The 57671-nt window shown below is 47.3% G+C and carries 55 protein-coding genes and 3 pseudogenes; 13 read left to right on the top strand and 45 right to left on the bottom strand.

Features of this window, described 5'->3' with window-relative positions; all coding sequences use genetic code 11:
- Positions 1-77: 77 nt before the first annotated feature.
- The 9 genes from ACUTSC_RS19015 to ACUTSC_RS18975 form a co-directional block, all read right to left on the bottom strand.
- Positions 78-1142: a fimbrial protein gene (locus tag ACUTSC_RS19015; protein ID WP_443003237.1), complete on the bottom strand. Its 1065-nt coding sequence runs from the start codon at positions 1140-1142 to the stop codon at positions 78-80.
- 15 nt (positions 1143-1157) lie between these two features.
- Complete coding sequence (locus ACUTSC_RS19010; protein ID WP_443003239.1) at positions 1158-3653, bottom strand: fimbria/pilus outer membrane usher protein; 2496 nt, start codon at positions 3651-3653, stop codon at positions 1158-1160.
- A 14-nt stretch (positions 3654-3667) separates the two neighbouring features.
- Positions 3668-4363, bottom strand: coding sequence for a fimbrial biogenesis chaperone (locus tag ACUTSC_RS19005; protein WP_443003240.1), 696 nt, complete (start codon positions 4361-4363; stop codon positions 3668-3670).
- A gap of 54 nt (positions 4364-4417) precedes the next feature.
- The gene (locus tag ACUTSC_RS19000; protein WP_141971392.1) at positions 4418-5002 is read right to left on the bottom strand and encodes a fimbrial protein; all 585 of its coding nucleotides are present in this window, start codon (positions 5000-5002) and stop codon (positions 4418-4420) included.
- Between the two features lie 613 nt (positions 5003-5615).
- Positions 5616-8231 carry a BapA/Bap/LapF family prefix-like domain-containing protein gene (locus tag ACUTSC_RS18995; RefSeq protein WP_445653493.1) on the bottom strand — a complete coding sequence of 872 codons (2616 nt, stop codon included), beginning with the start codon at positions 8229-8231 and terminating at the stop codon, positions 5616-5618.
- A 105-nt stretch (positions 8232-8336) separates the two neighbouring features.
- A complete protein-coding gene (locus ACUTSC_RS18990) occupies positions 8337-8798 on the bottom strand; it encodes a phage tail assembly chaperone (protein WP_141971396.1) in 462 nt (153 codons plus the stop codon).
- Positions 8799-8813: 15 nt separating this feature from the next.
- Entirely contained in the window at positions 8814-10073 is a 1260-nt protein-coding gene (locus ACUTSC_RS18985; RefSeq protein ID WP_445653492.1) for an HlyD family efflux transporter periplasmic adaptor subunit, read from the bottom strand.
- 10 nt (positions 10074-10083) lie between these two features.
- Positions 10084-12228 (bottom strand): type I secretion system permease/ATPase, encoded by a 2145-nt coding sequence (locus tag ACUTSC_RS18980; RefSeq protein WP_443003710.1) that lies wholly within the window; start codon positions 12226-12228, stop codon positions 10084-10086.
- Positions 12229-13851: a TolC family protein gene (locus ACUTSC_RS18975; RefSeq protein ID WP_443003709.1), complete on the bottom strand. Its 1623-nt coding sequence runs from the start codon at positions 13849-13851 to the stop codon at positions 12229-12231.
- Positions 13852-14405: 554 nt separating this feature from the next.
- Between ACUTSC_RS18975 and ACUTSC_RS18970 the strand changes: the two are divergent.
- Positions 14406-15514 (top strand): annotated as a pseudogene (locus ACUTSC_RS18970) (IS110 family transposase).
- 169 nt (positions 15515-15683) lie between these two features.
- Here the strand turns inward: ACUTSC_RS18970 and ACUTSC_RS18965 are convergent.
- Positions 15684-16361, bottom strand: a complete 678-nt coding sequence (locus ACUTSC_RS18965; RefSeq protein ID WP_443003708.1) for a LuxR C-terminal-related transcriptional regulator — start codon at positions 16359-16361, stop codon at positions 15684-15686.
- 362 nt (positions 16362-16723) lie between these two features.
- Here ACUTSC_RS18965 and ACUTSC_RS18960 point away from each other — a divergent pair, with 362 nt between their 5' ends.
- Both ACUTSC_RS18960 and ACUTSC_RS18955 read left to right on the top strand, forming a co-directional pair.
- The gene (locus tag ACUTSC_RS18960) at positions 16724-17998 is read left to right on the top strand and encodes an HlyD family secretion protein (protein WP_141971403.1); all 1275 of its coding nucleotides are present in this window, start codon (positions 16724-16726) and stop codon (positions 17996-17998) included.
- A complete protein-coding gene (locus ACUTSC_RS18955) occupies positions 17991-20105 on the top strand; it encodes a peptidase domain-containing ABC transporter (protein WP_443003707.1) in 2115 nt (704 codons plus the stop codon). The genes ACUTSC_RS18960 and ACUTSC_RS18955 overlap by 8 nt, the downstream gene beginning before the upstream one ends.
- 40 nt (positions 20106-20145) lie before the next feature.
- Here the strand turns inward: ACUTSC_RS18955 and ACUTSC_RS18950 are convergent, their stop codons facing one another.
- From ACUTSC_RS18950 to vapB, 12 genes and pseudogenes are all read right to left on the bottom strand, one after another.
- Positions 20146-20475, bottom strand: coding sequence for a hypothetical protein (locus tag ACUTSC_RS18950; RefSeq protein WP_443003706.1), 330 nt, complete (start codon positions 20473-20475; stop codon positions 20146-20148).
- A 30-nt stretch (positions 20476-20505) separates the two neighbouring features.
- Complete coding sequence (locus tag ACUTSC_RS18945; RefSeq protein ID WP_197781113.1) at positions 20506-20727, bottom strand: hypothetical protein; 222 nt, start codon at positions 20725-20727, stop codon at positions 20506-20508.
- Between the two features lie 304 nt (positions 20728-21031).
- On the bottom strand, positions 21032-21241 hold the full coding sequence (locus tag ACUTSC_RS18940; protein WP_443003705.1) for a recombinase family protein: 210 nt from the start codon (positions 21239-21241) through the stop codon (positions 21032-21034).
- Positions 21242-21396: 155 nt separating this feature from the next.
- Positions 21397-21618 carry a DUF4113 domain-containing protein gene (locus ACUTSC_RS18935; RefSeq protein ID WP_443003704.1) on the bottom strand — a complete coding sequence of 74 codons (222 nt, stop codon included), beginning with the start codon at positions 21616-21618 and terminating at the stop codon, positions 21397-21399.
- A 3-nt stretch (positions 21619-21621) separates the two neighbouring features.
- Positions 21622-22005, bottom strand: a pseudogene (locus ACUTSC_RS18930) (DinB/UmuC family translesion DNA polymerase).
- Positions 21993-22505 (bottom strand): Y-family DNA polymerase, encoded by a 513-nt coding sequence (locus ACUTSC_RS18925; protein WP_443003703.1) that lies wholly within the window; start codon positions 22503-22505, stop codon positions 21993-21995. The pseudogene ACUTSC_RS18930 and the gene ACUTSC_RS18925 overlap by 13 nt, the downstream one beginning before the upstream one ends.
- 33 nt (positions 22506-22538) lie before the next feature.
- Positions 22539-22850 carry a protease inhibitor Inh/omp19 family protein gene (locus tag ACUTSC_RS18920; protein WP_443003702.1) on the bottom strand — a complete coding sequence of 104 codons (312 nt, stop codon included), beginning with the start codon at positions 22848-22850 and terminating at the stop codon, positions 22539-22541.
- Positions 22851-22946: 96 nt separating this feature from the next.
- Positions 22947-24392, bottom strand: coding sequence for a serralysin family metalloprotease (locus tag ACUTSC_RS18915; protein WP_443003701.1), 1446 nt, complete (start codon positions 24390-24392; stop codon positions 22947-22949).
- Positions 24393-24663: 271 nt separating this feature from the next.
- Positions 24664-25083, bottom strand: coding sequence for an integrase (locus tag ACUTSC_RS18910; protein ID WP_443003700.1), 420 nt, complete (start codon positions 25081-25083; stop codon positions 24664-24666).
- 4 nt (positions 25084-25087) lie between these two features.
- The gene (locus ACUTSC_RS18905) at positions 25088-25360 is read right to left on the bottom strand and encodes a hypothetical protein (RefSeq protein WP_445653491.1); all 273 of its coding nucleotides are present in this window, start codon (positions 25358-25360) and stop codon (positions 25088-25090) included.
- 198 nt (positions 25361-25558) lie between these two features.
- On the bottom strand, positions 25559-25975 hold the full coding sequence (locus tag ACUTSC_RS18900; protein ID WP_443003698.1) for a type II toxin-antitoxin system VapC family toxin: 417 nt from the start codon (positions 25973-25975) through the stop codon (positions 25559-25561).
- Positions 25972-26202, bottom strand: a complete 231-nt coding sequence (gene vapB, locus ACUTSC_RS18895) for a type II toxin-antitoxin system VapB family antitoxin (RefSeq protein WP_241392271.1) — start codon at positions 26200-26202, stop codon at positions 25972-25974. Before vapB ends, ACUTSC_RS18900 begins: the two co-directional genes overlap by 4 nt.
- 332 nt (positions 26203-26534) lie before the next feature.
- Here vapB and mchS3 point away from each other — a divergent pair, with 332 nt between their 5' ends.
- The 7 genes and pseudogenes from mchS3 to ACUTSC_RS18860 all read left to right on the top strand — a co-directional run bounded on the left by mchS3 (position 26535) and on the right by ACUTSC_RS18860 (position 34551).
- Positions 26535-26951, top strand: a complete 417-nt coding sequence (gene mchS3 / locus ACUTSC_RS18890; protein ID WP_443003697.1) for an MchS3 family protein — start codon at positions 26535-26537, stop codon at positions 26949-26951.
- Between the two features lie 571 nt (positions 26952-27522).
- Positions 27523-27930 (top strand): DUF4354 family protein, encoded by a 408-nt coding sequence (locus ACUTSC_RS18885; protein ID WP_443003696.1) that lies wholly within the window; start codon positions 27523-27525, stop codon positions 27928-27930.
- 183 nt (positions 27931-28113) lie between these two features.
- A pseudogene (locus ACUTSC_RS18880) lies at positions 28114-30120 on the top strand (Tn3 family transposase); the annotation flags it as partial.
- Between the two features lie 91 nt (positions 30121-30211).
- Positions 30212-31216: an IS110 family transposase gene (locus tag ACUTSC_RS18875; RefSeq protein WP_443003695.1), complete on the top strand. Its 1005-nt coding sequence runs from the start codon at positions 30212-30214 to the stop codon at positions 31214-31216.
- A 315-nt stretch (positions 31217-31531) separates the two neighbouring features.
- Positions 31532-31849, top strand: coding sequence for a plasmid mobilization protein (locus tag ACUTSC_RS18870; RefSeq protein ID WP_445653490.1), 318 nt, complete (start codon positions 31532-31534; stop codon positions 31847-31849).
- A 2-nt stretch (positions 31850-31851) separates the two neighbouring features.
- Positions 31852-32262, top strand: a complete 411-nt coding sequence (locus ACUTSC_RS18865; protein WP_141971413.1) for an Exc2 family lipoprotein — start codon at positions 31852-31854, stop codon at positions 32260-32262.
- A 561-nt stretch (positions 32263-32823) separates the two neighbouring features.
- Positions 32824-34551, top strand: coding sequence for a colicin-like pore-forming protein (locus ACUTSC_RS18860; protein WP_443003736.1), 1728 nt, complete (start codon positions 32824-32826; stop codon positions 34549-34551).
- Positions 34552-34574: 23 nt separating this feature from the next.
- Here the strand turns inward: ACUTSC_RS18860 and ACUTSC_RS18855 are convergent, their stop codons facing one another.
- From ACUTSC_RS18855 to ACUTSC_RS18815, 9 genes are all read right to left on the bottom strand, one after another.
- Positions 34575-34910 (bottom strand): colicin E1 family microcin immunity protein, encoded by a 336-nt coding sequence (locus ACUTSC_RS18855; RefSeq protein ID WP_443003735.1) that lies wholly within the window; start codon positions 34908-34910, stop codon positions 34575-34577.
- Between the two features lie 668 nt (positions 34911-35578).
- Complete coding sequence (locus ACUTSC_RS18850; RefSeq protein WP_443003734.1) at positions 35579-36502, bottom strand: DUF1281 domain-containing protein; 924 nt, start codon at positions 36500-36502, stop codon at positions 35579-35581.
- Between the two features lie 375 nt (positions 36503-36877).
- Positions 36878-37156, bottom strand: a complete 279-nt coding sequence (locus ACUTSC_RS18845) for a TA system toxin CbtA family protein (protein WP_443003733.1) — start codon at positions 37154-37156, stop codon at positions 36878-36880.
- Positions 37157-37167: 11 nt separating this feature from the next.
- Entirely contained in the window at positions 37168-38178 is a 1011-nt protein-coding gene (locus ACUTSC_RS18840) for an ArdC family protein (RefSeq protein WP_443003732.1), read from the bottom strand.
- A 75-nt stretch (positions 38179-38253) separates the two neighbouring features.
- On the bottom strand, positions 38254-38856 hold the full coding sequence (locus tag ACUTSC_RS18835; protein WP_443003731.1) for a DUF3085 domain-containing protein: 603 nt from the start codon (positions 38854-38856) through the stop codon (positions 38254-38256).
- 86 nt (positions 38857-38942) lie between these two features.
- Positions 38943-39428 (bottom strand): hypothetical protein, encoded by a 486-nt coding sequence (locus ACUTSC_RS18830; protein ID WP_443003730.1) that lies wholly within the window; start codon positions 39426-39428, stop codon positions 38943-38945.
- A gap of 73 nt (positions 39429-39501) precedes the next feature.
- Positions 39502-40080 (bottom strand): hypothetical protein, encoded by a 579-nt coding sequence (locus tag ACUTSC_RS18825; protein ID WP_443003729.1) that lies wholly within the window; start codon positions 40078-40080, stop codon positions 39502-39504.
- A 95-nt stretch (positions 40081-40175) separates the two neighbouring features.
- On the bottom strand, positions 40176-40550 hold the full coding sequence (locus ACUTSC_RS18820) for a hypothetical protein (protein ID WP_443003728.1): 375 nt from the start codon (positions 40548-40550) through the stop codon (positions 40176-40178).
- 88 nt (positions 40551-40638) lie between these two features.
- Positions 40639-40977 (bottom strand): hypothetical protein, encoded by a 339-nt coding sequence (locus ACUTSC_RS18815; RefSeq protein WP_443003727.1) that lies wholly within the window; start codon positions 40975-40977, stop codon positions 40639-40641.
- A gap of 435 nt (positions 40978-41412) precedes the next feature.
- On the opposite strand from ACUTSC_RS18815, the gene ACUTSC_RS18810 reads away from it, so the two are divergent.
- A complete protein-coding gene (locus ACUTSC_RS18810; protein ID WP_443003726.1) occupies positions 41413-42222 on the top strand; it encodes a hypothetical protein in 810 nt (269 codons plus the stop codon).
- A gap of 50 nt (positions 42223-42272) precedes the next feature.
- On the opposite strand, the gene ACUTSC_RS18805 is transcribed toward ACUTSC_RS18810, so the two are convergent.
- A complete protein-coding gene (locus ACUTSC_RS18805; RefSeq protein WP_443003725.1) occupies positions 42273-43160 on the bottom strand; it encodes an integrase domain-containing protein in 888 nt (295 codons plus the stop codon).
- Positions 43161-44173: 1013 nt separating this feature from the next.
- Between ACUTSC_RS18805 and ACUTSC_RS18800 the strand changes: the two genes are divergently transcribed.
- Positions 44174-45241, top strand: coding sequence for a hypothetical protein (locus tag ACUTSC_RS18800; protein WP_445653489.1), 1068 nt, complete (start codon positions 44174-44176; stop codon positions 45239-45241).
- A gap of 227 nt (positions 45242-45468) precedes the next feature.
- Here the strand turns inward: ACUTSC_RS18800 and ACUTSC_RS18795 are convergent, their stop codons facing one another.
- From ACUTSC_RS18795 to ACUTSC_RS18785, 3 genes are all read right to left on the bottom strand, one after another.
- Positions 45469-46068 carry a C39 family peptidase gene (locus ACUTSC_RS18795; RefSeq protein WP_445653488.1) on the bottom strand — a complete coding sequence of 200 codons (600 nt, stop codon included), beginning with the start codon at positions 46066-46068 and terminating at the stop codon, positions 45469-45471.
- Positions 46069-46250: 182 nt separating this feature from the next.
- A complete protein-coding gene (locus ACUTSC_RS18790; RefSeq protein ID WP_443003722.1) occupies positions 46251-46853 on the bottom strand; it encodes a hypothetical protein in 603 nt (200 codons plus the stop codon).
- Positions 46854-46867: 14 nt separating this feature from the next.
- Positions 46868-47740: a hypothetical protein gene (locus ACUTSC_RS18785; protein ID WP_443003721.1), complete on the bottom strand. Its 873-nt coding sequence runs from the start codon at positions 47738-47740 to the stop codon at positions 46868-46870.
- A 410-nt stretch (positions 47741-48150) separates the two neighbouring features.
- On the opposite strand from ACUTSC_RS18785, the gene ACUTSC_RS18780 reads away from it, so the two are divergent.
- Complete coding sequence (locus ACUTSC_RS18780) at positions 48151-48504, top strand: hypothetical protein (RefSeq protein WP_445653487.1); 354 nt, start codon at positions 48151-48153, stop codon at positions 48502-48504.
- Positions 48505-48538: 34 nt separating this feature from the next.
- Here ACUTSC_RS18780 and ACUTSC_RS18775 read toward each other — a convergent pair whose 3' ends face one another.
- From ACUTSC_RS18775 to ACUTSC_RS18730, 10 genes are all read right to left on the bottom strand, one after another.
- Positions 48539-50050, bottom strand: coding sequence for a conjugal transfer protein TraG N-terminal domain-containing protein (locus ACUTSC_RS18775; RefSeq protein ID WP_443003720.1), 1512 nt, complete (start codon positions 50048-50050; stop codon positions 48539-48541).
- A complete protein-coding gene (locus ACUTSC_RS18770; RefSeq protein ID WP_443003719.1) occupies positions 50047-50418 on the bottom strand; it encodes a hypothetical protein in 372 nt (123 codons plus the stop codon). The genes ACUTSC_RS18775 and ACUTSC_RS18770 overlap by 4 nt, the downstream gene beginning before the upstream one ends.
- A gap of 16 nt (positions 50419-50434) precedes the next feature.
- A complete protein-coding gene (locus ACUTSC_RS18765) occupies positions 50435-51913 on the bottom strand; it encodes an integrating conjugative element protein (RefSeq protein ID WP_443003737.1) in 1479 nt (492 codons plus the stop codon).
- 10 nt (positions 51914-51923) lie between these two features.
- Positions 51924-52931 (bottom strand): TIGR03756 family integrating conjugative element protein, encoded by a 1008-nt coding sequence (locus ACUTSC_RS18760; RefSeq protein WP_443003718.1) that lies wholly within the window; start codon positions 52929-52931, stop codon positions 51924-51926.
- 1 nt (position 52932) lies between these two features.
- Positions 52933-53337, bottom strand: a complete 405-nt coding sequence (locus ACUTSC_RS18755; RefSeq protein WP_443003717.1) for a TIGR03757 family integrating conjugative element protein — start codon at positions 53335-53337, stop codon at positions 52933-52935.
- A 310-nt stretch (positions 53338-53647) separates the two neighbouring features.
- Positions 53648-53980 carry a hypothetical protein gene (locus tag ACUTSC_RS18750; RefSeq protein ID WP_443003716.1) on the bottom strand — a complete coding sequence of 111 codons (333 nt, stop codon included), beginning with the start codon at positions 53978-53980 and terminating at the stop codon, positions 53648-53650.
- A gap of 142 nt (positions 53981-54122) precedes the next feature.
- On the bottom strand, positions 54123-55283 hold the full coding sequence (locus tag ACUTSC_RS18745; protein WP_443003715.1) for a glycosyltransferase family 9 protein: 1161 nt from the start codon (positions 55281-55283) through the stop codon (positions 54123-54125).
- A gap of 526 nt (positions 55284-55809) precedes the next feature.
- Positions 55810-56442 (bottom strand): hypothetical protein, encoded by a 633-nt coding sequence (locus ACUTSC_RS18740; RefSeq protein ID WP_369606030.1) that lies wholly within the window; start codon positions 56440-56442, stop codon positions 55810-55812.
- Positions 56443-56467: 25 nt separating this feature from the next.
- Positions 56468-56695, bottom strand: coding sequence for a hypothetical protein (locus ACUTSC_RS18735; protein WP_443003714.1), 228 nt, complete (start codon positions 56693-56695; stop codon positions 56468-56470).
- The coding region (locus ACUTSC_RS18730; protein WP_445653486.1) for a VENN motif pre-toxin domain-containing protein at positions 56682-57671 on the bottom strand (990 nt) is incomplete at its 5' end. The genes ACUTSC_RS18735 and ACUTSC_RS18730, both read right to left, overlap by 14 nt.

Genomic DNA, 57671 nt, shown 5'->3' with positions numbered 1-57671 from the left:
GCAAAGAGATTATTTATTAAATATAGCCAATTTAACGTCTAAATTAATTACACAAAGCTTATATTTAGTGATAAATCTTATTTGTAAATTATATTAACTGTCGCTGTCGTATTAATTAACCCCGAGCTCATACTATTGATTGTAAATGGATAGTAATATGCAGCCATACGGATAGAAAATTGCGCATCCAAGGCATTGCCGGCTCCCACATGAAATAATGAAGTCGCCGTGCCTGGCGTCACGCTGGAAAGCGACAGCGTGACGGGATTATTCGGCGAAGCCATCTTGACCAGCCGGATGCCAATGCCTTTTGCCGCCTCAGGGCTTTTATCAATCAAAACCGTATTATCCGAAGACAACAGATTATTGCTGGATAAAAACATAGTGATATCCCGATCGGCCGTGCCGCCACTTTGCCGATTCTGACAGCTGATATTCAGCGTAAAGGGCGTCAGGCCATTTTGCGACCCCTGAGTAATCTGCGATATCCCCAGCGTCGGCAACTTCACCGCCAGGCCGGCATTGTCGAAAGTGCAGGTCGTCATCTTGGGCGCATACTTGATGGTCATCGGCTGTCCGTACATATCGCGCTGCTCGTAAGGCCAATTGAAGTCGTTGAGCAGCCAGGTCAAGATCTTCAGCAACTGCTTGGCGGGCCATAAAATGATCTCCAGCAAGGACATCCCGCTCAGATCGGTCACGAACATCACGTCCTTTAGGCTAACCGTGTCGCCGGGTATCGATTTGCCCGTCTTGCTGACCAGACTGAAACGAATATTCATCGGCTGATTCAATTCCGAAGCGGAGTGCGATCCCCAACCGCTAAGTTTTTTGTTGGCGATGTCGTTGGTTATTTCCGCGCGTATCCAATATTTACCGTTGTTGAATCCCAGGATGGTCGCCTTTGTGCTGTCGGTTGACAGGATGCGCGTATAGCCGAATTCGCTGCTCGAGGTTGAACAACTGAATGAACCACTGTATTGCGTATAAAAACTGCCTTCCCAGACCGGTGTTTTATCGCTGAGCTTATCCGACAAATCGACGTAGATAGGCGGCGCATATTGGATGCCGTTGCCGTAGCATGAAGCGTAGCTGTAACCGCTGAACAACAGGGACAGGGTCAGTGTGAGTATCCTGAGCATGGTGTAATTATCCTTTTATCGACATGTGTTGGCTGCGCTGTCCATCGAGATTTTCGGGCGTTCAATCTTGCAGACACCGTCATTCAGCCTGACCTCCAGCGACGTTGGCTGCTGCTCCCCCCGCAGATACAGGACGCTGGCCTGCCCGACGAAGCCAATGGCATGCCCGCTTTGATCCGCCACCTCCGCACCAAATGGCAGGGGCTTATTGCCGCGCTTAAAGGCGCGCAGCGTATAAGGCCGACGCTGATCGGTTTCGAATATCAAATAGTTGACGGCGCCGGCATAGGGCACGCTGTGTACGATATTGCCGACGATCTCGGCGCCGGAACTGTTGCCGGTATCCGACAATGTCACGGAGTTTTGCCGGTAAGGCGTGGCATAAGGCACCAAAGCCAGCCCTTCGTCGTTAGTGACGATGCTCTCGTCGCCGTTCACCATCAGCCCTTTGGCCTTGGGCGCGTCCACCACCATCATGGTGTTGCCCATTTCGTTGGACGCCAGCAAATGCCAAGGGATCGCCACCAGGCTGCCGCGGGCGCTAATGCCCAACTGTCGATAGTCTGATGATTCACTGTAAGAGCCGCCGACAGTCGTCGCGTTGGCGCGATAGGCGGCATTCATGCTCGCCATGCTGTTACCGCCGCTTTGATTGCTGCCGGCAAGCGCATAACTCAGACGGTTTGATTCCAGCGCATTGCCGCTCAGGCTCAGCGAACTTTGCTGATAGTGCGAATCGGTGGCAGATAAGCTGGTGCTGAGATAGGCATTGTTGTCGAACATCGACAACGGCACACTCAGAGAGAGATAAAACCGCGTCTCTTCTTTGCGATCGGAGTTTCTCACGCGACTCGCGGAAATGTTGTAACTGACGCGCGCGAAGGCGTTTGAGTACCCGAGCTGGTATTCCCGGCTTTTATTCGTATCCGACCAATAGTCGCGCTGGGTGCCGGAGAAATAGAGCGTGCCCCACCCGTCTGCGAGCCTCTGATTCAGGTTCAAATTGAAGGTATTGCGCGGACGAGCGGTTCGAACGGCGTCCCAGGTATTCAAATCCAGCGGGGCAAGCTCATCGTCATCCCGATCGTTCCAATAATCGTGAAAGCGCTTGTCACGCTCGCGGTAGCCTTGATGGGTGTAGATGGCATCGTTGAAACTGTAATAACCTTTGGTCGAATAACGGTATGCCGCCAGCGTGAAGTTGGTTGCGGTAGCGTCCAAAAACTTGCTGTAGGCGATCCGAAAACTTTGCCCATTCTCATTGCGATCCTGCAAATGCGTCGAGGCCTGAGTCACATCGACGGATACCGCGCCGAACGGCAGATTCCAGCCACTGCCCAGCAGCCAGGCGCGATAGTCCTCGCTGAGGATCGTACCGGCGTAACCGGTGACCAGATTATTGAAGCCGTACTGCAGCGTGCCCTGAACAAAAGCGGGCGCATAGTCGGTATCCGCCTGATTGACCTTACCGGCCACCAGGCCGTATTTGCTGACGCCCTGCTTCAACATGTTGGGAACGGCGGAAAACGGCACGGTAAAGGATTGTTCCCGCCCGTCGGCTTCCCTGACCACGACCAACAGATCCCCCGCAGAACCGGTCGGCAATAGGTTGTCCAGCGTAAAGGCGCCCGGCGGCACGTTCTCCTGATAGATGAGGTTGCCGTTTTGCAATACTTTCACCAGGGCATTGCTCTGCGCCACGCCCCGTACTATCGGCGAAAAGCCCTGCTGCGAATTGGGCCGCATGTTGATATCCGAGGCTAAAGCGCCGCCCCGTACCCGAATCGAGTCGAACAAATCACCCGGCGAATAGAAATCGCCCATCGTCAGGTTCGATTTGATGGCGGCGAAGCCACGCTGCACATAGCGAGTATTATTTTGCCAATCGCTGCCTTGCCGCGAACTGCTGCGGAAATTGCTGCTGTCTCTGAATTGCCAACCCGCCAGATTGACCCCCGATTCCAAACCGGTATAGAAATCGTCGTTTGACGCCTTGTCGCCCTGCAACGACTGCACGTGGTAATAGGTGGTGTTATAGGCCAGCAGCAACGCAGGCACGCCGCGATCCCAAAATTTGGCATCAACATAGCCGGCCTCTGCGCGAATCACTCGCGACTGGGGCACCGTCAGCTTAAGGCTCAACGTCCCCACATCGAAGTCCGCCCTTCCTCCTTGCACCAACGTTTGGACGGGGATCGGCCCCTTGTCCACCCCGATGGACAAACTACTCATATCGATGCCCAACAGGGCGGCGTCACGATGGGCGATGCGAATATCGCCTTTATGTTCGCCGAACTGCAACGAGAACCGCCCTTTCCAACTCTGGTTGACATACACGTCGACCGTTTGCGTGCCTGCCGGCATGTCATTATTGAGGTAAAAACGCGACAGATCGGATTCGCTGGACGCACCGGCCAATAGAGAAGTGTCGAATTTCATCGCCGATGCTTTATTTAACGGTATGAATACAGATGCGGTCAGTATCGAAAGCAATTTTAGTTTAAGCTTCATAGCCGTTCTTCACGTTAGCGGGCTGTAATGGCTTTAGATTTATAAGCCCCCAGGTCGTCGATATAGAGCAGGGTGTAGGGAATATTCCGGCTCACGCCAACTTTGGTCGGGGCAAAGAGGCTGGAATACGGCCCAACCATCACTGAATCGACCAACAGATTCTTTTTGCCTTTCTGATCAACATTGGCCAACGTAAAATAGTAAGGGCTTTTGTTGATAACCTTAAATCCCTTCCCCTCCGCCTGGAGTTCAATGAAGTCGGTGATGTTATTGACACTGCCGGTTAACCCTGCCGGGCGATAAAATAGCTTGATACGTGATTTGATGGCTAATTGCAGTGTATTGACGCCCTGCAAATTCTCCGGCGTAGGCGGGATATCCAGCACATTCAAATAAAATACCGACTCACGATCGCCGGGAAGCGCCGCGCTCATTTTTTGTATGCGTAATTGCTGGCCATTATTTCCGGCAACTTTCACAACCGGTGGGGATAACAAGAACGGCACGTTTGCCGTTTCAGGCGTCGAGTTTATATCACCGTCATCAATCCATGCCTGCACCAGTGCCGGATCGTCACCATTGTTGACTAACTGAACGATAACATCCTTGTTTTTTTCCGGATAAATAACGCGCGTTCCATTAATTACAATATTGGCATCGGCGCAAAAGCTGCTGAGAAACAATCCAGCAAAGATTAAGCACTGTTTCATAGTCACCCCAGAAGCCAGGCCTTTGCCTTGGGCGCAGGCCTGGCTTAATAGCAATTACAGGTAAGAAATGGTGTAAGTCACGTTGGAACTCAATTCCCCCACTTTTGCTTCCAACGCATTGGTCTTGTAGTAATAGGCGTCCAGCGTCAGCGTTTCGGCATCCGGCGCCGTTTTATCGCCTTTGATCTTGGTTACATAAGGCACGTTCAACGGAATCGGCGTGGATGAACCCGGCTCAGCCAGAGAAAAACCGACGTTTTTCGCTACGGCGGCGTCGCTTTCATTCACGGAGCTGTTCAGCAGATATTTCCCGTCGGTAGAGATATTATTCGCCGAAGAGAAGTAGATCTTCAGCGGTGTACCGGCCGTTCCCGCCGCCGGCGTGCAGCCGGAGAACGTCAGCGAGAAAGATTTCTTGTTTTTGGTGATGGGGCCGACCACGGTGCCCGCATCAGTCACGGAAATCGGGCTGAGCGCAACGGTAAAATCGGCGCTTTTCCCGCCATTGATGGTACAAGTGGTATCCGTAACGGCACCGCTAAACGAAATAACGCCACCGGCGGAATTATCTGCTGCCATTGTACCAGCAGAGGTTAGCATGGCAGTCAACATAGCCAAGTATATGCTATTTTTTTTCATTTCCAACTCCTTTGTCAAAAGAATTTATTTATCGTAATAGGTAATTATGTCAATTAGCACACATGATTTAACCAACTATTTCCAAAGTATCATTAAAATTAACTTACTGCATGACGCTCATTAAAGTACACCTCCCCATTTGATCCCCACCCCTCTCTGGCTTGTTAAAAATTCAAACCGCATTTAATTTTAATATTACAACCAACACTAACAACCAAAATGCAAATGATAATAGGAACACTATCAACCAAGTATAGCGTCGTATATTTCTCATTTCCTCCAACCTTACACATATAATATTGAAATTGTTAGCGCACTTAAAAAACATAACAATATTAGTGAGTTTTTTTAATTTTTACTATTGGCGCAAGTTAAAAAAATGCCTTTTAAAGCCCATGCTGATTCGACTATTTCTCTAACATTATTACCTTCATCAATTGACAAAGCCCTCATTACTACCTATTAAAACAAAAACCTGCAACTTTAACTTCGTTATTCACATAGTAACTTAGTTATCGTTGCAGGCTAAACTTATGAACTATTGCACTATATTAGTGTAGCAATAATAATTTAAATAAAATTAACTTGCAGAATAGAATATCACACATAAACATTATGCTGCAGATAGATTATGATTTATATCGTTGAAGACATCGTTATGTAAATGTGAAGCATTTATCCAGTCAGACCCCACTTCTTTGTTAAATTTAACAGTAGCATCGCTCTTGTCTCCGCCTGGTAATTTATTTAGTGATATCATTCCATTATCTTTTACTAAAGATTTTACTAATGAAATATTTTCATCAACATCTTTTGGCTTATCTAGGGATCTTGACTCGATTGCATTCTCCTTAGAACCCTTAAATAGATCACCTATGAAAGGAATCTTGCCGAGATCTGGCAAGGATGGTATTTTTTCAATAATGGTAGTAATGGCTTGAGCAATTTTTGTAAATGGTTCAGCTATAGCCTTCACTCCGTCACTTAACGAAGTAACAACATCTTTTATAGTCCCTCCGATATCTTTAATTGGGGATGTGATAGCACTGAGTGCGTCAGTGAAAACAGAAACTGCTTTAGACGCAATATTGACAGTTTTCTCCAAACCAGAATGTATATCATTTCCCATCTCTTTTATGAAATCCCAACTCCCCTTAACGGTTTCTTTGACTTCATTTATTATTTTTCCTGGAATTGAGGCTACGGTTTTCACACTATCCCAAATAAATGAGCCAGCATCCTTGATCCCTTCAAAGATTTTCCCCGGTACCGAAGCGACACTCTTGATGCCGTCCCAGATGAATGAACCGACATCCTTGATCCCTTCAACGATTTTTCCCGGTACCGAAGCGACACTCTTGATACCGTCCCAGATGAATGAACCGACATCCTTGATCCCTTCAACGATTTTTCCCGGTACCGAAGCGACACCCTTGATACCGTCCCAGATGAACGAACCGACATCCTTGATCCCTTCAAAAATTTTTCCCGGTACCGATGCGATACCCTTGATACCGTCCCAGATGAATGAACCGACATCCTTGATCCCTTCAAAAATTTTTCCCGGTACCGAAGCGACACCCTTGATACCGTCCCAGATGAATGAGCCGACATCCTTGATACCTTCAAAGATTTTTCCCGGTACCGAAGCGACACTCTTGATACCGTCCCAGATGAATGAACCGACACCCTTGACTACGTCCTTGATCCCCTCAAAGATTTTTCCCGGTACCGAAGCGACACCCTTGATACCGTCCCAGATGAACGAACCGACACCCTTGACTACATCCTTGATCCCCTCAAAGATTTTTCCCGGTACCGAAGCGATACCCTTGATGCCATCCCAGATGAACGAGCCGACACCCTTGACTACATCCTTGATCCCCTCAAAGATTTTTCCCGGTACCGAAGCGACACTTTTGATACCGTCCCAGATGAACGAACCGACACCCTTGACTACATCCTTGATCCCCTCAAAGATTTTTCCCGGTACTGAAGCGATACCCTTGATGCCGTCCCAGATGAACGAGCCGACCCCCTTGACTACATCCTTGATCCCCTCAAAGATTTTTCCCGGCACCGAAGCGACACTCTTGATACCGTCCCAGATGAACGAACCGACACCTTTGACTACATCCTTGATCCCCTCAAAGATTTTTCCCGGTACTGAAGCAATACCCTTGATGCCGTCCCAAATGAACGAGCCGACCCCCTTGACTACATCCTTGATCCCCTCAAAGATTTTTCCCGGCACCGAAGCGACACTCTTGATACCGTCCCAGATGAACGAGCCGACCCCCTTGACTACATCCTTGATCCCCTCAAAGATTTTTCCCGGTACTGAAGCAATACCCTTGATGCCGTCCCAGATGAACGAGCCGACACCTTTAACCATGTCATAAATACCGGAAATTACTTTCCCTGAAATAGTGGAAATATCTTTGATTAAACTTGATATGAACTCCATCAGTTTTTGGAGCATACCTTTTTCAGGGTCCGGATCCGGTTTCGGCTCTGGGTCCGGTTTCGGCTCTGGGTCCGGCTTCGGCTCTGGGTCCGGTTTCGGCTCTGGGTCCGGTTTTGGCTCTGGGTCCGGTTTCGGCTCTGGGTCCGGTTTAGGCTCTGGGTCCGGTTTAGGCTCTGGGTCCGGTTTAGGCTCTGGGTCCGGTTTAGGCTCTGGGTCCGGGTCCGGTTTCGGCTCTGGGTCCGGTTTCGGCTCTGGGTCCGGTTTCGGCTCTGGGTCCGGTTTCAGCTCTGGGTCCGGTTTTGGCTCTGGATCCGCCTTAGAACCAGAAGAGTTTTTATGAGTGGCTATGGCAATTGCACCAACTCCTGCGGCTATTAAAGGAATAACCCAAACGGCAGGGTTGATATTTTCGCTATCAGAGATAAAGGCCTCGTCGAAAGAGCTTAGCTTTGAGAAAGACAGGCCCGCAAAATTCTCAGCATCGTATTTTGCTTCATAGAGTGAATGAGAAACAGCATCCTCAAAAACAAGTTTTATATTGGAGTTGTTTGTTTTTTTAAAAAAATCATTTATTGTTAATTGCTTGCCGTTTTTATCATATATTATTAGACTAGTCCCCGTTTTTTTTACACCGGCTATATCCCCTGGAGATATTCCGACTTTAACTACGCTAGCTGAGGGAGGGACTGATACAATATCTTTATTAACTACTAAGTTAGACTTAACCTTTTTAGAGGTGTAAGCCTCAAGTTTATCCATCATAGCGTGTTCTCCTCTGAGATGGCTTATATAATGATGATATATTTAAAACAACACAACACTTTAATATAAGTGATATTTCGATTCGATTTGTGATTATTAAAAAAATTAAATTCCTTCCTCATTACTTTGATTTCTTTTGAAACTATCAAAGAGCGTTGATACTCCCTCCATATTAAAGATAATTGCATCCTTCATTAAAACAATAATATCAATAGGGTTTTTAAACATATCATTCAACTGAACAAAAGACAGCTTTGCCTTTTCTTTGTTATCATTAATATAGATTACGACACCTTCATCCGTTATTCTTTTTGCCCATTTCTCTACCGTTTTCCCATCAATGGTTTGTGACAGTGAACTAATAATTGACATCACCTCGTTATCAGGTAATTCATCACCGTTTAATATATTACTTAACTTACCATTACCAATGCTATTAATCACAGGAACTAGAAATTCTTTTTGAAAGTCAGCAATGAAAGTCAAACGTTTCCAAGGTTCTAACTTTATAATGTAAAACTCTTTACCTGAGATACAAACTTTATTATATTCACTCGATTTTTCCATCTTTAAATCCTCTAATCATCTCTCTCTAAGAGCTTCATTTACTTTATTAAAAGGTTTTACCAAATAATCTAAAATAGTTTTACTTCCAGTTCGAATATCAACGCTAGCAATCATGCCCGGGCTGATGTAAAAACGCTTTCCCTTTATTTTTTCAAGATAGTCCTTAGTTGTCCTTATATAAACTCGATAATATAAAATGTCAGGCCTTTGCTCATCTTTAATTGTATCAGGCGATATAGTTACAACTTCTCCATCAAGCCCTCCATAAATAGAATATTCATATGCAGTGATTTTAACCCTCGCGGATTGCCCAGGGCGAATAAATGCAATATCACGAGGAGAAATTTTAGCTTCAATTAGTAAACTGTCGTCCAAAGGGACTATATACATGATAATGCCATTAGGAGATATAACACCATCTATAGTATTAGTAACTATATTTTTCACTATCCCACGAACAGGAGATCTGACCGTAGATTTATATAACAAATCATTCTTGCCGAGAATAACTTGACTCAGAGAACTTATCTCTGTTGAAACTTTAGATAGTTCTTCTCGAGACTTTAAATAATACTGAGAGGTAAGGTCAGCCTCTTTCATATTTAGATCAACTAACTGTTTTTTCAATCTAATAACATCAACAGAACTAGACGCTCCTAATTTTGATAACTTAGAATTTATATCTAACTCTCTTTGTAACAGAAGCCTTGAGTCCCTTAAGCTAACCAATGAGTCTTCAAAGTGTTTTTTTCTAGACTCAAAAAGTCTAGTTTCAGCTTCAATTAGCTCTGCTTTTTTTTTCAAATCTTCTGGGAAAACTATCTTTGTGCTGTTAACTTCAGCCTTAAGGCGTGCTTGCTGGGCTAGTAAAGCATGATATCTTTCAGTTGTTTCTGAGACTGATGCTTGTGTCCTGGTCGTATCCATCTGTACTAAAGCTTCACCGGGCGTAACTATTTGTCCTTCTTTAACATATAGCCTCTTTAATATACCTCCATCCATGGATTGAATTATCTTCTCTTTAGAGCTAGGAATAACCTGGCCATTACCTTTTGAAACCTCATCAATCTCAGATATATATGCCCATAAAATTAAGAAAGACAAGAAAAATATAATAATAGCTAGAGTTAATTGTATCTTCCCCCTTTCCCCTTTCTTACCTGAATAGCAAGCTATATAATCATCTACACTGTCCGCTTCTGAATTCAAATCTTCATTTTTGAAAAAAAAATAATTTATTGACTTTAACTTTTCTTTTATTGCAACTCTATTCATTTTAAATCTGCTAAAGAGTTGCGATAACATCCTTTTTTTTCTCATCTAAAAGCATTTCCCCATTTGAAACTACTATGACTCGATCCACTAACTCTAGAATTTTTTTTCTATGTGTTGCGATAATAACAGTCTTACCTTTTAGCCAATCTTTCATATTATTAACAAACTCGTCCTCTGTAAGCTCGTCTAGTGCTGCAGTAGGCTCATCTAATAAAATCACACTTGGATTCCTTAAAAGTAAGCGGCTGAGTAATAGTATCTGCTGTTGCCCCCCAGACAACCCGCCACCACCTTCTTGAAGAAGATAATCTAACCCATCGGGAAGTTGATTAATGAAATTAATTGCACCTGTTAAACTTATAGCCTGAAAAAGATCTTCATCCTTACATAATGGCATACCTAATGTTAAGTTTTCTCTTATGGTGCCATAAAATAATCTGGAGTGTTGAGTTAGATACCCAACATCTCTACGAACGTCAGATGGGTCAATATTATATAAATTGATGTCGTCAAGAATCAATTCTCCATTTGTTTTAAGCATCATGCCTGCTAGAGCACTCAGCAATGATGATTTACCAGAGCCATTTCTACCAAGAAGCGCGATCCTTTCACCAGGCTTAATATCTAGTTTTTTTATCTTTACAGCGGCCATAGTACTCTCATCATTGTGTATGAAAGCAGCATCACGAATTTTATATTTTCCATAGATTGCCGGTTTATGTACCATTCTTGAGTCTTCTTGATGATCAACGGGCAATTTCATTATGTTATCAATGCCAGAGATAGCAACTTTTGTCTGTTGCCATCGAGTAAGTATATTTGCTATTTGAGATATAGGCGCCATCATACGGGAGCTGAGAATTGATGATGCTACTAAAGCACCTGTGGATAGTTGCCCCTCCATCACAAAAGGTGTTCCTACCAATACAACACATACAAAAACACTATTTTGAATAAAAAACGACCAAGTTGTTAGAGTATGTGTTAATTTTTTTATTTTTATTGAGTTGTCTGCAGTTGCATTAGTGTAATGAAGCCACTGCTGTTGAAATCTATACTCTGCTTGCAAATATTTTATATCATCAAGCCCTTGTACTGTTTCTACTAAAATAGCATTTCTTAGACTAGATTCTCGCATAGATGAATTAGCAAGAATAGAAAGTTTTTTTTGAGAAAGTAATCCAGGTAAGACCATCAGTACCATCCCCACTAATGGCACTAAAAAAACAATCCCCGCCAAAGAGTAAATAACAGCTAAGAATAAGAAGAAGAAAGGTAAATCTGCAATCGCTATGACTGTAGACGAGGTCATCATTTCTCTTACTTGTTCTAATTCACGCAATTGAGATATAAACGTCCCGGTGGATTTAGGACGATAACCATTTTTAATCCTTAATGAGCGACCAAAAACCCGATCTGAAATTATTAAATCGGCTCTCTTACCAAGCATGTCAATTATACTATATCGCATTATCCTCAAAAGAAAATCAAAAACAAAAGCCAGTATAACTCCAATAAACAACACCCACATGGTTGGAATTGATTGAGCGGGAATTATTCTATCATAAGTCTGCATCGAATATGTTATTCCAGCCAAACCAAGGATATTTACGAAAAATGAACCAAGTATAATTACATAATATGGTTTTAGATTAGGGAACGCAATTTTCCAGGCCCAATGTTTTCTGAACGGTATTATATACTTATCTGAACGAGGGTCTTGTTGAGTTTTTATAGGCCGCAGTGTAACAATACGACTAACTTTCGAGTTTATATCATCACGACCAACAACTGATACTAATCCATCATCTTCGATAAATGATATAATGTAATTGCCTTTAGAATCAATACTTTTAAGTATAGCTAGCTGTCCATTGCTCATCTCAAGCACCTGAGGAAAGAGCCAAGTATTGAATATGTAATCCTTACCACTATCTATTTTTAGCGAAAGCCCGGCTTGCCTGGCCATATTTTTAATTATCTTCTCCCTTCCTAAATTATAACTCCATAGTTCAGTTATTAATATATTCTGCTCTGAAATATTTAGCCGATAATGATGGGCTATTTGAACAATAGCCGACCTCCAGCGGGTCAGGAAATATTTATCCTCCGCTTCTTTACTATCTATTACATCATCTAGGAAATCATTATTCATTTACTCTTCCTTTATAACTCTTTCTTTGTTCGTTAGTTTTCCTGTTTGATATAAACATTCAACGGAGAAACTTATTATATTATATTTGCTGTTAATTATGTCTATGTTTGTCTGATGAATCTCAGCCTCGGAATTAATTAAATCTGAAAATGACCGATTACCTAGCTTTTCATACTGTAGTATATAAAGATCTCTGGTACGCACTGCATCTTTTACTCTATTTATTTTCGCATCTAAGCTTAGCCTTGAATTACGCACTTGACTAGATGCTTCTGTTATTTTCGACCTTGCATTATATAATTCGTTATCCCAATTATACCTTGCTGCATATAAGGCTTGTTCCGACTGCCTAACTCTTGATGAAGTAGCACCACCTTGATAGATTGGAACTTTAATATCTAAAAACACTCCAAACTTATCACGATTATAGTCACTGTTATATCGACGTTCTTTGCCTTGCCTATCTAGTTGATATTCATAGAACGGGCTAAGATATATGCTGGGATAAAACTCTGTATTTGACAAGTTTACTTGACTCTCAGCAACTTCTATTTGTGACTTTGCTGCTAGTATTGCTGGTGAATTATTTATATTTTCCAAACTATTTAAACATATATCATTATCTAAAACAGGAAACTCCACGAGAATTGATTTTGAAACATGAGTATTAGTTATATTATCCAGCGCTGATGACCAACGATTATATTGCGCCTTGTAATCATTTAATAAAGCCACTGCGGAAGCCAAGCGCACTTTTGATTGAGAATAATCGGATTCTGCACTTGCTCCTAGCTCAGAGCGTAATTTTGCGATTTTATTTATCTTATTAAAACCTATGAGTTGCTCTTCTGCTATTTTATATAATTTTTTATACTTCACCACTTGTAGATATATTGTTACCGCTTGATATGCAATATTATTGATTTCTTTATCCAACTCATTTTCAGAATGTAATGCATTTGATTTATTCAACCTTACCTTATACTTGGTCTTTCCAAAATCATAAATAACCTGTTCTGCTGCCATTTTTAGTTTGTTTGTATTTTCATTCCCACTACCATAATCGTTACTTTGCAATCCAGATTGAATACCTACATTGAAAGATGGATAGTAAGCAGCCATAGCTTCATTTATCGTTTCTCTAATTCGTTCAAGATCACGGCTAGACCTTTTTATAGCAGGATGCCAACTTATTGCCATATCTATCACTTGCCTTAAATTATAATAACGGCTGGGCTGTTGATATTTGATTGCTTTGTCGCCACCTTCACTTAATCCATTATTTAAGTCAATTCGTTCTTCTTCATAGTAGCTTAAGTAATCCTTATTTCTTGACTTTCCCTTAAAAATATCACTATCAGTGCTTTCATTTTTATTCGCTGTATTCTTTTTTGAGCTTACCTCATAATGTTTAGATGAGATTTTAGGGTTTTCCTTTTCCTTTAACGGCAAAAAATTTTCGTTCAGTGATTTTTCATCATCAAAAACCACAGGATATATTACATCATCCTTACCATTGGCTTTATAAGAAAAAAAAACAGGTGACACAATTAACAAACCAATTAGCCATCCTTTATTTTTTCCATACTTATCGCCTATGTATTTATTCGAGATTAGTTTCATAGTTGCGGATTCAGCCTGTTTATAAAATTAAAATTTATATTATAGATAAGTAAGAGATGATATATTGGAGAAATAGCAAAAAATTATGTTCACTTCTTTCACAATACGGGACAACACTTTAATTCTCATACTGATAACAATAAGAGACAATTTCAATTTGATTTACATATGCATCTTCTTACTTAGTCCACTTTATAATCACTATGTATTTATCCCATAAACTCAAATTTCAATACCAGCTTTTCATAAACCGATTGCACACCACATCTTTTTTATTCTACCCCCGTTACCTTATTCGTACCGCTTATACTACGGTTGCTAACCAGCCAGATCCGGCATGATTACTGCCCCAGTCGGCCATGATCCTGAGGCATGATGTCACCGGGTCTGGTGGTGCGATGGTAACCGCCAATAGGAGCCTGGTCAGGCACTTTATGCCGGGACCGTCTGTAACGTGGATGCCGGTACCAGCTCCCCGTGGTTGTCTGGTTAACCCGTATAAACAGGGGGACAGAATGGCCGAATCCAGCGATTACAAATCAGTCTAGGTCTTTATTGGCGTTGATGTTGGTAAATATATCCATCACGCTGTTGCCGTTAGTGGCTTACACAAGCCACTGTTTTATAAATAATTACCTAGCGACAAAACCAAACTCAGTAGCTGATACCTGACCTGAAACAGCATGGTCATATACTTCTGGTCATTGCCCGTTCTGAAGGCATCCTTGTCGGATACCTTCCCAGGCTGGCAATGCGCCGCATCGCCGACTTACACGCCGGTGAAGCCTAAACCGATACCCGCGATGCGGCCATCATCGCTGAAGTGGCCCGTACTTTGCCTCACGCGCTACGCACGCTGAAGCTGGCTGACGAGCAAATCACCGAACTCTCCATGCTCTGCTGCTTCGATGATGATCTCGCCGAACAGACAACACAGGCCAGCAACCGTATCCGCGGCCTGTTGACCCAGATACATCCGGCTCTTGAGCGCGTTCTCGGTCCGCGACTGGATCACCCGGCAGTGACTCCAACGATATCCCTCACCCGAAAAACTCGCTTCACTGGGTGAGAAGAAACTGGCAACGCAGCTCTGCAAACTCGCGCCTCGTCTGGTAAAGCGCCTTGCTGCAGATATCACTCAGGCACTGACACAGCAAAGCGTCGTCGTTCCCGACACGAATGCTGCTGCCGTTGTTCTGCCACGACTGGCACTCGAGCTCATCATGCTGCGTCAGCAAAGAGGCGAGGTGACACTTAAGGTAGAACAACGGGTTCTTGCTCACCCTCTTTACCCGGTCCTGACCAGCATGCCCGGAGCCGGTGTCAGGACCGCAGCCAGACTCCTCACAGAGGTCGCCTGCCGCGCCTTCGACTCTGCGGCAAATCTCGCGGCCTATGCCGGTCTTGCGCCGGTAACCCGACGCTCCGGCTCATCCATATGCGGGGAGCATCCCTCTCGGCGGGGTAATAAACGCCTCAAACGGGCGCTGTTCCTGTCGGCCTTCGCGGCACTCAGAGCTCAGATCTCCAGGGCCTACTACACACGAAAATTAGCCAGGGAAAACGAGACAACCAGGCAATTATCGCTCTGGCAAAGCGGCGCTGTGACGTCCTGTTCGCCATGATGCGTGGCGGGGCTTTTTATATCCCTGCAGCATCATAAACATGCTTGACAACTTAATAGGCCCCCCATTTATTAAAACCTCCTTGCGTGTGATTTGACGCAACCTGAGCGTGTTATCCCATGATTGTTTAATAAATCCCCACGCTACCGCCCCTAGCATTATTGCAACCAGAGTACAGATTTATATTAAATAAATTTTAAACTTCTCTTATTTACGATAAGCCACATTTATTTTATTACGCAAAACAAGATCATTAAGTTTTCCTACATTTATTTTATTTAATGCCTTATTTTTATGTGTACTTACTGTCTTTATACTAATACCTTTCCAAGTTGCAATTAACCTGGGTGACACGCCTTTAATTAGATTCTTTAAAACATATCTCTCCATTATGGTTAGCAATGGCGGTTTAATGGACATGTTTTTTATTTTTCTGATGATACGTGGGCTGTAATACTCTTCATGCCTCTCAATAGTTAACACTTTAATAAAGGAGGAGATATCATCTTTCGCAGATATGATCTTATTAATATTCAGACTTCTAATAAGTGAAACTAGTTGTATATTAGGATTCGAAATCACTACAATGTTATTTAATTTTGGGAAGTAGTCATTTATAGCATCTAATAATGAAAAATTCTCGGAGTACAATACATCGTAATCAACAATAGCTGTATTTACTTTATCGTTGTCTGACAAAGCTCGTAAAAAATCATTTGATGATCGATATGTTAACACTCTATCTTTTCCAAATACCCCCTCTGCAATGTGCTTTACAGCACATCTAAAGAATACATCCCTGCCTAACACCGCCAATAATTGATCTTTCTCGCTACTTGCCTTACTTATCAATATTGAATCCTCCATGATAGTAGAGCCATCCACACTAACCCTATAGAATATTAGATCTAAATGCCACAAAACTCAATATCCACATTATAATGGATCGTGTTTTGCAAAAAAAACAGGATAAAATCCTGTTTGATTTTAAGAATGTTCTCGTTTTTTTATGCCATCTACTTTTTAACCTTTCTTTTTTAAGTGATAATTCTAATGCCAGTAGTCAGTACGCCTAGCGTTTTCCCCCTCTTCCTCCCCCTCCCCCTTCTCAATATCCTAACAATCAATATTATTTGGACTGTTTTCGATGACCTTGATTATCTAGAGCAGCCACAAATTTTGCATGAGCCCCCCTTTGGAGTAAGCTTATAATCACATTTCAATCAATATGATAAGGAAGGCAGACAGTGTTTCGGCAGGAAGCGATTAACCATCAAAAAATGAAATGGCGGGGACGGGCATTGCTGTTGCCCGGCATTCCCTTTTGGCTCATGACAGGGCTCTGCCTATTTTTTATCGTTGCATTTCTTACTTTCATTATCGCCGGTACCTACACCCGTCGAGCCAACGTAACCGGCGAGATCACCTCCTACCCGCGTGCTGCCAACGTTTACTCTACCGTCCAGGGGGTGGTGGTAAAACAATTAGTCACTGAAGGCCAGCTCATCACTGCCGGCACCCCTATCTATCAAATTGACGTCAGCAAGAGTACCCGCAGCGGTGTGGTCAGTGACAATCAGCGCCGGGATATAAATAGTCAACAGGCCCGTATTGCACAAATCATCAGTCGTCTGGAGGGCAATAAACGGGCCACCCTCGCAATGTTGGAAAAACAGAAAGCGCAATATACAGCAGCGTTTGAACGCTCCACCGATATCCTTCGCAGGGCTCAGGAAGGGATACGTATTATGAAGGAGAACATGCAGAACTACCGACATTATCAGGCCAAAGGACTGATCAACAAGGATCAACTCACCAATCAGGTTGCGCTGTATTACCAGCAACAAAATAACCTGCTGGGTCTGAGCGGACAGAACGAGCAGAATGCGCTGCAGATCACTGCATTGGAAAGTCAGATCCACACTCAGGCTGCAGAATTTGATAATCAGATTTACCAGATGGAACTGCAACGTTACGAGCTGCAAAAGGAACTGCTGAATATTGATGCAAGCGGGGTGATCATTGTACGCGCATTATCCGAAGGACGCGTTGATTCATTGAGCGTCACCGTTGGTCAGATGGTGAACGTCGGCGACAGCCTGTTGCAAATGCTTCCTGACAAGGTCGACCACTATGCACTGGTGCTCTGGGTGCCTAACGATGCCATCCCCTATATTTCCACTGGCGATAGGGTCAATGTACGCTATGACGCTTTCCCGGCGGAGAAATTCGGTCAGTTCGCCGGAACGGTATCCGTCATCTCCAAAGCTCCGGCGTCGCCGCAGGAAATGCAGACTTACCAGGGTGCACCGAAAGCTGCGCTGACTGCCGCCATACCGTATTACAAAGTGATTGTACGACCAGAAAAGCAGGCTATTTCCTACCATGGTAAACGCCTCAGTCTGGAAAACGGTATGAAGGCGCAAAGCACCCTGTTTCTGGAAAAGAGAAAAGTTTATCAATGGATGCTGTCACCTTTCTACGACATGAAACAAAGCGCTACGGGACCTGTCAATGACTAATTTTTCTTTTAAACGCCTGGTTAATCAGCTGGATATACATCTTTTCAAACGAATGCCTTTGGTACATCAAACCGAAGCATCGGAATGCGGTCTAGCTTGCCTGGCGATGATCTGCGGGCACTATGGCAAGAATGTCGATCTGATTGCATTGCGACAACAATTCAATTTGTCAGCGCGCGGCACCACTCTGGCCGGGTTGATTGGTATGGCCGACCAACTTGGGCTATCCACTCGCCCTTTATCCCTGGACATCAATGAACTCGGTGCGCTGAAGATGCCGTGCGTCCTCCACTGGGAGTTCAATCATTTTGTCGTATTGGTAAGCGTTGGACAAAATCGTGTCGTATTGCATGACCCTGCTCGTGGGCGGCGTACTGTCAGCCTGTCAGAATTGTCGGCCAGCTTTACCGGTGTGGCACTTGAAGTCTGGCCGGGCAGTGCGTTTAACGCAAATACTGTTCGCAACACGTTCAGTCTTGGCACGCTGACAGGCAGTGTGCACGGCCTTAAATGGACGCTCGGCAAAATATTTAGTCTTTCACTGGTGATAGAAACGATTAACCTGGTGATGCCGGTCGGTACGCAACTGGTGATGGATCACGCGATCCCCGCAGGCGATCATGGCTTGCTTACTCTCATTTGTGCAGGATTAATGCTGTTTATCTTACTACGAGCCGCGGTCAGTATGGTGCGTGCGTGGTCATCATTGGTAATGAGTACGCTCATCAACGTTCAATGGCAGTCCGGGCTGTTTAACCACCTGATGCGGCTACCGCTTAACTATTTTGAGCGGCGAAAATTGGGGGATATCCAGTCACGTTTCGGTTCTCTGGACACGTTGCGAAACACGTTTACGACCAGTATCGTCGGCGCCATTATGGACAGTATCATGGTCATTGGCGTACTGGTGATGATGGTGTTATACGGCGGCTGGCTGACCTGGGTGGTGATCGCATTCACAGCCCTGTATGTACTGCTTCGTCTGCTGACATATGGTTACTATCGGCAACTGTCTGAAGAGTCACTGGTGAGGAAGGCACGGGCAGGTTCGTACTTCATGGAAACCTTGTACGGGATCGCTACGGTCAAAATGCAAGGAATGGCGGAAAGGCGCAGCGCAAACTGGCTTAATCTGGAAATAGATGCCATTAACACCGGCATACGGGTTACCAAAATGGATATGCTGTTTGGCGGTATTAATACTTTCGTTGCAGCCTGTGACCAGATAGTTATTCTGTGGTTGGGCACCAGTCTGGTTATCGATAATCAGATGACCATCGGTATGTTTGTGGCTTTCGGTGTGTTCCGTGGACAGTTTTCAGACAGGATCGGTTCATTGACCGAGTTTTTACTTCAGCTTCGCATGATAAGCCTGCATAACGAGCGTATTGCTGATATAGCTCTGCATCCACGGGAGAACCGTAAGCCTGACCTTCCCTACGAAGCGAAAATGCAACCGGCAGCGCTCACCACACAGGCTCTTAGCTACCGCTATGACAGCCAGTCCCCCTCTGTATTCAGCAAGCTGGAACTCGTTATTCAGCCTGGGGAGAGCGTTGCTATTGTTGGACCATCGGGGGCGGGGAAAACGACACTGATGAAAGTACTGTGTGGTTTGTTTCCTCCTGACAGTGGACGTGTGGAAGTCAACGGCGTTGATATACAGCAGTTGGGAATTAACAATTACCATAAGATGATTGCCTGCGTGATGCAGGATGACAAGCTGTTCTCCGGCTCCATTCGTGAAAATATCTGCGGGTTCTCAGACAATGTTGATGATGAATGGATGCAGACATGCGCCCGTGCCAGCTATCTGCATGACGTCATTATGAAGATGCCGATGGGATACGAAACCTTAATCGGTGAATTGGGAGAAGGATTGTCTGGCGGCCAAAAACAGCGGTTGTTTATTGCCAGGGCTATTTACAAGAAACCGGCGCTATTATTTCTGGATGAAGCCACCAGTGCATTGGATAAGGAAAGTGAAAGCGCCGTCAATCAGGCCATCAAAGGGCTTCATATTACGCGGATCATTATTGCACACAGGGAATCAACAGTTGCTTCAGCAGACAGGGTCATTACCCTAAATCCAGCCGGTACAATATAAAACAAGCCCTGCACTTGGGTGCAGGGCTTGTTTTACGAGTTCAGGCAGCTTGCGAATGAGAAATACTGCCAAAGAATCCACCGATAGCACCTTCAATGACTGCACCGGCAGTATGACCAGTCACGCTTCCAATACCCGCTCCGACTACGCCTCCGATCGTTCCGCCGATACCCGCTCCGGCACCACCGCCGATAATATTTCCGACAACGGGTATAATAGTACCTACGGCAGCACCAGCCAGCCCTACTGCGGTCGAGCCGACAGCGGTACCTACTGTTCCACCAATGGCTGCGCCACCCCATGTCAGAACATCCTGAATGATGCCCGCGCCGCTGACATCCTCAACTTCATGAATCGTCAATTCACGCATATCTGTTCTCCTTGAAATTCCATTTAGAAATTATCGGCCAAAGATACCGCTGACAAAGGACGATACGCCTTTGTATAACTCATTAACAGCATTTGTGGCCGTGTGGAACCCCTGTACAGCAAGATCCCCTGCAAAAGCGCCGATCGACGAGCCGATCTGTCTGGCTGGGGCATCAAGTACCCCATTGATCAGGTCGGTTACCACACCGGCACCACTGACTTGCTGAACATCTTTCTCGCTGAGCTCTCTCATTTCTTACCTCCTTGGTTTGCACTGAATTAACCATAATGGGTTAACAGCCATATTCCATTAAAATCGTAGAGTTAAAATAATTGTTAGATTAATTTATGTATCATGTCAATAAAATATGCTTTTTCACTTAAACCTTTATGAGGGGCAGCCAGCAGGGGCCCAGATTTTTCTGGCGACATAAATTACCCTCGTTTCAGCAGCTTTACACCGTCTGCTTGCAGTTGACCATCCGGGAGATATGCCGGTACGACTTTCGTCTCTGGCCGTCCCATTGACGCCATTGCCAGTCGCAGTTTTATTGGTGTCATTCTGCAAGGCCGCCCGCCGTTCCTCCCGCGCACTCTTGCTGAAGCCTGCCTGCAGTCGTCCGCTCGGCAATCTGCTCATACCTAAACTTGGCCAATGCAGCAAAAATGCCAAAAACAAGCTTGCCGGCAGCGTTCATGGTATTAATGGTCGCACCGTAACCAGTCAGTACCTTCAGGCCTACCCCGCGTCCGGTAAGGTCATGCACCGTATTAGGGGGGGACGCTCAGTGGAACGAAAACTCACGTTAAGAAATTTTCTACCTTTGACGCCGCTTTTAACGGCCTCAGATGTCATTTGGTCACCCGTTCTGAGTATGCTACATGATAACGAGGCTTGGTGTGTTGCGTGTGAAGTGGGCAATCATTTCAGGTGCACGACAGGCACGTCGTTGAGTCTCGTAGTCCAGGCCGGCGACAGCCGCTGCCGTTTCATCTTCCAGCCGTCAGCCCGATCGGGAATACCCTGTCCGGCAAACCACACCGGCGCCCGGCCGTCCTGATTAAGGCTGTCGAGCAACTGCATCAGCCGATCGCTGTTTTTGCGCGGTGGTGCGTCGTCAAGCAGGCCGAACTGTGCCGCCACGTGTTAGCTGGTGAAATCACCCAGCATCACGCCGCAGCGGTGATAACGGTAGCCGGCGATGAAGATCCGTTCGAGCGCACGCCGTGCGACCTGAATGATGTCTCGGCTGTCCTGGGGGGGCGTCGCCAGCCGGGTGGTGGCCTGATTGCCGTAATAGGTCTCTCCGGCGGCGAACGGACTGGTGGCCTAGAACACCGAGATGTGCCGGCAGAGCTGCCGCTCGCCGCGCAGCTCTTGTGCCGCGCGCTCGGCATGCGCGCAGACCGCCTGGCTGACGCTGTCCAGCTCGGAGAGCTTGTCGCCGAACGAGCGGGAGCCGACGATTTGCTCCTTCAGCGCCGCAAACTTCTTCAGGCCTAGGCAGGCGGTGCCGTTCAGCTCACGCACGGTGCGCTCGAGCACCACCGAGAACTGTCGGCGCGCCACGGCCGCCGGCATGTCGGCCAGCTGCAGCACAGGGTGATCCCCATCGTTGCTAGCCGGCGGGCAATCCGCTGGCCAATGCCCCACACTTCCTCTACCGGCACGTGGGCCATCAGGCGGCGCTGACGCGCCGGCGCACTCAGATCGAACACCCCGCCGGCCTTGTGCCAGGTCTTGGCGGTGTAGTTGGCCAGTTTGGCCAGCGTCTTGGTCGGCGCGATACCGACGCCGACCGCCAGGTGGGTACGGCGCCGCACCTCTTCCCGCAGCAGGCGACCGAGCGACTCCAGCTGCTCGGCCGGGATACCGGCCAGATCGCAGAAAGCCTCATTGATGGAGTAGATCTCCAGTCGCGGTGTCAGCTGGCCAAGGTTAGCCATCACCCGATGCGACATGTTGGCGTTTATGTGGAATACAAAATCAAGAAGATCGGCTTCGAGGTGGCATTTCTGCGCAAGGTTCATAAAGCGAAGTTAGAGTGGCCGTCCTGACGGTAACTAATTTTTCTTAAGTATTTTACCGGTCCGCTCCCAGATGTGACTACGATAATGCATACCTTCACGGGAGAAGAAAAGGACACTTAAACCATCTTGGTCTAATAAAGCAATACCGTCTGGTGTCGGTCGCCAGGCTACAGGGACTTGCGGTAATATTTCAGGGGAACAAGTGGACAATATACTCAACTTGTAGCCGTTTGCTGACTCAACGTTTTCCGCGCTGAGATGCATGATACATGAGTTTGATTTATCCGTGATTGTCCACTGACCTGACAGTGAACCGGCTGAAGGTAAGACCAGGCTGTTTGCCATAGAGACTCCTGAAAAAAAGAATATTATCCCAACAAAAATACGCTTATACATGGATAGCCTGCCAGGAACGGCGGGCTTATGCCCACCGTTATTGTTTTACACGATAAAGTCGGTGGCAACATCAGCCTGACCGACAATGTGTACCAGAAAATCTGGATTGGCACTGCCACCGATGTTGAGTGCCAATTCGCTCAGATTGCTCTGTGCATCATAGGACAAGAGAGCCTCCCCCGCCTGACCGCTGAAATGGTCAACAAACTGAATGAAATCAATCCCCTCATCACCATGATTGAAGAAGGACAGGTCAATCTTGTCTTTGCCTGACTCAAAGTCCCAGATTTTATCAGGGGACTTGGTGGGAGAGTCATTCAGGTCAGAGAAGACGAAGATATCGTTACCACTGCCCCCCCATAGCTGGTCCTGCCCACCGCCGCCATAAATAACATCGTCGCCGGCACCGCCCTTGATGACGTTATTGGCGTCGTTGCCAACAATCACGTCGTTGCCCGAACCGCCAATGGCATTTTCGATGGTTACGCCGGCAGCGATAGAAACATTTCCCTTCAGACCGCCAACATCAGAGAAAGAACCTTCGTTCAGGTTGATTCGTTGGTTCTGAGAATATCCGGAAAAATCGAAAGTATCATTACCACCCGCGTCCCAGGCAGCGAAAATCAGTTTCTGGTTGCTGTCCGTGGCAGTATAGAAATCCCGGTCAGTATTGGAATTAAAGCCGTAGACCGTATCGCCAGTTCGAATGGACATATTGGCGCCATACAAATGCTGGATGGCTGCGATATCATCAAGCAGAGGAGCTGCTGCATAATAACCGCCGAAATCGCTACCGGTGATGGTTTCGTCAAAATAGCTCATCACGCTGAATCCCCGTGTGTCTTCAGCATAGGAAGCATCAGCATATGTAGGGTTTGCTGAAGGGTTACTGCTGGCGTTATAGTCCCCAGGATGATTTAATCCTAAGGTATGTCCAATTTCATGGGTAAATGTTAACCGCCCGTAATTTCCCAGTTCGGGCGATAGATTTTGCGGGTCGCCAGTGCTGTACCACGATTGTCCAGAAGCATCGAAACCACGATCATCATAAATAATAAGGCCATAATCAGTCGTGTGGGGGAGTAGAGCATATGCCTGAGTGAGAGGCGCATCAATATTCCCAAATGTTATATTGGAATACTGGTATCCACTCACTTCAACAAACTTGATATTGGCCACATCGGACCAAGATTGCAATGACAGCTTGGCCTGAGCTTGTTGTTCAAGATTGAACGCCGAGTGGATTGTATCTCCACCAACGTTCAACTTACCTGGCTCCCATGAGGGGAAAGAATACGTTATGGTGGCATTTTGTCCCGTTACATGAACCCCATTCCAAGTTTGTTCCCCCCTTGCTATTTGTATACCGGCCTGCTCAACATTATATGATGGCTTATTATTTAAATGCAAACCACCTCCGCGGTTATGATAGTTGATGAGATCATTAATGCTATCCCAACCGGTTTCTTTTCCATTCAAGATATTATCCATAACTTTCTCCAATATTTAAGCTACGTCCAGTTATATCTAATGAGATTTACTCATAAGGCATTGCTGATATTTCCAAATTCAGCCTTTTAATGGTAGTTTGTTTTTTTTATTTCAGCTATTCAGAGAGTTTCTTCAATTGATACTACCCAAACCCTACAGCCTCATAGGACACTAACGCCGCCTCAGCGGCATTACGGGAAGCCCTATATTTAGAGTCCTTAGCTGCAGTTTTTGTGAGCCGCTGGAGGATAAATACACACTGTTATCCCCATCAGTCCGTTGTCGGTTTATCGGGAGTTTTACTGATAAAAGCATCCAGTTTTTCGATGTCCCCTGCGACGATGGTCTGTTCATCGGGCGTTAGGGCCACTTCTTCCAGATAGCGCCGAATGGAGGACTGGCTTTCCAGTGCCACCGCCCTGGCGCTGCTTTTCGGCAGGCTGAAATCACAGCCGATGCAGCCCATGCGATGCGGACAGTTGCTCCAGAACGGATTGGTGCAGTAAAGCTCGCCCAGCTCGTAATACAATGCCGGGCCCTCTTCGGTCATCGCCTGGCTGTCGTGGCCGATGAGCACACCGATCATGTGGGAGATTTTGTCGGCCTTGACGGAAGATGCGGCCAGCCGGGTGGGGCGGAGACGAATATAGCGCAGCGTCGAGCGTGGGCAGCTGTGCCCGGACCATTCCATCAGTTCATGCAATGTTATACCCTGCGGTACGCTGGCTATTGCCGTCACCGCGGGCGCACAATATCGGGATCAGGGTGTTGTTCAGTATTGCGCGGCCGACCTGTCTGCCACGGAACTGAAAGAGGTAGCGGACTTTTTCGCCGGTACGCCCATCGCTGAGTGCGACCTGCTTGACCGGGCGCACCTGCAGCCATAAATCGACATTTTTTTCACCACGGCTGCCACCGGTTTGACAAAGGCTTTTGATGTTTTTCCGGCGGGGACACTCAGGTAGCACAGAGTTCCGGCCGGAATGAGGGTGCCGTGTTCGTAGACGATATCCTCTCCCTACGGCTGCCCCCCCCTCCGGTCGTCAGCCGCAGGATCTCATTCTGCCGCAGGCCGCATGCGTCCAGATAACCGCCATGGCCTGGTGCATGGCAAACGGGTAATGGATAGGCTCATTTTGCTATACGAAGTGACATTGATAACGGGTTTATCTGACCCAGTCCTCGAGCGTCAGGCCCGGCACTCGCGCAAATTCTCTTACATTACTCGTCACCAGCACGGCGCCGGCAGCAATGGCGTGGCCGGCGATCGCCGTGTCGTTCGGGCCGATTGGCGTCCCGGCCGCGGCCAAGGCGGCCTTGATCTCGGTAGTGGCGTCCACGGCTGCCCGGTCCCAGGGCAGGATGGCATCGAGCCGGGCGCAGAAGGCGTCGACCAGCTGCGCGTGGCGCGGCGAGGCCTTCTTGCAAACAGCCCCAAAACGCATTTCGGCATAAGTGATGGCCGAGACCACGATGCGGTGGTTACGCAGCACTGCCTGCTCCAGGCGTTTAATGACGGCTTCCGGCTGCTCGCGCATGATGAATGAGCAAATATTGGTCTCGAGCATATAGGTCTTGTTCACAGGTCAAATCGTCCTTCGTCGCTGACTACGTCCGCACGCTCCGTCATAAAGTCCGGATCGGCCTTATCCAGCTGCGCGAACGAACCCCAGGTCGGGCGAACGGGACGCAGGATGATATTGTCCCCTTCTCTGACGATCTCGAGTTCACTCACTCCTTCAAAATCCAGATCGCGGGGCAAACGGATGGCGCGGTTGTTACCGTTTTTAAAAATAGATACGGTTCGCATGATATCCTCCTGGTTTATGGCCTTATGGCCCATCAGCATAGCCTCAGTATATGCCAATGTATTACATGTGTATAGGTTGTGCATATGCAGATGTGTGACATATGGATATGTTTTGCATTTGTCATTTTCTGTGTTTTTTCTCCTCAGATCCGATTTTGGCAGAAGCGGATGTTTGCGAGCCGAGGCCATTATGTTGACAAGCCGCTACACATACGCTGCTCCCTCAGTTCAACGGAGGCATTACCCTTTCTCTGCATGATATTTTCAACATTGCCTCTTGAACGCGATTTGTTTATAGTGCTAAGGTAATGAATTAAGGAAAATCGAGGGTAATGGAACTTACTATGCGAATTTTAAAACTTCTTATTCCATTCTTGATATTGCAATCTTCTTTTCTGAAAGCCGCTGAAAACACCGAGTATGAAATACTGAAAAAAACATCTTTTTTTTCGATTGGAATGAACGGCTTTGCCGGTAAAATAAGTGACGGTGAAATAGCATATAACGCCATTCTGAAAAAAAATAACTCAAAAGACATTTTTACTCGGTTGGCAAAAGACGAAAAGGCCACTCCGGAAGCTAAGTTATATGCTGCTTGTGGCCTCGTAAAGTTATCTTATCGCCAAATGGATTCACTTTTCCTGCCTTACAAGAAAAATAAAATCGCATTACTCAAAGGTGATGTATTAAGGCGTGTTTCATTTTACGATGAATACACGTCAATATTGAAGCATGGATGCGAGCAATAAAATATTTTTATAAGGAAATTATTAATGAAAGATTTAACAGGTAACATGTTAGCATCAGTAAGCGGCGGGTTTGTAACTGATGGTCACCGCGAATCCACAAATATAGTCGATCAACGCGGTGTTGATAAAGGGACGTATATCGATGCAAACGGGACATGTTGGGCCCCAGGCACACCATCCAGTGTAATGTATCCTAATGGCGGAGGTCCTTCTTGGGGGAGCATGGTTGACTTTTGCCTTAATAAGGGCTTGTCAGCAGATTGCAATGGTCATTTTTGATAGTTAATTATTCCCATGAGTATCACAGCCACCTTGCGCAGGCGGCTATTCCCACTGCATTTGCACTTTTTAGACACTGAAAGGGGTCTGACGCTCAGTGGAACTAAAACTCACGTTAAGGATGAGAGGCTGCGTAACAAAATCGTCTCCCATGAAGCTATATCACAAGTGGGGGGACTAATTGCCACAGGTTTCGTTACATAAATTAATAATAATTAAGCTCGGATTTAGGTTACAGTACATAACATGATTGCGGAATAAATAACCAGCATCTCATAAAAGGAGATTTTCAATGAAAAAGGTATGTACGGTTCTTCTTTCTTCGCTTGTTCTACTCTCATTTTCTTCAGTAGCCGCTGAAGATTTGCATAGTAAATTGATTATTCAGGCTATTCCTTCCTCCGAGGGAACTGTGGTAGTTGAAGGGCAACCGAAATACGAAAAAACGTTCAAGGTCGTTGTATATACTAAAATTAAACAGCCGATTGAATTAACCGGTTTTGTAGGCTGCTACAAAGCATTTGATGATAAAGGCAAGGAGTTTGATGAGCGTACGGTGCAGGCAGATCTACTGGGAACGCTGAAGGAAGGAGCTAAAGAAGGCGAAGTCTCGTTCATCAGCGACGATGACTCTGTCTACAATGCCAAATTTGTGAAATGGTCTTCGCAGTGCCCACAACTGGCTAAACGCACTCACTAAGTAGCACTTGAAATATGACTATATGATATATAAAAACTTATACTATCATGTCGTTATAATGTAAGGAAAGGTCGCTATATGCGACCTTTTCATCTTCCAGAATTTTATAAACCGTGGAACGGGCATCTCAAGCTGACGGGTTATAGGGCAGGATCGTCTACCGGGGTGGGGCCAGTCCAGTTAAGTAAAACCAAAAGAACACAGGCTGAGCGCCTTCAGCAGACCGGCAAGCTTATCCAGTCAAAACTGAGGCAATACATCGATGTCGGTCAGGCGCTGTCTGAAGCCCGTGATTGCGGTGGCGCTCCATGGCTCGCAATAGAAAACACACTGCCATGGCCTGAATTTGTCGCCAGTCTGGAGGAAACACGCCATCTCGCCAGAAAAAATAATTTTGATCCACTGCATATTATTACCGAGAAATACAGCACATTACGGAAATATGCCCCGTGCATGTTGCCCGCTTTGCAGTTAGTCGCCACGCCGGCAGCGCAACCTCTGGCCGATGCGCTGGTTGTGATCAAAGACATGTACCGGAAACAGTCCCGAAAAGTGCCGACGAAAGCGCCGATAGAGTTTGTCCCTGACCGGCAGTATTAAGAATTTTGTGTGCTCAGCGAACTTAAGGGAGCGTTACGTTCCGGGGATATCTGGATTAAGGGCTCACGCCGCTACAAAAACTTTGATGATTATCTCATGCCCGGAAAGAACTTTGACAAACTCACACTGGTGCTGCTACTTCCCGTCTCTGCTGATTATCATGAGTACATTACCAGCCGTATGACCCTGCTTTAGTCCAGGCTTGAAGAGGCCGATGCCATGGCTGCCCTTGGTGAATTTCCCGATGTGGAAATATCTGACAGGGGCGTAAAAGTCTCTCCACTGGATAACAGCGTTCCGGTGCAGGTTTCACCGCTGGCAGAGCTGGTTTACAGCATGCTGCCGCACCCTAAAATCACGGAAATTCTCGATCAGGTAAACAGCTGGATGACGTTTACCCGGCATTTTTTTGCATATAAAATGACATTACCCGTCCCGATACCCGCCTGCTTCTTACCACCATTCTTGCGGATGACATCAATCTTGGTCTGACCAAAATGGCTGAAGCCTGCCCCGGGAGCACTAAATCGTCACTCGAAGATACTCAGGCATGGTACACCGCGACGAAGCCTATTAAGCCGCCATTGCAGAGCTCAGAGCTGGTAAACTGGCAGGGGAAAAAGGCCGCTGGCGGCATTCTGGGGAGACGAGACAACGTCATCATCAGATGGACAGAATTTCAGAACAGGCCGCTACGCAGGGCAGGTTAACCCGAAATACGGGCAGGAGCCCGGACGTCAGTTTTATACCCATATTTCGGATCAATACAGCCCGTTTTACACCTGCATAATCAGTCGGGTCAGGGATTCAACTCATGTGCTCGATGGCTTGCTATACCACGAAAGCGATCTGGAAATCAGGGAGCATTACACTGATACAGCGGGTTTCACCGATCATGTCTTTGCCCTGATGTATCTGCTGGGATTTGCGTTCTACCCCCGAATCAAGGATCTCCATGACAAGAAGCTGTTTATCAAAGGGAAGGCAGACCAATACCCAGCACCTCAGTCATTGATATCAACGACCAGCCTAAATCTGAAAGAGATCGAAATTCACTGGCGTGAAGTGCTGTGTCTGGCAACCTCGATAGAACAGGGAACCGTGACGGCATCCCTGATGCTGAAAATGCTGGCCAGCTATCCCAAACAAAATCGCCTGGCAAAGGCGCTGAGAGAAATAGGCCGCATTGAGCGAACGCTGTTTATGCTCGACTGGTTCCACAATCCTGCACTGTGTCGGAGGGTAGAAGCGGTAATGAATAAAGGTGAAGCCCGTAACGCCCTGGCGCGTGCGGTATTTATGCACTGGCATGGAGAACTCAGGGACCGAAAACCGGAAAATCAGAGCTATCGCACCAGTGGGATGACGCTGCTGACAGCGGCGATCTCACTATGGAACACCGTGTATATGGAAAGGGCGGTTGATACCCTGAAGCGTAATGGGCCGAAGATCAACGAGCAGTTATTGTCGCATTTGTCGCTGTTAGGCTGGGAGTACATCAAACTGATAGACGATTATATCTGGAAAAGCAACCGGATACAGGCTTCAGGCAAGTTTCGTCGCCTGAAACCAGCTAAAGTCGAAAGGTAAAAAAATAGCCTTAACGTACAATAATTAATGAGATGGTCACTCCCTCCCTCACAGCTGTATGCTGTGAACAGGCTTAAAATGGAGAACCATCATGGAAAACATTGCGCTCATTGGTATCGATCTGGATAAAAATTCTTTCCACGTCCGTTGTCAGGACCGTCATGGGAAAGCGGTTTACCGTAAAAAGTTTACCCGGCCAAAGCTGATTGAATTTCTGGCAACTTGTCCTGCAACAACCATTGCAATGGAAGCCTGTGGCGGTTCTCACTTCATGGCCCGCAAATTAACTGAGCTGGGACATACTCCAAAACTAATATCTTCACAATTTGTCCGTCCATTCGTTAAAACCAACAAAAATGATTTCTTTGATGCTGAAGCTATCTGTGAGGCCGCATCACGCCCATCAATGCGCTTCGTTCAGCCAAAAACGGAATCTCAGCAGGCCATGCGTGCTTTGCATCGGGTACGAGAATCATTTGTGCAGGATAAGGTTAAAACGACTAATCAGATGCATGCTTTCCTGTTGGAGTTTGGTATCAGCGTTCCGAGGGGACCGACTATTATCAGCCGACTGAGCACTATCCTTGAAGATAATAATTTACCCTTGTATCTCAGTCAGTTATTGCAGAGACTACAGCAACATTACCATTATCTTCTTGAGCAAATAAAGGAGCTGGAAACTCAATTAAAGCAAAAGTTAAACGAAGATGAGGTCGGACAACGTTTACTGACCATTCCCTGTGTGGGAACTCTGACGGCCAGTACTATTTCCACTGAGCTTGGCGATGGGAAACACTACGCCAGCAGTCGAGACTTAGTAGCGGCAACGGGGCTGGTTCCACGTCAGTATAGCTCCGGCGGTCGAACAACTCTGTTGGGTATCAGCAAACGAGGTAACAAAAAGATCCGAACCATGCTTGTTCAGTGCGCCAGAGTGTTCATTCAAAAACTGGAACACCAGAAAGGCAAACTGGCGGACTGGGTCAGGGAATTGCTGTGCAGAAAAAGCAACTTTGTTGTGACCTGTGCACTGGCAAACAAGCTGGCCAGAATAGCCTGGGCGCTTACGACGCGACAAGAGACGTTCGCGTCATAAGTATCTATAGCAATAAATAGTTTAAACAATCACTTATCTGGTTTTGCGAATACTGATCATTGATGATACAAACGGCCGACCGGCCTGTTGAAGAACCTGTATATCGGAATGGCTCATCTGAAGCCGTATAATTTTTCTGAGGTTCATCAGGCGCGGAACTCATCGTGGCGCGATTTAGACGCCGGATAGATTTAAGCAAGCCAATGATATCGTCGAAAATCAGTGTTGCAAAAACGGGAGTGACCATTGATTCGATAACCAAACTGACCTCAGTAATATGTTGTGCCCATGGCGATCTTTGGCTAGTTTGGCCGCATGAAACCGAAAAAATGCATCCTGCAGGTACGGCTTTCCGATGAGGAACACGCGCAGCTGCAGCAGCTGGCTGCCGATGCCGATGCCGGTATGACCATGTTCGAGCTGGTGCGTGCCCATATTGGCCGCATCCTGGTACGTAATTGCCAGGACGAACGCGAACGAGTGGCAATGCTCAACCGCATCAACGCCAACCTGAACATGATTGCCCGCTGTGTGAACACCTGGCGCATCGGTGCGCTGGCGGTCGAGGCAGTCAGTCACCTGATGGCCATCGAGCGCGCCGTGTTGGAATTGACGAGGGAAAACAAGGAGTAGTGATGAGGAAAATATTGGTTTTACTGGGACTTTCTGTGTTGCTGCTGTCGGGCTGTGTCGCTTCAGATGGACCAACCAAGAGCAGCCCGGAGAAGCATGCCACGCGCTATGCAAATGGTGTAGTTAACGTATTGCCTGTGAGTCGATCTGATGTTTACGAGAATATACTTCCTTTCCTGACAAGTATTTATCACGAGGGTAAAGAAGATCGGGTTGAGGGAATACCTGAGCCACAGGCAAAGGAGAAACGAAACTCTTACTACAGCCCCGTTTTTTTTAAAGGGTATGACAAGCATTATGGTGATGTCGGTATTGATTTGGAAAATAAAGAAAAAGGCATTAATTACAGGCTCAAAGACCTGCTTGCCCGTGAGGCCTCGGCGACCTACTGGGACGGATACATGGGGCGTTGAGCTGATGATTATTGGCTTCTCCCGGAACGGCACCGGCGGGCATGGGCCGGTCGAGTACATCACCAGTCAGGAACGGGCGGGCCGTGAAGCGCACCCGCCGCAAGTCCTGCGCGGCTCTCCAGACAAACCCGCCTGCTGATAGATTTCATGGCGTTCGAGCACCGGTACACCTCCGGGATGCTGTCGTTTGCGCTATCTCCAGCCGGGGAGATGGCCAAACAGACTTTCGATGACCTGCGCAGCGAAGTAAGCGCGAAATACGGCCTAAGCGCCCCCAAAGACCTGTCAAGGGTAAAAGACGTGGCTACGTGTAGTGACGCCTGACCACATCCTGAGAATTGCCGCAGAAGCCCGTAAGGGGTTATCGGGTCGCGCAGGGGAACTTCCCTCCTGCGCGACCCGATAACCCCAACTATAGCATTACGGCCTGCTAATCTTTTCTCACATTATGTAAATGATAACTACTATCATCCATTGATAGTCCATAGATAAGCGCGTAACTTTCTTTATTACTGTATGCATATACAGCACTTATTATTGAAATCAAGAAGGAGTTTAACGATGGCTAAATCAGGATTGGCAGACAGTGACGGCCTTGAATGGAAAAAAATGCTTGAGCTTGGGTATGAATGGAACGGTGAGTCGTGGGGCTGGCCGACAACGGGCGTCGATACGCCGCCCGGCATAGGAGATACGGAACCAGGGATGACTGTTTGGCCTTCAGGGAGTACTCCCCCAAGCGGTTACACCAACCTCAACGGATATGGCACCAACTACGTCGCCGGACGTCCTGACTCATTGGGGGTTGCGGCCAATGCCAAAAAGGCAGTGCAGTTCGAACAGGATCTAATGTTCTTTCAGAACGTGGAATCCGACGCGTCACAGAAACTCGAGGCAGCGCGTCAGCGCATGCGAGTCCTCAGCGATGAGGCCAGCCGCTTAACCGGTGCGGATAAGCTCAGGAAGGAAGCAGAGCAGGCAGTTGCCTCGGTGGATGAAATGGCGCAGGAAATTACGCTTGATGAAGCCAAAGCCAACAAACTGAATGCCGACTTTGAAGTCTCTTTCGCCCGCTGGCGGGAGAATCCGCGTGATGTTCGTCTCGATGGCGACCGGCAGAAACGGCTGATGGACGAGCGTGACGCACTGCGGAACGGTATTCCGGTGAAACAGAGTGAAAAAGACCTGCGCGTGGCCCGCCTCAACAAGCTGATGGCGGACGTTGCGGCGCTGGATGCGGGGCAGGATGTACGAGAGGTGAATGCCGCGCGTGAACTGGAAGACGTTCGCAATCAGGCTAACGCCCTGGAGCAAGAGCGGCAGCGTCTGGAGGGGGAGGTCAGCAGCAAAAACGCCCAAGCCGCCCATGAGCGAGAAGAAGAAGCCAAGAATCTGGCGCTGAAGGAAAAAATTGTTACGCCTGGCGATGCGTTGAGTCTGGAGCAACGCAAGTGGGAAGAAGACCGATGGAACGACGCGCAGAGGAACAAGGCGGAAGCCGAACGGCTCTCGGAAGAAGCGGCAGCCAGTCAGGGCACACTGGATGATGTGAATCGCCGGTTGAGCGAAGCACGGAGTCAGGAAAGTCAGAAACAGCAACAGCTGAACGATGTTCAGGCGCAAATCGCGGCGGAAAAGGCCGAAGCGGCTCGACGTCAGGAAGAGCAACGTCAGCGTGAAGAGGCTGCCCGTAAAACCAAGGAAGAAGCTGAGAAATTAGCTCGAGAGGCAAAAGAAAGGGAGGAGAAAGAAATACAAGATGCTGTTAAATTTACTGCGGATTTTTATAAGGAAGTTTTCAAGGTTTACGGAGAAAAAGCTGAAAAGCTTGCTAAATTATTAGCAGATCAGGCTAAAGAAAAAAACGTTCGCAATGTAAACGATGCGCTGAAAGCCTATGATAAATACAAGGCAAACATTAACAAAAAGATCAATAAAAAAGATCGCGAAGCCATTTCAAAAGCTTTGGAATCGGTTGACGTTAAGCAAGCGGCTAGGAATATAAGTAAATTTGGTAAAGGGTTAGGCTATACTAGCCTTGCTATCGATGCTGCAGAATGGGCCGGAGCTTTAAAAGAGGCAATAGAAACTGATAACTGGCGCCCGTTTTTTGTCAAAACAGAAGCTATTGCGGCAGGCATGGCCGCCTCTGCGGTTACGGGTTTTGCGTTTAGTATTATCCTAGGAGGACCAGTAGGGCTATTGGGCTATAGTCTAATAATGGCAGGAGTTGGTGCGTTAATAGATGATGATGCAATGGAACAAGTGAATAAATTTATCGGCATTTAAGTTGTGATTATAGAAAAGACTGCTTACTTGCTAAGTAGCCTTTTCATAAAAACAACAAAAACAAATATCGTTATTATTGGCATTGATAATAAAAAAACAGTCCCATAGTAAATCGCCAGTCCGCCCATTTTCCCAGGCGTATCCATAAACAAACCTCTACTCCAAAATTCTTTTGTCGTGAAGGTCAATATAAAACTTTCCACTATCCATTTTGAAACGGGATAAAACACCAATCCAAAAATGCTCACCAACAATAATATATATTTATAATTAAATTCATCTCCCCAAGACGAGTAAAAGAAACATAAAAACATAAAGCATCCAAAAGGCATATTTCGGATATAGTATTTCTTATTCATTTGCCCTCCACGGAGCTAGCTATTTAAATTGAACGTCAATGCAATCACCAGAAGTATCCTTTCGCTCTATTAAAGTAGTAAACGCCATTCCATCTCCATTAAACACAAAGTGTGGGTTGATATAATAAAACCCTTTTCTGAGGGTCTTTGCAATAATTTTGCTAGTTTCTAGTTCGGGGTGTTACGCCGGAACCCCAAGTAGGGGGCAGTTTGGCCATCATGGATTCCACACTCCAGGGCGTAAAAAACTGCCCACGATGTCTATCACCAAGCTCCAGATTCATGAAAGCCATGCCAAAAAATCACAAGGTTTAGCGGCCAGTGCTATTTGTACAAGAGCAAGTAAGTGCGCCAGGCGTTCGATATCCTCACGTTCATACCCTTTGATGAGCGACATGTACTGCTTATCCAGCACGTCGTCCGGAGAAAAGCGGTTGTGTATTGCTATCGCGCTGCACTGAACAAAGCCAGAAAAGACCTTGTACCGGTGATGGTAGCGTGCCGTTTGGCCAAAGAGGCCGATAATTGTTTTTGTGCTTCAGTAAACGTCAGCATGGTGAACTCCATTAATAAGGGAGTTCACTCGCCGAGGGAGAACTCCCCCACGGGAAAAAAAGGCCACCGGGATACCGGTGGCCATAGGTTAGTGCTTCAGCAAAAAACGGTGATTAGCCAGCTGCTGCATTCGGTGACAAGGGAATAGAATCCTTGTCGGCGTAGGTCAGGTGGATCACCTCACCTTCCTCAACCTCAGCCGCTATTCGTCCACCGTCGACATGCTCACCGCGGTCGTAGCGATCGTAGCCGCTGCGTTCCGCATCAGGCATATACCAGGTATGTTCCACCTGGCAGCTGAACAAGTCAGACACTCTCCCGATAACCTCGCCGGCTGGCGAGTACCACGGAGAATCGAAGTGTACCGTCAACGTGTTGATACCATCACGTACGCAACCAACATTATGGCCGGCCGGCCACTCGACGCCGTATTGCCGACCATAGAGATCAGTGGTGGACGGCACATCACGCAGTAGCCCGCCTGAGCCATTCAGTTCAGTTGCCAGACGCGTCGGGATCAACATCAGCATATCGCATGGCGCGGTATACTCGGGCATCACGCCCAAACGTTCCCAGCAGATGCCGGCATCGATGTCAGGGCTCACCCCCACCAATCCGAACCAGTCCGCATATTGGCGCGACAGTACATCCGCCATACGCGCCTTTGCGACGTTAGGGATGTTCTCCCATTTCACCGCATCGATACCCGACTGGCGATAGAGTCGCTCTATCAGGCGAATGTTCTCACCCGTTAACGGTACATCCGCCTTCAGCATCCCGAACCAGTGTTCAAAGGCCAGATTCTGAGGCGATGCAATCCCCGGCTGCGTTAACAGTCCCGGGTAAGGCACATAAACACCGGGTTTTGTCGTCGCCGGCTTCAGTATGCCGGCACACCCGGCCAGGAACAGCCGGCAGCTTTGTTGAACAGCATGACGGTAGTCAGGAACAACATGGCCATTGACCCATTGCTGCAGTTCATCGACAAAAACGGATTGGCCCGTGATAACTAAACGGTTACTGCACCAGTTCGACATGGTCGTTCTCCTCTTCTTACAAGAAAAAGAGGGAGCTTTCCCCAGCGGGGGAAAGTCTCCCCCGTTGGGTTAGGTGTTACCTCATGATGGCCAGGACGCTGATCCTGTCCTTAGTGGGCTTGCTCGCCATAGTGAGCCCGGTATACCTGATGTTCGTCGCCATTAGCGACCAATCCCAGTTGTAGCAATATTCCGCGCTCCCACGAGCCCGGTCGTCGGCTACCATCGGCGATACTCACCAGAATGTAATGGATCAGGCCCTCGACATTCTCAAGCTGAACAGCGGCGCCACAGGTCTGCTAAAGCTTCAGCATGTAGGCCAGCTCGCTGGCAATCTCAGGATCAACGGTTATCTGCAGCCCCTTGTTGGTGGCTTTAGTCATCGGTTATCTCCTGTTCTGTTTCACCGATCACGCCCAGCTCTTCCACCTGGCGCAGATACGGTGATGATGAGGTAAAGGGATTGGCGCCGAGGCGTACCAGGTGGTATTTATCCACCAGGTTGTTGATCGCCTCAAACGGCCGCACTCCCGCTTCCTGTAAAGCCATCACGCACTCCGCTTCACACAGATCGGTATCGTTTAACTCCAGGCCAAAATATTTGGCCAGTAACCTGCCGGCAATGGTCTGCCAGTAACGTTGTTCAATCGTCATCACCAGACTCCTCATGCCGCAACGGCTGGATCGGTTGTCACCGGGTCCGCCAGAGGCCTCAGCAAAAATTCTGATGCCTCACGGGCCTGTTTGGCCGCACGAAACAGCGCGCGCTTATCTTCACGCAATACCCTGAGCCAGTGCTCAAGGTAGCTGTCGTGCTGGATGTCACCAAAGACGCCAAGCTGCGCGCACATAAAAGCACTGCCCAGCTCCGCCACCAGCTCCTCAAACGCGTAAACCGGGTCGCCGAACCGCCGGGAAGAAGACGTGATCCCTTCCCGGTTAAGCCGTTTAGCATGGCCGGTGCTGTGCACCAGTTCATGCAACAACGTTGACCAGTAATCCGCCTCGGTTCGAAATTGCTGAGCCTGTGGCAGGACAATCTGGTCCCGGAGCGGGGAGTAAAACGCCCTGTCCTGGTAGACCTGTTCAACCCGAACACCGCAGGCCTCAACGAGGGTGTTAACCTGAGCCTGCGTTTTCGTATCAACCAACGCATCACCCTCATCCGTCTCGGTTGCTGGCATAACGCCGACAACGGTCTCGGGGAGGTTGTCGCATTGGGCAACGTTAAACAGGTACAGCGGCTTCAGCATGGGTATTCGCATTTTCAGCGGTTTCCCCTCTTCGTCAAACAGCTGCCGGCCATCAGCATCCTCCACCTGCTTGTCCCAGGGTTTGAATACCACAGCCAGGGTTGCCGTTTCGCCGGCACGTACATGGCCACCGACGGCTTCCGCCTGCTTATAAGTCAGCCAGCGATTGGAGTGAAAACCGCGCTCTTCCGCAGCTATCCATAACAGCAGCACATTCACGCCGCTGTAGTGGTACCCCGTCGTGCCGTTCTGCGGCATGACAGACCCGGTATAAATCCGGTTCCGGTCAGTCCGCCAGGGCTTGCGCCAGGGTAAGGTGCCACGCTCGATGGCACCAATGATGTTGTCCGTGACCTGTTGGTACAGGTCTGGTCGTTCGCGACGGGCTTTTGCCGACCGGCGTGATGGTAATGTTTTCTTCATGGAATGCTCCTCAATGAAAAAGGCGCATTCTTCCCCTGGCGGCGAAGAATACGCCCCAGGGGACAGGAAAAGTGGTTAGAGAGCAGGGTAACGCAGCGCCCCTTTCGGATTCACTGTGTCAACACGCTGTTTCAGCCGTTCGAACAGAGCCAGGTAATCAGCCCGATCGGCGGGCTTTGCCCGTTTGCAATCGGTATGACAGGCCGTGGCCAGCAGGTTGATGGCCCGCTCACGCCAGTGTTTAAACTCATCCTGGCTGACGCAGACCGAGTAATGGACCTCGGCCAGCTGCAGCATGCGCGCGGTCACCCGCCGATAATCGGCGACACACACCCAGTTAACCGTGGCAACGTGCATATAGACCGTTTCGGGTAACAGATGTATCCAGAGCTCATGGCCTTGCGACAGTATTCGCTCGATACAACTGTCGTTCAGCACCAGCTCCTCGCCAAAGTCGTCGCCGCCGGCAAGCTGCCGGGACGTTTCATACCAGGCCTCATCCTTGTTAGGATGACACCCGTCGGCATACGCCAGGTGTTTGATACGGCCGGTGGCGTTTCGTTCGCCCACGGCCGGCATCAGATAGACGCCATTATCCTTGGCCAACACCAGCGCACACTGATTGGCGCGTACTTCAGCCACCACGGCGCGCAGTTCTGCAGGGTTAAAATGCAACATGATAAGTCTCCTGAGTTGCGGAGACGGACTTCCCCGGGAGGAAAAGCCCCTCCAGGGAAATGAAACGTTATGGCCAGTGGGAGGTGTTACCACGAAGCCCGGAAGTAAAGGTGGTCCCGACTGAAATCAAAATCGGCAAGAACGTTGTTAACGTACGCCTTCAGTAAATCGACCTGCGTCCAGTAAATACTGCCGTAGTCACGAGATTCAGAAGGAAACTCATCATGGCAGTTCGCTTCATTCAGCCGCGACAGACACAAATCCAGCATCTGGATGTCATTGCGGTCGAACGCCATCAGCTCACCGCTTTTGACGTCGCCGACACTGTTGGCCACCCAATGCATCAACGCAGTAAACCCGCGAAAATGACAGGTGTGAACCAGCAGCGGCGGATGGTAGTGGTTACACGTTTTGTGGTTGTAAATTCGCGGCGCCTGCGCACAATCACCGCCGTCCTCCAGCCACGCTGGTGAACACGGCACCCAGTCGCCGACAGGTGTCCAGTCGCCGTTTACCGGCAACATCGGATAGTCAGCCTTACGTTGACGGAAAAAGTTGATATCAAGTCCCATGGGTCACTCCTCTCGGTATACGGACAGGAGCTCCCCTGCAGGAAGACCCTGCCGGGTGAATTAAAAATCGCGACTATGCCGCCGAATGCGCCTGATTCAGACGCACCGCCAGCACTTCATCCATGCCGACAATAACGCGCCAGCGACAAAGCAATTCATCGGGATCATCGTTATGACTGCTATACCCTTCCAAAGGGTAAAGAATGGAATCATCAGCCAGTGCCGCCTCATCCACTTCACCCGGAGCAAGAAGTTCCGGGCGTTTAAGGTGGTGGCGCAACCAGAGCAGTGGCAACTCCCATCCTGGATTTTTGGAAAGTTTGGAGTCGTTCCGCTTTATCCGTACAGAGCCAGGGCACAGGTTATGAATCAGTATCAGAACCAGTCGGTGAAAAAAACCAGGGTGCTGAAAGAACCCCACACGTTCTTTGACGTAAGGCACCGGTTGCATCGGGATATTTTCCTCTGCTCCCGGTGATACACGTAAACCAGCCGTTTCGAAGATCATGCCATCAAACAGCTGACCGGCTTCCGTGATACCTTCTGGCCGGGCCTCTTCCGGCAACAGCCAGAACAACTCGGTCACCGCCAGGGTGAAATGAATCCATGCGTCCTGGGACGGTGATGCGACAAAATAAACGTTCATACTCACGATAAATCCTCCGGTAACAAAAAATTGGGGGGATTTATCCCCCGGACGGGAATAAATCCCCGTCAGGGTGTGTGTCTGTCAGGCTGCCGTGCCGATCACCAAACCTCGAGCTCGCCAATCGCAATGTCGGCTTCGACATCGCGCTTGCCTTGCTCCACGGCCTGCGCCCAATAAGACGCGTGAATATCTTTGCTCAGTGTATCCAGGCGAACCATAAGCGCTTCCCCGCTAGCGGAAAGTGTCGATATATAGCCGTACTGCATGACCAGCAGGAAACCACCAAAGGCCTCTCCCGCATTGATAACGGCATTTTCCACATCATTCAGCTCAGTGGGATTTTCACGTTCAAGACCCAGTCCCAGACGCTGGCAAGCCCGGATACTCATGATCTTGCCTTCAACCAGGCAAAGGAAATGAAACGCATCAAGCGCGGTTTTCACGTCAAGTACGTTGGGTAACGGGGTATGCATCGATAAATCCTCCATAGAATGCCGAGGGATTTATCCCCATAACGGGTGTAAATCCCCGTCAGGGTATTAAGTGGGTAAACCGACCACTCTAAAAGCGGTAACGCAGTCTGGCCAAATGCTCAACATGTTGACTGGCGAGTCGGTAAGCTTTTCTGCGCTCGGTATGCTTGCAAGACAGCACAACATGGGTGCTTGCGTAGATATATTCGCCTTTGTACCAACCTTTGCGCAGCGTCAGTAACGCGCTGACCGAACCATCACCACTGCAGATAACATGCGCGCGAACGGCAAAATTACCGGCTGCATTGACGTACCAATCAGTAAAACGCGGCGGCGCCATGCGAAAAGGTATTCGCTGGACAGCCGATTTGACACGGTGCAGGGTTGAGAAGAAATCAGGAACAACTGAAGAAGTAAAAACAGACATGGTGTTTCTCCTGTAAAAAAGGGAAACACCACTCCCAGGGGAAGGTATTTCCCCGGGGGATTAGATTGCAGCAACCGAAGTTGTTATAACATCAGTCAATACCTTCATCACCGTTAAGAGATCCCTGTTCTCAAAGGTTAAACAGGGTTACCGCCACAGGGGCTTCCTCTTTCAGGCTACGAGGATATTCGCAGTCGCCCGAAGGCGTTTCTCACAGACCGCTGAAACTTTGGTTGGCACTCACCCGAAGGCGCTTCTCACAGAGTGCTGAAGCATTGGCTGGTTGTCCGAAGACAACAAGTAAGCCTGTTCATTTTCGAATCAAAATGGCACTATGTCAACCATATAAATATATATAGTTATTCTTTTACAAAAGAGTAGAAACTCTGTAAGCCCGAACACTACCAAGAGAATGAATACAGAATAGAGGTAAATATGAGCTCATTTGTAACAACACGAACGAAGAAAGCATTTGAAAATATTAAAATCAGTAAGTACATAGTCCAAGACCCTTTGCTATCTGACTGCATTGGTATGGGAAGGGCAAACTCTGGAGATTACAGTAGGGTTCAGGGATTTAATTGTGGAAAAGATTTTGGCTATGCGCTACTCACCTATTTTACATCAAGGGCGCTTAATATCCAGAGGATGCCTTACTGTGAAGATCGCATTTATAATAATTTCCACCTCAGAAATAAACATGAAAATAAAATTCTACTATCCCTAGATGAAGAAAGGGTCAGTGAGATTTGCAGGGAAATTCATGAAATTTACATGCATACTCAGAGAAATCTTCAGCAAGCAGAACTAGATGATGTGAACTTACGTCGTGAATTAAGAGGAGAAGATGCAAATAACTACATTAATAACATACTAGTAAGAAAGGCTGCATCGGAGATGTTGGGAAAGGACCATATGCATATAGAAATGGACTCTCTGAATTCTTTTGGTGATGCAGGTGAATATTTAGGAGACATATCACTCCAGTTAGGAGTTCCAGCAAAAGATATCCTCTACTGTTATAAATTCATAGAATCAAAACATACTAATTCTTGGTTGGTTGAACCTGGGGAGTGGGTAGTAATAAACAGATCACCGAACGGAGTAGTTAAACTACAGACATCCAGTATTATAGTCAGAAATAAAAAGCGGTATAATGATATATTGAATGGGATGAGTGTAAATTCAGCGGCGAATTACTTATCCAAGGATTCCCCATTGGTATTAAGGGGTGACTATTCGTAAACAATTTAAATGGTCGCAGCCCCGTGAGAGCTGCGACCGTTTTATACTACTCACTCAATATCGTCTTTAAGATATACTTGTCTAATATAACGTCCACGCCCATCACCGTGTCCCAAATCCATTGAGACCAATGCATTTGCTTCATCTCTGCACATGCCATTTTTGACATGATGTATTACAGCATCCCTGGCATAAGCATATCGCAAGCTGTGGGGGGCATCTTTTCCAGTCATACCTGCGTCTCGCACGATATTTCTATATCGTTCTATCGCCGTATGCAGAGACGGCTTATCAATCAGTTTCCCTCTATTCTCACCACAATGTTTTATCGCTTTATCTAAAATAGCCAAAACTTTCTCACGATTAAAAACTGTTGTTTCCCTAGCGCGTCCCCCTTTTGTCCCAAAAATTACCTTAACCCTATCGTTGCCATTCAAGATGGCTTGCTTCCAGGTTTTTAGTGATTTGGCGGACTGGACTGTTTCTTCTGTTCTCAAACCCAAGTAACGAGACAATTGTACACCAATTGCCACACCCTCATCTTTTTTAAAAGCATAGCTAACAATTGCAGCCAACTTTTCATCCGGAAGTGGTGTTTTAGTTCCATCGCGGCTTGCCCCTGAGATGCCTAATGCCCGGTTACTCAATTTATCATGCGATGGATCAGCAAGTTTATTCCGTCCTGCAACTAACATGATCGAACGGACAGCAGCCATTTCATTTTGGAGTGTACGTTTTGATATATCCTCAGCCATACGACTACCAATATACTTTTCGATATGAGACGCCTTAACGTGTTTTACATCACGGATTTGGATATTCAATTTCGCAAGACGTTCAGAAAAACGCTCTGCTATTCTCGAACGGTCTGCAACGGTTTTAAAACCGCCCCGCCCCTGGCGGGCGAGCGTAACCAGCTGCTTGCTGAGTTTTGACATAGCTGTTCCTCCCACGGGATACACACCCCTCTGCTTTCCACAAAGCAGACGGATCTGTGTCCCGATAATTTCAACCCCGACGACATGGTTACTTTTGCGCTTCCTGCGTCTCGACTGGCATCTGTGCATCGGGGCGGCGAAATGTTGAGTTATTTCGAGGCTCCCCAGGTCTCTGACCTGTTCGCGGCTTTCGCCGGCCTGACGTTAGTCAGTCTGCCTCCACACACTACTGTTCGTAGTGTCGCCATCGATACCGAGTCGATTTCCTCCTTTTAGATAGTGAAACGTTCAAAACGGTGTTTTTCCGTCGTAATTACGTTGAAGTTAATGGGTATTTAAAACCGTACTGACACGGACTACGTGTTGGTCAGATGGTAGTAAAACGTTGAAAACCACGTCGTGCGTGGTTTGAGACGTTATGCGCTACGCGCGTCACTTGGTAGTGTCTTCGCCACTTCACAAGTGACGCGCGCTCCTCTGCTCCTAATGAGACTCACGTAAGCGGCCAAATGTACCAAATGGCCTTATACGTGCGTTCAAAAGTCGCATCGTTAGCAACTCGTCATAAAAGATAAGAGAATCAAACCGTTGAAGCGTAGAACATCGCCATGGCGAGCTCTATAGCTGAAAAACGTAATATATACGTTATTGGTGAAAGGAACCGTACAAGGACTGGCGCGGTTGAGTCGTTAATGAACCTTCATCACTGCCGTGATCTCCGTTCTCAAAGGGAAAACGGAGGTACCGCCACATGGGCATCCTCTTCCAGGCTACGAGGATATTGTGACCACCCGAAGGCGTTTCTCACAGGTCACATGAAACATTGGATGGCACTCACCCGAAGGCGTCTCTCACAGAGCGCTGAGACATTGGATGGTCGTCCGAAGACGACGATACAACTCGAGTAGGGTAAGCGATCCTATCGAATCCCGTCAATCACTTGACTTGATTTCGTTCGCTGGCCACAGTGTATTACACTACATAAAATCGCATTACACAAAAAAGGAAATAACATGAAAGTACCTTCATCCTTTCGTTTCCCTGAACGATTAATGAATAGTTTAAAGGCTCGTGCAGAGTCACGAAATAAATCGCTGACTGAACATGTTCAGACTGTCCTGGAAGCAAGCTTGGACAACGAAGACTTTGAGAAGAAACATTACTTTGAGCTTATGGAGAATCCAGATAAAAGCATTTCCGACATTTACATAAAACTCTTCAGTACAATAAACACTCAGACAACGCGCTTAAGCCTGTCTGAGCTAAAGTTCATTATACACCACTGCCATCAGGCCTATCTCTTTCACAGCCATGCTGTTAGCAATGATTACATCAAGGTAATTATCGATATATCATTAGACCTAGTTACTGTTTCAGTACGTGAAAATATTGCCTTTGATAAACATTATGTCTACCGTTGTTTTGACCTATCAGATGAAAACCTGGATGAAACTATCAGCAGTATGAAATCAGTTATTAATAAATGCATCGATGGCACCTACGCCGAATATTTAACCCGCCCATTGGAAAGTGGAGCATTTAACTTTGCACAGTACCCAAAAGAAACTATAGATTTAATATTTACCAAAGCAAGATTGCAAAAACTATTCCCTCTTGTTACACGCGGAATCATTCAAAAAAACAAAGATAAATGGAGAATAAAAGAACTTTATCAAAACATCCCTTCGCATAGAGTGGATTTTTGCGTCGATGATTTGAATTTTTCTATAGTTTGCCATGGCAGCGAACTAAGATATGATGACCCTGCATCCGTTTTCTTTATTATCGAAGGAAAGCACTTTATCAAGCCATATTCATTAAAGCCCCTACTTGCGATCATTCGCTTAGTAAATCGGGACGAACTAGACGATTTTTCCAGAACGTATAATGACTCTGATAAAGTAACTATCTGGCCACCGCACTCCACTGATAATAACGGAACGATAGACATAGACTCACTCAGGTTAATATACGTATCAGAGCTCTATAATGAATTTAAAGAGAAGTTCCTGAAGGCCATTGGGGACGAAAAAATGTCAGTTATAATTAACGCAATGAAGATAATGCATGGGGATATTTGACCTTGCTATTTAGGGCGCAGTCAGCGCCCTTACTTTTATCGATATACGCACCTTTAATTTTAGTATATAAGTACATTTAGTTACCCCACTACCGATAAGTGATCTCGACGCATCTCACTGTTAGTTTTAGAGCGCTGTATTTTTCCTGCAAAGCATATAGAACCATTGATGAATAGATTGATAAAAATGCATAAAGAGTATCCATCCAGATTATTAATATAAACGAATCATTTTTCCAAAAAGAGTCTATTCGTAGAGTTGGTGTAAAGAATTTTATCATCAAAATTATTTTTTATGTTGGAGATAAAAACCAACGCAGCACCATGACCTCCTCCTTCTATTTTAAATATTTTCTCTAGTTCGCTCTCAAAATAGTTCATCCTCCCTTTAGCAGGATCCACAACTTGAAACCACCCATCTTTATAACCTGTATACACAATGAAATGCCCTCCGTTTGTACTGGTTTTCAAGATGGCTGGTGATTTTAATCTTTTTAACTCATTCAGTTTGATTTTTAATCCAACCGTTACAATATTAAATGTGTTAGCGGTTTTCTTCAAATCCCCCAACGAATACTCAGGCTTTAAACCAATAAAGAAAAATAGATTTTTCTCCGAAGTGCTTTTGTCATAGTACTTATTCAGAACAAAAGCCAATGATGCAATTCCGCATGAATTGTCAAACAGTTGTCTTTCTATATTCTTTGTCTTTGCTTCAGAAAAGTACTCCTTCACTTTATCTCGAGGCCTTTCAATGGCAAAAGCCTCACTATACAATCCTAATACTAGAGAAAAACCCAATATAAACACGACGCTTTTTTCATTCATATGCATCCTTTAAACAATTTAACAACTAACCAATTAACCACCTAACTAAGCAAACAGTTAAAAATGCAGGTATAATTGAATATATTGCGTTTAACCACTTATATTTACCACTCAAAATTTTAAATAAAAAAAACCACATGACATAAATAAAAACGATATAAATAAAGTTCATGATAGCCCCTTTAATGACAAGCCGTACATCTTTGTTTCATTAACTTATTCCATGAAGCAGGATCGTCGACAGCTTTCTGCATTGCTTCTTTGTAGCGGCCTCCACTAAGACCAGGCATATTTTTAAAATGACTATCACCCCAGTTAGGATCATTCAAAATTTTGTTTAAATCCGCTTGAGACGGAACAGAATCTAGAGCAGGCCCAACCTTATTTTTATTTTTCCCTAGATATTCACCAGCCAAGCCACCAAATAACAATCCACCTGCTTCAGTGAGTAAAAATTTATCAGCCATTAATGGGGCGCCGCCCACAGCGCCAATACCTGCGCCAACAGCCGCTGCAGCTAGTGCTTCATTGAATTTCACTTCATTTCCAGCTCCAATTGTTTGCGCTAGATAAGCGCTTAAGTTTACAGTGGCTCCTTGAGCTGCTGCCCATAAGATAGGTACAAGTACAACCGGAATGGCTTTTCCTTTCGTACTATTCAACTCCGCATCAGTCATAACTTGATAAGGTTTATATTCAAGATCATCGATCTTTTGTACAGTTGAAGCTGTGGAATTAAAGTTTAGTAGATATAATGAAAGAATTAAATATTTAAAACTTTTCATTCTTATTTCCATAATTATACCCTCCATGAAATGTCGATAGAAAATGTGTTTGAATCCATGCCACCTAGTTCATGATCGATGCTAAAATCAGCAGTAAAATCCTTCCAGCTATTGAAGGTGATGCCGGTTATTAATGAACTAGCTGTATCCCAAGATGGAGAGTGAGGGTTCTTTTTTTTCATACTGTAAATATCTTTAGAGGCACCAAACTTAATGTCTATATCATTATTTAAAGCAACACTTATAATTCCTGTAGTTGAGAAATAGCGGTATTTAACATCATCTTTCCTATTAGATATACCATCGATATATGAAGGATATAAAGTAAGCACAACGGGATCCAAAATCCAACTAAAAGAGGATGATAATGTGTAATTATTAAGGCTACCAGCCTTAAACCCCGTACCAGCGCTCACCACTGTAAGTGGATAAAAATTTTCTATCCGATATGAAACCCCAAAGTTATAGTTGTCAACACTATGTTTGTTTTCAGTGTTAAGCTTAAATTGCTCGTCGGTAGTGTCTTTTTTCGTGTATTTTCCAATAACTGTTCCACGAAGTGATAAATTATTGCTAACGCCATATTGAAAAGAAGTATATCCGGAAAGTTGCTTTGTATTAGTGGTAATTATAGAGACGGAGTTGTCTATAAAAAAAGAACCTAATGAGGTGATGTTTAGTGAGTACTGCGGTGATGTGTTAGTTTTAGTATTTTCATAAATTGAAATGCCAGAACTTATTGTCCACTTATTTTCCTCTGGTAGGAAGTCTTCAACTTTGTAGATACCTCCTGCACCAACGACAAGATTAGGTATATTTTCTGCATAAGCAAGCTTTGTGACAAAGCACAATGCTAACATTGCAAAAGGAGCTAGTTTTTGCTTCATATCTGAACAACGTCCATTGTTGATAATGATTATCGTTATCTTTGTGTGGATTTTGCCATATACATACAGATTGTCAATAAGTGAAAGCAAAGGTTTCTTAACGATACGATTTGACAGCCTAAGTTAAGGCAAAGAACAAGAGACACACCGCACAGCTCTAAGCTGTGGGTGTGTCAGACAAATCCTTAAACCAAGAAAAATAGTTTTAAATTATATAGTTATTATATCGTTCGTTTTAGTTCCATTCCCCCCGAACACAAAAAAGCCTAGCTGCTTACGGCCTGATGAGCCAAGTAGTCATTGATTATTATTTAAGCTACAATTGAAGTCTGGTTATCATCTGGCTAAAAAGTGAAAATGTGATGATGAACAAAACAAGACAGTACCACGCCTATCGGCGTGGGGTACGTATGGCAAGCCTGTGGAAACGTCTTCAAGATACGATTTTGAAATGGGACTCGTTCTGGCTGACAAAGGCTCGTAATTACAACCTACCAGCTTGGTTAGGCCATATGCCTGTCGCCGTCGCATTACTGGGATCACTCACCATTATGTTGGTAGGTGGCGCGATCATTACGGGCGCTCTGCTTTTCATCTGGGCGATCGCGTTCATATTACAGAGTATTGCCTCTCAAGCTTTTGATGACAGCGATTCCAATAAGCAGGCAACCTCAGAGTATAGAAACGGAGATCAGGGCTTTGGATTATATTCTGGCCCTGATAGTTTGATTACGTCACATAGAATGGATAATGAAGAAGACTAAGGAGATGAAGATACATCTCCTTAAATAGGAACGACTATAATTTGACAGTTTTTTTCAAAGTATCTACCGCATCCCCACCTGTGCTTTCAGCCTTCTTAGAGCCGGTGCTGATAGCATTACCAATTGCTTGACCCACACTTACTCCAGCCCAAGACAGCGCTCCTAACCATAAGGCTGGTAGGACAATAAACATACAACCCATCACCAGATTCATAATCAGGTCATCGGCACTATTCTGAAACCCGGCCACATTCCAGCGACTGTGCGAGTCCGAACTGTACAATGCCTCCAGTAACCAGCTGTCCAGCCAGCGCGCCAGCTCCCACCAGAACGTCAGGAAGTTCAGCGCAAACACCACGAACGTCACGGTGATTACCGTCTTGTACTCGTAGGCCGCAAAGGCCAGTATGAGTGGCACCATGATATACACCGCCATCAGCAGTACCGCCTGCACCATCGGCAATGCCTGACGCATCGCATCAAATGCCGGATAGGCCGCCAGGCTCCCCAACGCGGTTCCTCCCAGCGACGCGAGCCGGTTAACCGAGTTGTCCAGGGTAAAGTCTGCATTGCCGCCGTAGCCGGCATAAGCGCGTCCGCCCTGGGAGACCGTCAGGTTATCCGGGCTTACCAGGCGGCGCTCCACCGCCTCTTTATAGTCCGCATCAGGTTGCCCCATCATCTTCAGCGCGGCAGACATCCGCAGCATGACGCCAGGATCGACCTGTTTCACCACGCGGGCTTCCAGCCCCGTTTTACCAGCTGACCACCACTCGCTGCAGGTCGGGTATCCCCCTCGCCCGGTGTTTGGCCGACCACTGTCCCGCCCCTCATTCCAGGGGAAACTGGCACGCGGCGTTTTGGACTGCAGGTTGTTGTAGTACCCACCGTTCAGGAAGGTCTTCGACCCCAGCCACTCGATGTCACGCAGGGTGACTTTGTCCGTCGTTTGGCCCTGGTCGCGGTTCTGCCAGGTATACAATGCCAGCGCGTAGCAGTCGTTGGTGAAGTCCTGCAGCTCCTTCGCAAGCGCCGGGTTATTGACCCGACTGTGCTGGACTTCAAAACGCACCTGCCGCAGATCCGGCCGGCACGGAATGGTGGCCACGGCCGCCGACGTGATCCCCTTCGACAGTTTATGCACCACCAACCACCACACCGGCACCTTCGCCGTCTGGCCGTTCATACTCGACATGATGTTGGCGTAGCCCGTTTCATCCGGCTTTTTCGGTGTCCAGGTACCACAGGTCGCCGCCCGGCTGCTGTCATACTTGATGGTGTCGAGGCTGACATTCATCAGCGGCAGACAGCAGGCCAGCATCACAAAGAATGCCCCGTAGAGCAGGTTTTCGATGCGTGGCAGGGACAGCATCCCTTTGTTGCCCTCATCCTCCCCTTCCTCGCGTACCTTCAGCCAGATGGCCGCCACCTTGAACAGCAACGGCAGCACAAACAGCCCCGTACTGACCAGCAGTTCCCACAAGCCATTGTTAATCAGCCAGCCAAGCAACGTCAGGAAATACTCCAGATAGCTGTTGGTCATCATAATGACAGCCCTCCGCCAAAGAGACTGTATTCACAGGCCAGGGCAAATACAGCGCAGGCGATGGCCATGCGTTTGAGGGGGTGCCGGTATTCTGGTTTGCAGCCCGGCGCATGCCAGAATTTCCAGAACCCCCAGGCCAGCGCGGCGTAAAGCGCCAGGCGCCAGCTCAGCCAGCCATAACGGGTGCTGTTCACCCAGTCACGCAGCGCAGCACTCTCTCCCGGGTGATTGACACCCCAGTGAGCCATGCCCAGCGCGACTATCGTCGCTATCACCAGCATGCCCAACATCTGCAGAACACGCTTTGCCCGCAGACCAAACCGGCGCCTCCTGGTAGGCGTCACCGTTTTTTTCTCTGTTCCGGTCATTGATTCATCCTCACAATTACTGGTCGCTTTCCGGCACGGCCAACTGGTTGAACTTGGTATCAGGGCTGTCAATCGACTGACGCTGCGGGTTGGTTTCCGCCCGGTTGTTCTCCCTGTCGATGATGGTCAGCACCGCGTTACGCGCAATCTCACGCTTCATCTCCATCTCGTTCTTGAGCGCCGTGATCTCACGATCCAGCGCCTCGATACGCCGATCGCCTTCTTCCATCGCGACTTTCTGCGCAGAGGCGTTCGGCTCAGACATCCCGGTTGTGATCATGCGCCGCATGATAAAGGCCGTTTCGATGGTATCCGCCATCGCCAGTTCACTGGCCAGGCGCCCAACCAGGGCGGCATTATCCGGATCTCGCTGCAGTGCCTTGATAACGCCGGCGGTCACAGCCAGGCTGCCCGTTTTGAGTTTGGCCAGGTTGCCCGCGGTAGGTTTTTCTGCCCCGTTGACCAGCCTGGCCAACTGTTCGTTATTCGCCTTGGTTGCCTCTTCCAGAATCGGCGCAAAACCCGTACCAGCTACGGTGCTGCCTGGCTGTTCGGTCCCTTCACCACTTTTACATTGCGCTGCATCCTTGCAGGTGCGCAGCGAGGTGTCGCCCAACACCTTCACTACAGCTGCTGCCGCTTCTTCACTGCTGGCATATTTGGTACAAGCTCCGCCGGTACAGCTGCTGCCAGATACGCTGGAGGTACTGGTGACCGGCAACGCATTCATCATGTTGTAGCCGGCTGCAGCCAGATCGTGCGTTGGCTTGATCGCCGGCTGACCGGCGCCGCCACGCTTCTGTCCACCGATCCAGGTCTGGCCGGATTGTCCGGTCACTTTCTCGGTGGCGTTCATCGATCGGATCGCATCGGCATCCCCGTTGTTGACCAGGCTTTTGGCCTCCTCCATCGCCGCCGCCTGGCTCCAGCCGCCGGTATCCACCATATCCATCATCCGTTTGGAGAGGTTCTGGCAATTGAGCTGGGCTTTATCGAATGCCACATTGGCCTGCAATACCCCGTTGGTCAGCATTTCATACAAGCCAGGGTTAGCACGCTGGATAGCCATCGCCGGCAGACTGGCTACCGCACCGGTAGCACCTTGAATAACATTACCCATCAAGCTCTTGAACCCGTCCGTCACGCCATTGAGCTGGTTACCGATGGTGCTCTTCAGGTCGAAGTTGCCGCACATCAAATCCGAGCTCCAGCCCAGGTTCATCCCCAGGCGCTGCATATTGCCACGCGTCGCCGGCTGCGATATCACCGAGCCTCCGCCCAGGGAATAGAACAGTTTGTCCGAGACCGCGCCGCTGGCATTCTTCCCGTAACCGATATTGCTGTCATTCACCTGGGGCAGTGAAATACCAAACAAGGTACTGTCATTGTCGTCGGCATACGCATTCGCACCGCTCAGTGCCAGGCAGCCCGCAATCAGTAGGGGAAGCACGAGGTGGCGATCCTGTACGGTGCATTTAGTCATTGTGTTTTTCATCATTCATGCCTCAGAAATCTGTGCTGTAGAGGAAACGCTGCCCGCGGCGCTGGCAGCAGCTGTAGGGTTGCCACAGGGCAAAGGCAGCGTTCGCATCCGCTGCTGGCGTATGGTCACCGTCCGGGAACACGGCGCAGGACTGGCTGAGCTGCGGCGCCAGGCGTTGCCATTTGTGGTTGCTGGTTCCGGTATTTTCCTGAACCGCACCTGGTGGCCAGTACCCTTCCGAGCGCTGGCCCATCAGGGGCTGGTAGACGTGCGGCTGACCAGAGCGGGTGATGATGTCCGCCACACGCTGTGCCACCAGAGCACCCGCCTTGTCGTCATCGACTTGGGTCACAAATCCCGAACGGGGATAGACATTGCCCCACATATTCGCTGCCGCCTGACTGCCGACCTCACGCTGACCAGGCACCAATGCTTCGGGATAGAGGGATTCCGGCATACCAGTACGCCATACCAGGCTGTCCAGCGTGCTGAGGAAATACGGCACGAAGGGGGTCGCCGCACTGCGGCACGAATAGCCGGCAATGCTGCCGCCAATCAGGGTCGTCGCTGGATGGCCAATGGCATCGGCATACTTGAAGTGAAGGTTGGTTTTACGCTGCCCGGGGGTTTTCAGCTCATTGTTGCCACCGCCGGCTGCAACGCCGCCCAGCGCGCTGGTGATACGGCTCTCGAGTCCGCCAGCGGCCTGACTGACCATCGACATCTCACGCCACGGGTTGCCTCCCGGGGTGTTGTACGCCGACACCACCCCCTCCGGGATGAAATGGCTAACTTTGACCGAAGTTCGGACAGTGCAGCCGCCCCAACTGCAGAACAACCAGTAGCAAATACCGCTGACGCGCCAGCTGATGCAGGACTGCGACACCGCACTGGCAACAATCTGTGCACTGTTGAGCGCGGCATTCGCCGCCGGCACGCCGGCTGCAGACAGCATCATGGCCACACCGAGGGATTTAAGGGTCAGCCGGGGTTGTCCGGAAGACGCCAGCTGCAAGGGAGCTCGTTGCATATCACTGCCCCTCCAGTGACTTCGCGCGCAACGCGGTGGCCCGGGCGATATCAGCGGTGCCATACACCACATCTCGATCGTCAAACACGACCGCGGGGACTTTTTTGACGCCCAGTTCCCACGCGCGCACCACCGCGCGGTAAACCGTGGCCAGCTCCTTTTCATGCGCCTGCCATTGTGGTGACTGCAGTACGGCTTGCGCCTGCCGTTGCGCTTCATCCGGGTTCGACGACAGTGCGCCAAAGAGCTGCGTCTGCAACTGCTCCGGACCGTCAAGATAAATCACGGTCACGGAAGCATCATTATTCGTCGGGGGATGGTGGGAATCGGTATACAGTACCGTGCCGGCAAGCACCGATGCCGGCATCAGCAGAGGAAACAACGTCAGCAACGTGCTGATTTTCATGGCGTGCACTCCTGCGTGGATAGAATCCACATAGGGTGCTACGACATGGTCAGAAAGGCAGCAAAGAAGTCTTTATTGATTTCTAAAAATTTTTCTTCCCCTACGGGGGAAGTCCGTAGTGGCACGCCGATACTTGCCTCTTGATATCCCAGTTGATTATCGCAGAGGACTAGCCCATCGTATTTGGGATTAGCGTTGCGAAAATGTGAAAAATCACCGCTACATTCTCTTCACCCGATTACAGCAGCAATCTCAGGGTTTAAAAACATACATAAAAACAATGAGCTGGGTCAACAGACCGGGAGTTTTGTTAGTCATCGTATTGGAAGCTTATGCATATTTTAGCTGCTAGAATGTCAACGATTAATTCACAAGAAGTCCATGCGGACTTCCCGTTAGTCATATTATTCTTGATATAAAGATCCCTCATCTCAACCAGAAGAAGACGAAGATCATAACTGGCTAATTTATCTGGTACAAACCAGTCTTCGTTATCTTCCTGATCAATATAATCATATTCATATTCACATGACTCACCATCAAGAGATAATTTTGCACGGGCAATAATCTCCTTGGCATTTTTAGGCCCTGTATCCACCAATAACTGACCAATTTTACTGTGTAGAGCATCTAGATTGTTCACCCCCCCTCCAGGAGTATTACTAATGTCTTTAATTACAGGGCGACCACCACCTATAGAGTAGGTTACGTTAAAACTATCAGGCCATTGCAATCTCCAAAGTAAACAGGACCTATCTTAACATCAGTGTCGGGATGTCTAATATTCAAGGATCCATTCTATTTAGATACCCGCGACTCCGTGCCTCTTGCAATATAAGTTCGGGAACGTTTTCCACATCAGATATCTTTCTCTTATTAACAATAATCTGACTCGCTTCTTTATAACCCGGCGCCCACAAGTAATTATTGTCAGTTATGTTTTTGTAAACAGATATTAGTGGTTTCTTCCATGCGGCAGATATATGTACAATCGAAGTATCTGGAGAGATAACCAAGTCAACTTGTCTAATCAGTTCCATAACATGATGCAGTGAATTGAATGGATTTATCGCAACATTATCGGGAAGAGACACATTCAGTTCTTTCCTGTGATCAAGAATAATAATGATGATGTCATCTGATTTCTCGTTAATCATCTCAATAGTTTGAGTTAATTGCTCTTGAGATAAGTTTCTTTCTGGACTTCCAGTGAAAGCATTAATGACAATTTTAATCCCCCCCTCCCATACGCTTAAATACTTTCGCACTTCGGAAGCAATCGCGTCAGGGATATGCAAGTCATAGGTGTGACTATTTTTAAAGTCAAGCCCCATGTTATGCGCTGCCAAGGAAATGGCTTTTGTCACATGTTCCGTACCATTCTTAAATGGAATTGATTTGCTGTAGTGATTAATGAAATTCCATTTATTAAATCCAAGAACAAACTTTGCGTTTAAGTCTCGAAAAAGCATCATCCTATGCACAGGGGTGTCGAACAGGCAAAGATCAACCACCAGGTCATAATTATTTTCATTCAACGCTCTCATTGTCGACTCAGCCACGGTGTGACTAAATCTCTTCAAGAAAACCTCATTGTTACAGTCCCCAGCTTCGTAGATATTCCTGATATAGGGGTTGTATTTCATAGCTACGCTACTTGACTTTGTCAGTAGTAAATCAACTGTATAACCCGACTCATAAAGGCACTTCACTAGTGGCGTTGAAACCACAACATCTCCGATTGTTCCTTCATTGCGAAGGAGCAGTACAGTTTTGATTGCTTTGATATCAAAATTGCTTTTTCTACGCTTATCCCAGATAAGCTTTGCAATATAAATTTTGATATTAAGCTTTACTTCCTTGAAGTAATAATTTCGTCTCCTGTTCCACTCCCTTAACTTCTTGAAACGACCACTTGAAATAGAAATTTCCAAATCCTTACTCACAACTCCCTCCACTTTTCATATGGGACCGCTCATTAACACATGAGAGAAGCATCTTATTAACCACCGAAAAATACTGAGTATTTTAACTATGTGCCATTTGGTTCTTATTACCTGGAAAGGTTGTCCGAAGCATTGTGGACTTTAAATAGTAGTCAGTGCAGTAAAAATAAATAAATTAAATCTGTGTAATTTGTTTTTACTGGCTTACTTCCTTGTACCTAACAGTTCCCCCTCCAATCATTGACTGGAATCAGACCGCTATTCTTCGGGTGGGTGGGGGGCATTACGCTTCCGTTCATCAAGCTTAGACAATATCCAACAACCTATACCTAAGGGAATGCTTCCGGCTAGAGCAGTTTTTCCTGAGTAAATTACATCATCCCATCCGTAATTTAAAACCCCAATCTTAAAATAAGCATACACACTTATTCCAAAAACCAATAACATAACAAATGAAAACAAAAAGATAACGCAGTATCCAATGAGAAAAACTAGCAAATGAAAATTAACTTTTTTAGGTAACATTTTACTTACCATCCAATTTTTCTTGGGTTTTGCTTCCTGTTAATTCTGATGTTATAGCACCAGTTCCAGCTCCAATTAGCTCTGCAGAGCCATCACTAATAATAGGTTTCAACTTATCAGTAACAACTTTACCAGCCCCAATCATCGCATTGGTCGGATCTTCACCTTTGATCGTACTGCCAACATAAGCACCGCCAACACTGACACCACCTGTCAGCAACGGGCCTTTACCTTGCGATAATGCCCCTGTCCCTATTGCAAGTAGTGCATCGGTGTAGCTGAAGGGTTTGTCTCCATTCACCGTGAGTTGCGTACTGACATTCGCTGCACCACCAATAGCCCCTCCCGTTGCGGCCGCTCCTACACCGACGGTTGACCCCGTGCCCATTGTCGCTGCTGTGCTCATCAATAGCGCCCATTTTTTCACAAGCTCGGTAGCCGGCTGTGGTGCCCCTGTTCCCAGACCTTTTGCCAGGTCGCTCTGCGCCTGTGTTACCTCTTCCGGCGTGGCACCATGCTCCGTCATAAACTTGCTCAGTGTCGAAGTGGCTCGCCCTGCATCCATTAGCCCATTCGGCAAGCTCAGATGGTTATTCTCAACTACAAAAATTCCGACAGATCGGTTCTTCTGCAATTATCCGCTTTCATAGCCAAATGCTCTATATCTTTCGGTAGTAAAATAACCAGTAGGCAAATCCAACACCAACCCCCACTAAAGCTGTATTCAATACTTTATGAAAGTTCTCCTTCAAGTACCCTAGCATTTGATCGCCGCCACCAATCCAGTACCCCACCACTTGAAAAATAAAACTTACAAAAAAAAGCATTAAAAAGAAGGCAACGCACAAATACAACAGGACCAGTAGTGACTTTTTACTTATTAACATTACCATTCTCCTTATTTTTTATAGAGTTTTGCAATGCGTCAGAGAACCACCCAGAAGCAGCTGAGTCAGCTACATTTCCAGAAAGTGAAGGTAAGTTATTGTGAGGGGCTGGTTTTGTGATAGTCCAGACTCCTGTTGGAACCCATTCATATTGCTTCGACACTGGATTAAGTACCTTACTCATAGGCACCTTGATAACATTACCCGCAGCATAACCAGCCGATGCGCCAGCCTTACTTAGTAGAGCCCCCATAAACGGATCGTCGCCTTTAATCTCCGCTTGATAGTAACCACCCGCTGCATTCCAAGATACTGTAGGGTTATAACCTTTACCCGCAGTTATAGCTCCAATCACTCCTGATCCGATCACGTCAGAGAGTTTCACTTCACCAGTCGTGCCGTACTGAATTCCTGCACTGGCCGCAGATGCCACCCCAACAGCAATTAATTGTTCTTTACCCTTGGTAACGGTATTGGTGATAATCGCTTTCCCGCCCATAACCGCAACCGGCCATGAGGTCGGATCGCTTATTACAGATAACAGGCGATCTCCAGTGGTGATATTGTCTTTTAGGAATTTAAGGTCAGTTCCATTTAGGTAATTCACCAGTGCTGCCGCACTCGGATCTTTCAGCTTTTCATCCAGCCGGATTTGCGACGGATGCGCATCATTAGCAACATTTGTCGCCCCCTGAATAAGCTCTTCCCATGTCACACAGGCAACGCCACCACCGGAGCAAGCATCAATCAGTTCCTTGCTGTTCTTGTTGCTGATTTCTATGTATTTTTCAACCACTACGTTGCAGTCACCACCGGATGCTTTACAGTCGGAGAGTTCTTTATCAAGCGCTCTGGCTTCTGTACTGCTCAGATAGTTATTCTCAACCGCATTCTTGCCGGCCTGCCCGCCGGTCACCGCTCCTGCAGTATCGCCCGTCACCAGCCCGCCTGCAAGCCCTGCAGCCAGCTGGCTCAG

This window comes from Serratia sp. TSA_105.2 (assembly GCF_052692115.1).
This window is presented reverse-complemented; position numbering and strand designations above follow the sequence as displayed.

Coding starts and splice junctions, on each gene's coding strand:
- ACUTSC_RS19015 (WP_443003237.1), bottom strand. CDS start 1,142: ATGCTCAGGATACTCACACTGACCCTGTCCCTGTTGTTCAGCGGTTAC.
- ACUTSC_RS19010 (WP_443003239.1), bottom strand. CDS start 3,653: ATGAAGCTTAAACTAAAATTGCTTTCGATACTGACCGCATCTGTATTC.
- ACUTSC_RS19005 (WP_443003240.1), bottom strand. CDS start 4,363: ATGAAACAGTGCTTAATCTTTGCTGGATTGTTTCTCAGCAGCTTTTGC.
- ACUTSC_RS19000 (WP_141971392.1), bottom strand. CDS start 5,002: ATGAAAAAAAATAGCATATACTTGGCTATGTTGACTGCCATGCTAACC.
- ACUTSC_RS18995 (WP_445653493.1), bottom strand. CDS start 8,231: ATGATGGATAAACTTGAGGCTTACACCTCTAAAAAGGTTAAGTCTAAC.
- ACUTSC_RS18990 (WP_141971396.1), bottom strand. CDS start 8,798: ATGGAAAAATCGAGTGAATATAATAAAGTTTGTATCTCAGGTAAAGAG.
- ACUTSC_RS18985 (WP_445653492.1), bottom strand. CDS start 10,073: ATGAATAGAGTTGCAATAAAAGAAAAGTTAAAGTCAATAAATTATTTT.
- ACUTSC_RS18980 (WP_443003710.1), bottom strand. CDS start 12,228: ATGAATAATGATTTCCTAGATGATGTAATAGATAGTAAAGAAGCGGAG.
- ACUTSC_RS18975 (WP_443003709.1), bottom strand. CDS start 13,851: ATGAAACTAATCTCGAATAAATACATAGGCGATAAGTATGGAAAAAAT.
- ACUTSC_RS18955 (WP_443003707.1), top strand. CDS start 17,991: ATGACTAATTTTTCTTTTAAACGCCTGGTTAATCAGCTGGATATACAT.
- ACUTSC_RS18950 (WP_443003706.1), bottom strand. CDS start 20,475: ATGCGTGAATTGACGATTCATGAAGTTGAGGATGTCAGCGGCGCGGGC.
- ACUTSC_RS18945 (WP_197781113.1), bottom strand. CDS start 20,727: ATGAGAGAGCTCAGCGAGAAAGATGTTCAGCAAGTCAGTGGTGCCGGT.
- ACUTSC_RS18925 (WP_443003703.1), bottom strand. CDS start 22,505: ATGAACCTTGCGCAGAAATGCCACCTCGAAGCCGATCTTCTTGATTTT.
- ACUTSC_RS18920 (WP_443003702.1), bottom strand. CDS start 22,850: ATGGCAAACAGCCTGGTCTTACCTTCAGCCGGTTCACTGTCAGGTCAG.
- ACUTSC_RS18915 (WP_443003701.1), bottom strand. CDS start 24,392: ATGGATAATATCTTGAATGGAAAAGAAACCGGTTGGGATAGCATTAAT.
- ACUTSC_RS18910 (WP_443003700.1), bottom strand. CDS start 25,083: ATGGAATGGTCCGGGCACAGCTGCCCACGCTCGACGCTGCGCTATATT.
- vapB (WP_241392271.1), bottom strand. CDS start 26,202: ATGCGAACCGTATCTATTTTTAAAAACGGTAACAACCGCGCCATCCGT.
- mchS3 (WP_443003697.1), top strand. CDS start 26,535: ATGGAACTTACTATGCGAATTTTAAAACTTCTTATTCCATTCTTGATA.
- ACUTSC_RS18885 (WP_443003696.1), top strand. CDS start 27,523: ATGAAAAAGGTATGTACGGTTCTTCTTTCTTCGCTTGTTCTACTCTCA.
- ACUTSC_RS18875 (WP_443003695.1), top strand. CDS start 30,212: ATGGAAAACATTGCGCTCATTGGTATCGATCTGGATAAAAATTCTTTC.
- ACUTSC_RS18870 (WP_445653490.1), top strand. CDS start 31,532: ATGAAACCGAAAAAATGCATCCTGCAGGTACGGCTTTCCGATGAGGAA.
- ACUTSC_RS18865 (WP_141971413.1), top strand. CDS start 31,852: ATGAGGAAAATATTGGTTTTACTGGGACTTTCTGTGTTGCTGCTGTCG.
- ACUTSC_RS18860 (WP_443003736.1), top strand. CDS start 32,824: ATGGCTAAATCAGGATTGGCAGACAGTGACGGCCTTGAATGGAAAAAA.
- ACUTSC_RS18855 (WP_443003735.1), bottom strand. CDS start 34,910: ATGAATAAGAAATACTATATCCGAAATATGCCTTTTGGATGCTTTATG.
- ACUTSC_RS18850 (WP_443003734.1), bottom strand. CDS start 36,502: ATGTCGAACTGGTGCAGTAACCGTTTAGTTATCACGGGCCAATCCGTT.
- ACUTSC_RS18845 (WP_443003733.1), bottom strand. CDS start 37,156: ATGACGATTGAACAACGTTACTGGCAGACCATTGCCGGCAGGTTACTG.
- ACUTSC_RS18840 (WP_443003732.1), bottom strand. CDS start 38,178: ATGAAGAAAACATTACCATCACGCCGGTCGGCAAAAGCCCGTCGCGAA.
- ACUTSC_RS18835 (WP_443003731.1), bottom strand. CDS start 38,856: ATGTTGCATTTTAACCCTGCAGAACTGCGCGCCGTGGTGGCTGAAGTA.
- ACUTSC_RS18830 (WP_443003730.1), bottom strand. CDS start 39,428: ATGGGACTTGATATCAACTTTTTCCGTCAACGTAAGGCTGACTATCCG.
- ACUTSC_RS18820 (WP_443003728.1), bottom strand. CDS start 40,550: ATGCATACCCCGTTACCCAACGTACTTGACGTGAAAACCGCGCTTGAT.
- ACUTSC_RS18815 (WP_443003727.1), bottom strand. CDS start 40,977: ATGTCTGTTTTTACTTCTTCAGTTGTTCCTGATTTCTTCTCAACCCTG.
- ACUTSC_RS18810 (WP_443003726.1), top strand. CDS start 41,413: ATGAGCTCATTTGTAACAACACGAACGAAGAAAGCATTTGAAAATATT.
- ACUTSC_RS18805 (WP_443003725.1), bottom strand. CDS start 43,160: ATGTCAAAACTCAGCAAGCAGCTGGTTACGCTCGCCCGCCAGGGGCGG.
- ACUTSC_RS18800 (WP_445653489.1), top strand. CDS start 44,174: ATGAAAGTACCTTCATCCTTTCGTTTCCCTGAACGATTAATGAATAGT.
- ACUTSC_RS18795 (WP_445653488.1), bottom strand. CDS start 46,068: ATGAATGAAAAAAGCGTCGTGTTTATATTGGGTTTTTCTCTAGTATTA.
- ACUTSC_RS18790 (WP_443003722.1), bottom strand. CDS start 46,853: ATGAAAAGTTTTAAATATTTAATTCTTTCATTATATCTACTAAACTTT.
- ACUTSC_RS18785 (WP_443003721.1), bottom strand. CDS start 47,740: ATGAAGCAAAAACTAGCTCCTTTTGCAATGTTAGCATTGTGCTTTGTC.
- ACUTSC_RS18780 (WP_445653487.1), top strand. CDS start 48,151: ATGGCAAGCCTGTGGAAACGTCTTCAAGATACGATTTTGAAATGGGAC.
- ACUTSC_RS18775 (WP_443003720.1), bottom strand. CDS start 50,050: ATGATGACCAACAGCTATCTGGAGTATTTCCTGACGTTGCTTGGCTGG.
- ACUTSC_RS18770 (WP_443003719.1), bottom strand. CDS start 50,418: ATGACCGGAACAGAGAAAAAAACGGTGACGCCTACCAGGAGGCGCCGG.
- ACUTSC_RS18765 (WP_443003737.1), bottom strand. CDS start 51,913: ATGAAAAACACAATGACTAAATGCACCGTACAGGATCGCCACCTCGTG.
- ACUTSC_RS18760 (WP_443003718.1), bottom strand. CDS start 52,931: ATGCAACGAGCTCCCTTGCAGCTGGCGTCTTCCGGACAACCCCGGCTG.
- ACUTSC_RS18755 (WP_443003717.1), bottom strand. CDS start 53,337: ATGAAAATCAGCACGTTGCTGACGTTGTTTCCTCTGCTGATGCCGGCA.
- ACUTSC_RS18735 (WP_443003714.1), bottom strand. CDS start 56,695: ATGTTAATAAGTAAAAAGTCACTACTGGTCCTGTTGTATTTGTGCGTT.